General features: G+C 32.8%; 43 protein-coding genes and 3 tRNA genes (1 of these 46 running past the window's edge). 20 read left to right on the top strand and 26 right to left on the bottom strand.

The window, feature by feature from the left end:
* The 4 genes in view from ABD011_RS09880 to aroC are tightly spaced (at most 49 nt apart) and all read right to left on the bottom strand, a layout consistent with a single transcriptional unit that may run on beyond the window.
* A protein-coding gene (locus tag ABD011_RS09880; RefSeq protein WP_343797895.1) for a sulfurtransferase crosses the window boundary here: on the bottom strand, positions 1-574 show its 5' portion. 257 nt of this gene lie to the left of the window's left edge; 574 of the gene's 831 nt are visible here — the first part of the coding sequence; the start codon lies at positions 572-574; the stop codon falls past the left edge of the window.
* 3 nt (positions 575-577) lie between these two features.
* Positions 578-1,615, bottom strand: coding sequence for a glutathione synthase (gshB, locus tag ABD011_RS09875; protein WP_129760030.1), 1,038 nt, complete (start codon positions 1,613-1,615; stop codon positions 578-580).
* 43 nt (positions 1,616-1,658) lie between these two features.
* Complete coding sequence (locus tag ABD011_RS09870; protein WP_131506638.1) at positions 1,659-2,984, bottom strand: dicarboxylate/amino acid:cation symporter; 1,326 nt, start codon at positions 2,982-2,984, stop codon at positions 1,659-1,661.
* Positions 2,985-3,033: 49 nt separating this feature from the next.
* Complete coding sequence (gene aroC, locus ABD011_RS09865; RefSeq protein ID WP_343797893.1) at positions 3,034-4,104, bottom strand: chorismate synthase; 1,071 nt, start codon at positions 4,102-4,104, stop codon at positions 3,034-3,036.
* Between the two features lie 187 nt (positions 4,105-4,291).
* On the opposite strand from aroC, the gene ABD011_RS09860 reads away from it, so the two are divergent.
* Entirely contained in the window at positions 4,292-5,134 is an 843-nt protein-coding gene (locus ABD011_RS09860) for a UDP-2,3-diacylglucosamine diphosphatase (protein WP_129760027.1), read from the top strand.
* Positions 5,135-5,137: 3 nt separating this feature from the next.
* Here the strand turns inward: ABD011_RS09860 and ABD011_RS09855 are convergent, their stop codons facing one another.
* The gene (locus tag ABD011_RS09855) at positions 5,138-8,035 is read right to left on the bottom strand and encodes an FAD-binding and (Fe-S)-binding domain-containing protein (RefSeq protein WP_343797889.1); all 2,898 of its coding nucleotides are present in this window, start codon (positions 8,033-8,035) and stop codon (positions 5,138-5,140) included.
* Positions 8,036-8,160: 125 nt separating this feature from the next.
* On the opposite strand from ABD011_RS09855, the gene ABD011_RS09850 reads away from it, so the two are divergent.
* Entirely contained in the window at positions 8,161-8,637 is a 477-nt protein-coding gene (locus ABD011_RS09850) for a hypothetical protein (RefSeq protein ID WP_134198907.1), read from the top strand.
* 56 nt (positions 8,638-8,693) lie between these two features.
* On the opposite strand, the gene bshA is transcribed toward ABD011_RS09850, so the two are convergent.
* From bshA to ABD011_RS09810, 8 genes are all read right to left on the bottom strand, one after another.
* Positions 8,694-9,830, bottom strand: coding sequence for an N-acetyl-alpha-D-glucosaminyl L-malate synthase BshA (gene bshA / locus ABD011_RS09845; RefSeq protein ID WP_343797887.1), 1,137 nt, complete (start codon positions 9,828-9,830; stop codon positions 8,694-8,696).
* 2 nt (positions 9,831-9,832) lie between these two features.
* Positions 9,833-12,826, bottom strand: coding sequence for a serine hydrolase domain-containing protein (locus tag ABD011_RS09840; RefSeq protein ID WP_343797885.1), 2,994 nt, complete (start codon positions 12,824-12,826; stop codon positions 9,833-9,835).
* Between the two features lie 109 nt (positions 12,827-12,935).
* A complete protein-coding gene (gene serB, locus ABD011_RS09835) occupies positions 12,936-14,159 on the bottom strand; it encodes a phosphoserine phosphatase SerB (protein ID WP_131506632.1) in 1,224 nt (407 codons plus the stop codon).
* Positions 14,160-14,250: 91 nt separating this feature from the next.
* Positions 14,251-14,736 (bottom strand): ABC transporter ATPase, encoded by a 486-nt coding sequence (locus ABD011_RS09830; RefSeq protein WP_134198902.1) that lies wholly within the window; start codon positions 14,734-14,736, stop codon positions 14,251-14,253.
* 17 nt (positions 14,737-14,753) lie between these two features.
* Positions 14,754-15,548, bottom strand: coding sequence for a (Fe-S)-binding protein (locus tag ABD011_RS09825; protein WP_129760019.1), 795 nt, complete (start codon positions 15,546-15,548; stop codon positions 14,754-14,756).
* 9 nt (positions 15,549-15,557) lie between these two features.
* Positions 15,558-16,868: a 4Fe-4S dicluster domain-containing protein gene (locus ABD011_RS09820; RefSeq protein ID WP_343797881.1), complete on the bottom strand. Its 1,311-nt coding sequence runs from the start codon at positions 16,866-16,868 to the stop codon at positions 15,558-15,560.
* A gap of 12 nt (positions 16,869-16,880) precedes the next feature.
* Complete coding sequence (locus tag ABD011_RS09815) at positions 16,881-17,831, bottom strand: MlaD family protein (RefSeq protein WP_129760017.1); 951 nt, start codon at positions 17,829-17,831, stop codon at positions 16,881-16,883.
* Positions 17,832-17,884: 53 nt separating this feature from the next.
* A complete protein-coding gene (locus tag ABD011_RS09810; RefSeq protein WP_343797877.1) occupies positions 17,885-19,006 on the bottom strand; it encodes an N-acetylmuramoyl-L-alanine amidase in 1,122 nt (373 codons plus the stop codon).
* Between the two features lie 88 nt (positions 19,007-19,094).
* Between ABD011_RS09810 and ABD011_RS09805 the strand changes: the two genes are divergently transcribed.
* Together ABD011_RS09805 and ABD011_RS09800 are read left to right on the top strand one after the other, a co-directional pair.
* Positions 19,095-21,860 carry a putative LPS assembly protein LptD gene (locus ABD011_RS09805; RefSeq protein WP_343797875.1) on the top strand — a complete coding sequence of 922 codons (2,766 nt, stop codon included), beginning with the start codon at positions 19,095-19,097 and terminating at the stop codon, positions 21,858-21,860.
* Between the two features lie 10 nt (positions 21,861-21,870).
* Positions 21,871-22,251: a RidA family protein gene (locus ABD011_RS09800; protein ID WP_343797873.1), complete on the top strand. Its 381-nt coding sequence runs from the start codon at positions 21,871-21,873 to the stop codon at positions 22,249-22,251.
* 60 nt (positions 22,252-22,311) lie between these two features.
* Here the strand turns inward: ABD011_RS09800 and ABD011_RS09795 are convergent, their stop codons facing one another.
* The 3 genes from ABD011_RS09795 to ABD011_RS09785 form a co-directional block, all read right to left on the bottom strand.
* Complete coding sequence (locus ABD011_RS09795; RefSeq protein ID WP_343797871.1) at positions 22,312-23,154, bottom strand: bifunctional helix-turn-helix domain-containing protein/methylated-DNA--[protein]-cysteine S-methyltransferase; 843 nt, start codon at positions 23,152-23,154, stop codon at positions 22,312-22,314.
* Positions 23,155-23,156: 2 nt separating this feature from the next.
* Positions 23,157-24,578 (bottom strand): pyridoxal phosphate-dependent decarboxylase family protein, encoded by a 1,422-nt coding sequence (locus tag ABD011_RS09790; protein ID WP_343797869.1) that lies wholly within the window; start codon positions 24,576-24,578, stop codon positions 23,157-23,159.
* Positions 24,579-24,792: 214 nt separating this feature from the next.
* Complete coding sequence (locus ABD011_RS09785) at positions 24,793-25,125, bottom strand: hypothetical protein (protein WP_131506625.1); 333 nt, start codon at positions 25,123-25,125, stop codon at positions 24,793-24,795.
* A gap of 150 nt (positions 25,126-25,275) precedes the next feature.
* Here ABD011_RS09785 and guaC point away from each other — a divergent pair, with 150 nt between their 5' ends.
* The gene (gene guaC / locus ABD011_RS09780; RefSeq protein ID WP_343797867.1) at positions 25,276-26,316 is read left to right on the top strand and encodes a GMP reductase; all 1,041 of its coding nucleotides are present in this window, start codon (positions 25,276-25,278) and stop codon (positions 26,314-26,316) included.
* A 30-nt stretch (positions 26,317-26,346) separates the two neighbouring features.
* Here guaC and ABD011_RS09775 read toward each other — a convergent pair whose 3' ends face one another.
* From ABD011_RS09775 to ABD011_RS09755, 5 genes are all read right to left on the bottom strand, one after another.
* On the bottom strand, positions 26,347-26,709 hold the full coding sequence (locus tag ABD011_RS09775; RefSeq protein WP_131506624.1) for a methylglyoxal synthase: 363 nt from the start codon (positions 26,707-26,709) through the stop codon (positions 26,347-26,349).
* Between the two features lie 12 nt (positions 26,710-26,721).
* The gene (locus tag ABD011_RS09770; RefSeq protein WP_129760009.1) at positions 26,722-27,582 is read right to left on the bottom strand and encodes an N-acetylglucosamine kinase; all 861 of its coding nucleotides are present in this window, start codon (positions 27,580-27,582) and stop codon (positions 26,722-26,724) included.
* A 59-nt stretch (positions 27,583-27,641) separates the two neighbouring features.
* Complete coding sequence (gene gap, locus ABD011_RS09765) at positions 27,642-28,643, bottom strand: type I glyceraldehyde-3-phosphate dehydrogenase (protein WP_129760008.1); 1,002 nt, start codon at positions 28,641-28,643, stop codon at positions 27,642-27,644.
* A 16-nt stretch (positions 28,644-28,659) separates the two neighbouring features.
* Positions 28,660-29,646 (bottom strand): 6-phosphofructokinase, encoded by a 987-nt coding sequence (gene pfkA / locus ABD011_RS09760; protein WP_131506622.1) that lies wholly within the window; start codon positions 29,644-29,646, stop codon positions 28,660-28,662.
* A 140-nt stretch (positions 29,647-29,786) separates the two neighbouring features.
* Positions 29,787-34,205, bottom strand: a complete 4,419-nt coding sequence (locus ABD011_RS09755) for a translocation/assembly module TamB domain-containing protein (RefSeq protein WP_343797862.1) — start codon at positions 34,203-34,205, stop codon at positions 29,787-29,789.
* Positions 34,206-34,298: 93 nt separating this feature from the next.
* Here ABD011_RS09755 and tsaD point away from each other — a divergent pair, with 93 nt between their 5' ends.
* The 8 genes from tsaD to ABD011_RS09715 all read left to right on the top strand — a co-directional run bounded on the left by tsaD (position 34,299) and on the right by ABD011_RS09715 (position 41,243).
* Positions 34,299-35,321: a tRNA (adenosine(37)-N6)-threonylcarbamoyltransferase complex transferase subunit TsaD gene (gene tsaD / locus ABD011_RS09750; protein ID WP_343797860.1), complete on the top strand. Its 1,023-nt coding sequence runs from the start codon at positions 34,299-34,301 to the stop codon at positions 35,319-35,321.
* A 3-nt stretch (positions 35,322-35,324) separates the two neighbouring features.
* Positions 35,325-35,933: a hypothetical protein gene (locus tag ABD011_RS09745; protein ID WP_343797858.1), complete on the top strand. Its 609-nt coding sequence runs from the start codon at positions 35,325-35,327 to the stop codon at positions 35,931-35,933.
* A 90-nt stretch (positions 35,934-36,023) separates the two neighbouring features.
* Positions 36,024-36,662 carry a peptidylprolyl isomerase gene (locus tag ABD011_RS09740; protein WP_343797857.1) on the top strand — a complete coding sequence of 213 codons (639 nt, stop codon included), beginning with the start codon at positions 36,024-36,026 and terminating at the stop codon, positions 36,660-36,662.
* A 2-nt stretch (positions 36,663-36,664) separates the two neighbouring features.
* Positions 36,665-37,369: a 16S rRNA (uracil(1498)-N(3))-methyltransferase gene (locus ABD011_RS09735; protein ID WP_343797856.1), complete on the top strand. Its 705-nt coding sequence runs from the start codon at positions 36,665-36,667 to the stop codon at positions 37,367-37,369.
* Position 37,370: 1 nt separating this feature from the next.
* Entirely contained in the window at positions 37,371-38,012 is a 642-nt protein-coding gene (locus ABD011_RS09730; protein ID WP_343797854.1) for a DUF4159 domain-containing protein, read from the top strand.
* A 431-nt stretch (positions 38,013-38,443) separates the two neighbouring features.
* Entirely contained in the window at positions 38,444-38,944 is a 501-nt protein-coding gene (locus tag ABD011_RS09725; protein WP_343797852.1) for a TrmH family RNA methyltransferase, read from the top strand.
* 21 nt (positions 38,945-38,965) lie between these two features.
* Positions 38,966-40,054: an AI-2E family transporter gene (locus tag ABD011_RS09720; protein WP_343797850.1), complete on the top strand. Its 1,089-nt coding sequence runs from the start codon at positions 38,966-38,968 to the stop codon at positions 40,052-40,054.
* A 7-nt stretch (positions 40,055-40,061) separates the two neighbouring features.
* Positions 40,062-41,243, top strand: coding sequence for a THUMP-like domain-containing protein (locus ABD011_RS09715; RefSeq protein WP_343797848.1), 1,182 nt, complete (start codon positions 40,062-40,064; stop codon positions 41,241-41,243).
* On the opposite strand, the gene ABD011_RS09710 is transcribed toward ABD011_RS09715, so the two are convergent.
* On the bottom strand, positions 41,240-41,677 hold the full coding sequence (locus tag ABD011_RS09710) for a hypothetical protein (RefSeq protein ID WP_343797846.1): 438 nt from the start codon (positions 41,675-41,677) through the stop codon (positions 41,240-41,242). The genes ABD011_RS09715 and ABD011_RS09710 overlap by 4 nt on opposite strands.
* 268 nt (positions 41,678-41,945) lie before the next feature.
* On the opposite strand from ABD011_RS09710, the gene ABD011_RS09705 reads away from it, so the two are divergent.
* The 4 genes from ABD011_RS09705 (at position 41,946) to ABD011_RS09690 (ending at position 42,959) form a co-directional block, all read left to right on the top strand.
* A complete protein-coding gene (locus ABD011_RS09705) occupies positions 41,946-42,605 on the top strand; it encodes an HAD family hydrolase (RefSeq protein WP_131506613.1) in 660 nt (219 codons plus the stop codon).
* Between the two features lie 84 nt (positions 42,606-42,689).
* A tRNA-Ser gene (locus ABD011_RS09700) sits at positions 42,690-42,773 on the top strand.
* A gap of 7 nt (positions 42,774-42,780) precedes the next feature.
* A tRNA-Pro gene (locus tag ABD011_RS09695) sits at positions 42,781-42,855 on the top strand.
* 30 nt (positions 42,856-42,885) lie between these two features.
* Positions 42,886-42,959: transfer RNA gene (locus ABD011_RS09690), tRNA-Arg, on the top strand.
* Positions 42,960-42,991: 32 nt separating this feature from the next.
* On the opposite strand, the gene ABD011_RS09685 is transcribed toward ABD011_RS09690, so the two are convergent.
* Complete coding sequence (locus tag ABD011_RS09685; protein ID WP_343797843.1) at positions 42,992-45,037, bottom strand: HD family phosphohydrolase; 2,046 nt, start codon at positions 45,035-45,037, stop codon at positions 42,992-42,994.
* 131 nt (positions 45,038-45,168) lie between these two features.
* Between ABD011_RS09685 and ABD011_RS09680 the strand changes: the two genes are divergently transcribed.
* Both ABD011_RS09680 and ABD011_RS09675 read left to right on the top strand, forming a co-directional pair.
* On the top strand, positions 45,169-46,347 hold the full coding sequence (locus tag ABD011_RS09680; RefSeq protein WP_343797841.1) for an acetyl-CoA C-acyltransferase: 1,179 nt from the start codon (positions 45,169-45,171) through the stop codon (positions 46,345-46,347).
* A 9-nt stretch (positions 46,348-46,356) separates the two neighbouring features.
* Complete coding sequence (locus ABD011_RS09675) at positions 46,357-47,106, top strand: C40 family peptidase (protein WP_343797839.1); 750 nt, start codon at positions 46,357-46,359, stop codon at positions 47,104-47,106.
* A gap of 48 nt (positions 47,107-47,154) precedes the next feature.
* Here ABD011_RS09675 and ABD011_RS09670 read toward each other — a convergent pair whose 3' ends face one another.
* Together ABD011_RS09670 and gyrA are read right to left on the bottom strand one after the other, a co-directional pair.
* Positions 47,155-48,432, bottom strand: coding sequence for a tetratricopeptide repeat protein (locus ABD011_RS09670; protein WP_131506602.1), 1,278 nt, complete (start codon positions 48,430-48,432; stop codon positions 47,155-47,157).
* 22 nt (positions 48,433-48,454) lie between these two features.
* Positions 48,455-51,010, bottom strand: coding sequence for a DNA gyrase subunit A (gene gyrA, locus ABD011_RS09665; protein WP_129759972.1), 2,556 nt, complete (start codon positions 51,008-51,010; stop codon positions 48,455-48,457).
* A 262-nt stretch (positions 51,011-51,272) separates the two neighbouring features.
* Here gyrA and ABD011_RS09660 point away from each other — a divergent pair, with 262 nt between their 5' ends.
* The gene (locus ABD011_RS09660) at positions 51,273-53,825 is read left to right on the top strand and encodes an ATP-dependent Clp protease ATP-binding subunit (protein ID WP_131506601.1); all 2,553 of its coding nucleotides are present in this window, start codon (positions 51,273-51,275) and stop codon (positions 53,823-53,825) included.
* Positions 53,826-54,146: 321 nt separating this feature from the next.
* On the opposite strand, the gene ABD011_RS09655 is transcribed toward ABD011_RS09660, so the two are convergent.
* The coding region (locus tag ABD011_RS09655) for an HYR-like domain-containing protein (RefSeq protein ID WP_343797835.1) at positions 54,147-57,671 on the bottom strand (3,525 nt) is incomplete at its 5' end.

The following is a 57,671-nucleotide window of genomic DNA, read 5'->3' as shown; positions in this document are numbered from 1 at the left end:
AACCAGCTCTAGGTTCAGGTTCTTCACCACTAAATCTAGCTTGTGAGCGTGCATCAACGATAATATGATTGTCTTCACCAACCTCGTTAACTACATCGTCAAAAAACTTTATAAATCCTGTATTGTAACTTGCTGTAAAATTTCCTGGTTTGCCTGAATAATCAGCTTTTGTTTCTAGCGGATAATTATGTTTAATCCATTCTGGTAGTCCACCATCTAAAACCGCAACATTATTAAAACCAAAAGCTTTAAACATCCACCAAACACGAGCGCTTGAGTAAATACCTTTGTCGTCATACACTACAATACAACTATCATTATGTATTCCTAATGCTTGTGATTGCGTAGTAAATTGCTCTACAGAAGGAAATGTATTAGGAAACGACGCATTAGTGTCGCTAAATTTTTGTTTGATGTCAAAAAAACGTGCAGAGACAATTTGTGTTGAAGCATTACTATCAGAATTTGCTTCAGTAACTTTTCCAATAGTAGCATCCAAAACAATAAGATTTTCATCCGCTAAATGTTGGTTTAGCCAATGAACAGACACTAAAGGCTTTGGAACATGTAGCATATACTAAGCGTCTTCTACAGTTTTTCTTAATCGCGAACGACGGTTAAATGCTTCCAAGTTATCAAGCACTTTGCTCTCAAGGAAGTCAATAACCTTTTCTTCAACTTTGGTTTTGTTTTTATATACTTTATTAATGTAAGTTATGCCTCCAGGAGACATCACATTTACTTCAACTAGTTTTCCACCAATAACATCAATACCTACAAAATACAAACCGTCTTTAACCAGTTTTGGTCCAATTTGTTTGCATAAGGCTTTTTCAGCTTTAGTAAGTGTGTGTTTTTGAACGCTTCCACCAGCAGACACATTAGAGCGATGATCGTCGGTTCCAGGAACGCGTTTCATGGCTCCAACAGGTTCTCCATTGAGCATTAAAATTCTAACATCTCCTTGATCTGCACCTTCTATATAATCTTGAAGAATGACATAGTTTGAAGTTCCATCAGAATTTGAAATATAGAAATCTAACAATGAATTGATATTGCTCATCGCTGATCTTTCAATAAGAATAACACCAGAACCACCAAATCCATTTAGTGGTTTTAATATCATTTTATCGGCTTTTGATTCCTTGATTTGCTTAATTAAATACCTTTTGTTTTTTGATACGTGTGTATTAGGAATAATGTTGCTATGCGCATCACCAAATGCTGCGGTGTATAACTTGTTATTTGCTTCGCGCATACCTTCTAAAGAGTTAATGATAAACACATCATCTTTAACTGAATCCAAGAAGTTAAGCATTATTGGATCTAAAGGTGGATTCGCTCTAAAAAAGATAGCATCAAAACCTGCAAGTGGAAGCATTTCCTCTCTTAATTCGGCTTTTTTGTAAAATGCTTTTAACGATGATGGCACTTTATCCATTCTACCTACAACTGTACAAAAAGCGTTAGTAACACTATTTCTAATAGTTAAATTTGCAGGCGAACACAAGGCAACACCATGACCACGTTTTGCACATTCTTTTATTAAAGCTAAGCTTGTATCGTTTTCTGGATCAATATTTTCCCATGGATACATTAAAAAGCAAACATTCATAGTTTTGATTTTGGTAAGTTAGACTATTTTAAAAGTAGCTATTTTATTTAACATGTTCGTAATGGTCGTCCCAATTTTTAGGCTTAGGCTTGTGTAATTTACCTAATGACTTAGCAACCATCATTGAAACAGTAGCGTCTCCTGTTACGTTTACAACTGTTCTACACATATCTAAAGGTCTATCAACAGCAAAAATAAGCGCTAAACCAATAGGTAATAATTCTGCAGGGAAACCAACAGATTCCAATACAATTACTAGCATTACCATACCTGCACTTGGTACAGCTGCACTACCTACAGATGCAAGTATTGCAGTAGCAATGATTACTAATTGATTGGTTATAGTTAATCCTTCAGGCCATACAACTTGCATGATAAAAACTGCAGCAATACCTTGATACAAACTAGTTCCATCCATATTTACAGTTGCACCAACAGGCAATACAAAACCTGACACCTCTTTATCTACTCCAATATGCTCTTCAACACGTTCCATAGTAACTGGAAGCGTTGCAGCACTACTACTTGTTGAAAAAGCTAAAAGTTGTGCTGGTGACATCTTGTTTAAAAACCAGATAGGTGATTTTTTAGTGTAAAGTTTTACTAATATCAAATAGAAGACAATCATGATAACTAACCCAACAATTACACATAATGCATAGTTGAGAAGTTTAAGCAAAATTTCGGTATCATCAAACGCAACAATTACATTTGCCATTAAAGCTAAAACAGCATAAGGAGCAAAAAGCATAATTAAATCTACCATTTTCATGACTACTTCGTTGAGTGAGTCAAAAAACCGAACCAAAGGTTTGGCTTTCTTTTCAGGTATAAGTAGTAAACAAATACCTACAAACAACGCAAAGAAAATTACCTGAAGCATTTTTGCTTCACCTAAAGCTGTAAAAATATTACTCGGAAATATATCTACAAGCGCTTGTAAAGGACCAGCATCTTGTTGTGCTGAAGCTTTTGTTAGTTTATCAGTGACACCTGCGTCATTTTCGTATTTGAGTTTAATTTTTTCGAGTGTATCGGCAGACATTCCTGCTCCTGGTTTTACCACATTTACAATAGACAAACCAATAACAATGGCTACTACGGTTGTACACAGATAAATAGCAATTGTGCGTAATCCCATAGATTTAATCTTAGAGATATCTTTTAAATCTGATACACCTTTAATTAATGATGCAAGTATTAACGGAACAGCTATAAGTTTTAATAAGTTGATAAAAATAGTTCCAAAAGGCGCAATCCAATCGGTTACAAAATCTTTTCCTCCTGAAATGGAATTCATAATAAATCCGAGAATGACACCTAAAATCATTCCTATTATAATCTTCCAGTGTAATGCTATTTTTTTCATACTAAAACTTTCTACAAAAGCAGAAATTCATTTAAATTAAACTTAACTCTTACCAATCGCGAGACTCTTGCCTTCTCAGAAGTGCGTAATCTGCTAATACCAATGCAGCCATGGCTTCAACAATTGGAATTGCTCTTGGAACTACACAAGGATCATGTCTTCCTTTTCCGTGCATTTCTACCATTTCTCCTTCACTATTTATGGTGTCTTGATTTTGCATTATTGTAGCAACTGGCTTAAAAGCAACTCTAAAATAGATGTCCATTCCATTGCTTATTCCACCTTGGATACCTCCAGATAAGTTACTTTTTGTGCTTCCATCAGAATTAAATAAATCATTATGCTCACTACCTTTCATTTTTGTACCACAAAATCCACTTCCGTATTCAAATCCTTTTACAGCGTTTATGGATAACATGGCTTTACCTAATTCAGCGTGAAGCTTATCAAACACAGGTTCTCCCAAACCAATAGGAACATTTTGAAGCACACAAGTCACAGTGCCACCTATAGTATCACCTTCTTTTCTTATGGCTTTTATTTTAGTAATCATTTGTTCTGCAACAGCATCGTCAGGACAACGCACTGTATTGCTTTCGGTTTTACTAAAATCTAAGTCCTGATAAGGTTTTTCTAAATAAATATCACCAACTGAAGATGTGTAAGCATTTATTTTTATGTCTTTTAAAATTTGCTTTGCAATAGCTCCTGCTACTACTCTACTTGCAGTTTCTCTAGCAGAACTACGACCTCCACCACGATAATCTCTTGTGCCATATTTTTGGTCGTATGTATAATCGGCATGGCTTGGTCTGTAAGTATCTTTTATATGCGAATAGTCTTTTGATTTTTGATTGGTGTTGTGAATTGTAAAACCAATAGGAGTTCCTGTAGTTTTACCTTCAAAAATACCTGATAAGAACTCTACAGTATCAGGTTCTTTACGTTGGGTAACAATGTCTGATTGTCCTGGTTTTCTTCGGTTTAATTCATTTTGAATTGCATCAAAATCTAAAGTTAAACCTGCTGGACAACCATCAATAATACCACCTATTGCTACTCCATGAGACTCACCAAATGTGGTAAGCTTAAATAATTTTCCGAAGGAATTTCCTGCCATATACATTTATTTTACGCTAATGTAAATGTAATATTACAGAAACAAAAATTGAATTTCATAAAGACTGCCTTTAGCTAAGGAAATTTAATAACATTCTCTTAACCATAAACTCACGGTTAATTAATTGGCTCTTAAACATTAAGTAATATATAAATGTGTTATTTGCATTTAAAACCTAGTATTTGCCTTGAAGATTAAACGAAAAGTAGAAGTAGCTGTAATTTCTGATGTACATCTAGGAACTTATGGCTGTCACGCTAAACAATTACTTACCTACCTTAACAGCATTCAGCCTAAAAAGTTAGTGCTAAATGGCGATATTATCGATATATGGCAGTTTAGCAAACGTTATTTTCCTAAGTCACATTTAAGAGTGATCAAGAAAATAATTGACATGGCTTCAGATGGTGTAGAAGTTATTTACATTACAGGGAACCATGATGAAATGCTACGTAAATTTAGCGATACCAAAATTGGAAAAATTTCTATAGTTGATAAAATTGTATTAGAGCTTGACGGAAAAAAAGCTTGGATTTTCCATGGTGACGTATTTGATGTGTCTATTCAAAACGCAAAATGGTTAGCGAAATTAGGTGGTTATGGTTACGATTTATTAATTCTTCTCAACCGTTTTACTAACTGGTGTTTAGAACGAATGGGTAAAGAAAAATACTCACTATCCAAAAAGATTAAAAACAGCGTTAAACGTGCTGTAAAATACATTAATGATTTTGAAGAGGTAGCTTCAGATTTAGCTATTGAAAACGGTTATGACTATGTTATTTGCGGTCATATTCATCAACCTAAAATGATTATTAAAGAAAATAAACACGGTAAAACTACCTATTTGAATTCTGGTGATTGGGTTGAGAATTTTACCGCTTTAGAATACCAATTTAAACGTTGGAAAATATACAATTATAGTAAAGACAAACTCTCTCCATTCTTTGCTGATGAAGATATAAAAGACATGGAAGTAAAAGACTTAATAGCTGCTATAACTATCGTTGACCAACACAGTAAAAAGTAGTTTTTACTTTAATAAAGCTTCTTTTAATATAGTAATTGGATGCAAAGCTTCTTTAGAAGTTCCATCTTTTATTTGATGTCTACAACTAGTTCCATTAGCTGAAATAATCACATCTTTAGAGGCTTTTTTTACAGCTGGAAACAAGGTTTGATTGCCAACTTGCATACTCACTTTATAATGCTCTTTTTCATAACCAAAACTTCCAGCCATTCCACAACAACCACTAGGAATAATAGTGACTTTATAGTTTTTAGGAAGATTTAAAACTGTAAAACTAGAAAGTTGATTTACCAATGCCTTTTGATGACAATGTCCATGAAACTTGATAGTTTTTGCTTCTAAAGTAAATTGCTCTGGTTTTATGTTACCCAATTCAATTTCTTGTTGGATAAACTCTTCTATTAAAAAGGTGTGTTTTGCAATTGCTTCAGCAGATGTTTTATCGTCCGCTAATTTTATATATTCGTCTTTAAAAGTTAATATAGCTGAAGGTTCAATACCTACTAACGGTGTACTTTCAGTAATTAATGAGTTAAAATAACTTATACTTTTATTAGTCAGTGCTTTAGCTTCTTTCAAAAACCCTTTTGAAATATAGCTTCGTCCACTTTCTAAAGTGTCTATTATAACCACTTTATAATTCAAGGCTTCTAAAAGAATTTTAGCATCAAGAGCTATATGGGATTCTAAGTAATTAATAAATTCATCTACGAAAAGATAAACCGTTTTTATAGGTTTATTAGTAGTATTCGTTTGATGCTGTTGTAGCTTAGAAAAAGGCTTGGTAACTTTTGGCAAACTTCTATTTGCATGAACACCAATGCTCTTTTTAATGATACTTGATGTGAATTTCTGCTGAAATAATGCATTGGATAACTTAGGAAATTGAGCAGCTAGTTTATTGTACTTAGTGGATTGTGCAAAAAAACGGTCTTTAGATTTAAATCCGTTTGCCTTTTGATATTGATACTGAAACTCAGCCTTTAGAGTAGCTACGTCCACACTACTTGGACATTCACTAGCACAGGCTTTACAGCTCAAGCACAAATCGAACACTTCTTTCAATTCATAATGATTAAACTTATTTACTTTATCCGATTGTGTTAAAAACTCACGCAATGCATTAGCTCTAGCTCTTGTGGTGTCTTTTTCGTTTTTAGTAGCACGATAACTTGGACACATTGTTCCTCCAAATTCAGGTAATTTTCTACAATCACCAGAACCATTGCACTTTTCAGCTTCACGTAAAATGCCTTCTGATGCTGAAAAATCCATTAGTGTTTCAACTGTTGGTTCTTTTCTGTCAGGAACATAACGTAGAGATTCGTCCATTGGATATGCATCTACAATTTTTCCAGGATTAAAGATATTGTTTGGGTCAAAAGCAGATTTGATACGTTTTAATAATTGGTAATTTTCCTCACCAATCATCATCGGGATAAATTCAGCTCTTACAATACCATCTCCATGTTCTCCACTCATAGAGCCTTTATATTTCTTCACTAATTTTGCTACATCAGTGGTTATTTTTCTAAATAAAATAACATCTTCAGACTTTTTAAGGTTTAAAACTGGTCTTAAATGCAATTCTCCTGCTCCAGCATGTGCATAATAAATAGCTTTTTGCTTATAGCCATTCATTATTTGTGTAAACTCACTAATGTAATTTGCTAAATCGGGAAGCGCAACAGCAGTATCTTCAATACATGCAGCAGACTTTTTATCACCAATCATATTACCCAACAAACCTAAACCTGCTTTTCTAAGTTCGTTGGCTTTATCAATAGCGTCATCCATTAGAATAACATTAGCATAACTTAAGCCTGTTAATTCTATAGTTTTTATTAATGCTTCTACTTGTTTTTTAGCTTCATCAATGGTATTTGCTCTAATTTCGCACATTAATATAGCCTCAGGATCACCTTTAATAAACTGCCTGTTAGCTTGTTGAACTTTGTTATGCTTTGTTAAATCCAATATGGTTTTATCTAGCATTTCGCAAGTGTACAAGTTATGGTTCATAGTGGCTGCAACTGCATCAAGACAACTGTTTATAGTACTAAAATGTGCAGCTACCATTATACTTTTGGTTGGTGGTAGCTCGTCAAGTTTTAAAGTGATTTGCGTTGTGAATGCCAAAGTACCTTCGCTACCAGAAAGTAGCTTACACATATTAAAAGGGTGTTCTCCTTCAAAAAGTTCGGTATTTATAAGTTCGTCAATAGCATAACCAGTATTGCGACGATGAATTTCTGGTTTTGGAAAATTAGTTTTTATATTGGCTCTAACAGTTTCAGGTTCTAATTCAAAGAACATACTTTTGTAAATATGACCTTCTAAAGTATTTAATGCCATTTTAGTGTTAAATTCATTTTTGGATAGATCTCCAAAAACCACTTCGCTTCCATCACTCAACACAGTATGTAATTCTACAACTTTATCTCTTGTAACTCCATACTGAATAGAGGTTGTCCCTGATGAATTATTGCCAACCATTCCTCCTATCATACAACGATTGGATGTTGATGTATTAGGTCCAAAAAAGAGTCCGTAAGGTTTTAGATAGTTGTTAAGCGCATCTCTAACCACTCCTGGTTGAACAGTAACTGTTTTATTCTCTTCGTCAAGAGAGATAATTTTTGTGAAATACTTAGATACATCCACTACTATACCTTCACCAACACATTGTCCTGCTAATGATGTTCCTGCGGTTCTAGGTATTAATGAGGTGTTATTTGTATTGGCATAAGCAATAAGTGTTTTAATGTCTTGTACTGTTTTTGGGTATGCAACAGCAGAAGGTTTCATGCGATAAACAGAGGCATCAGTAGCATAAATAGACGTTGTTAAATCGTCAAAAAACAACTCACCATCTAGTTGGGCTTTTAGGCTCTTTAGCATATTCTTAACATCTTAATATTTATTTTTATCGTATATATACTATGCATGCTCTTTTTGCTTATATTTATTATTCAACTAAAATAAACATTAAGTAGCTGCGTTAAAACTTTAAAACTTTAAAATTTATGAAAAAATTATTTTTATTAGCCATTGCATTTATTGGCTTTACTACATTATCGAATGCGCAAGATATTTCTCCAAACGCTATAGGTCTTAGACTAGGTGATAGTGACGGATTTGGAGCAGAAGTTTCTTACCAAAGAGGATTAGGTGATAATAACCGATTAGAGTTTGATTTAGGTTGGCGAAGTGGAAATGGATACGACGGTTTTAAACTTGCTGGTTTATACCAATGGGTTTGGAACATAGATGGTGGCTTTAACTGGTATGCTGGTGCTGGTGGTGGAGTTGGTTCGTACAGCTTCGATAACAATGATTTTGATGATGAAACATTCATCTTTGCTGCTGGTGATATAGGTATTGAATATAATTTTGATATTCCTTTATTATTGTCACTTGACTTTAGACCAGAGTTAGGCTTTGGAGACTATAGAGACGATGTTGATTTTGATATAGCCTTAGGTATTAGATATCAATTCTAATAATTAAGAAACTACTTTTATAAAAAAACCACCTTGCAAAAGGTGGTTTTTCTTTTTTACAGTACCATACATTTTTGCAAGGTATCTTTATATATTGCTTCGTATTGCGGAACTATTTTATGAATATCAAACTTAGCTGCTTCTTCCCTAGCGTTTTGCTTAAATCTTGCTAAGCGTTCTTCATCACTTAAAATATGAACTGCATTTTTACTCATACTTTCCACATCATTTACATTACTTAAAAACCCTGTGACTCCTTCAATATTTACCTCTGGAATTCCACCTGTATTACTAGAAATAACAGGAACTCCAGACACCATAGCTTCAAGAGCCGCTAATCCAAAACTTTCAGTTATTGAAGGCAACAAGAACAAATCACTAAAACACAAAATTCTATCAACTTCATTACTATTACCAAAGAAAATAACCTTATCGCTTATTCCTAACTGTTCGCATAATTGTTCAGCAGGTTTACGCTCAGGACCTTCTCCTACCATCATTAGTTTAGCAGGAATTTCCTTTTGAATATTATAAAACACCTTTACAACATCAGTAATTTGCTTTACAGGTCTAAAGTTACTAATGTGGGTAATTATTTTTTCGTCTTCATTAGCCATCATACCTCGTTGACAATCGGTAAACGTATGCTTGTATTTACCAACATCAATAAAGTTTGGAATAACTTCTATATCATTTTTTATATCAAATAATCTTAAAGTGTCCTCTTTTAAACTTTCAGAAACTGACGTTACAGCATCAGATTTGTTGATACTAAATGTTACTGCAGGCTTATAAAATGGATGGTTACCAACAAGCGTAATATCTGTTCCGTGAAGGGTTGTTACAATAGGAACATAAATACCTTCTTCTTGCAACATCTTTTTAGCCATGTAAGCTGCATAAGCATGAGGAATCGCATAATGCACGTGTAGTATTTCAATACCATGAAGCTTTACCATATCTACCAACTTGCTAGATAATGCTAACTCATAAGGTTGATAATGAAACAATGGATATTCAGGTACATTTACTTCATGAAAGTGTACTTTTGTGCTTAATAATTCTAGTCGTACTGGTTGACTGTAAGTGATAAAATGTATTTCGTGACCACGTTTAGAAAGTTCTAAACCAAGTTCGGTAGCAACAACTCCACTTCCTCCAAATGTAGGATAACAAACAATTCCTATTTTCATTTTTATTCTGTAATCGCTTCGTAAATTAAACGTTGTATTTCTGTTCTAATATTTTCTCTTAAAAGCAAGTTTTTTCCAGCTCTAGGATAGGTTCTATTTGCTAAAAAGATATAAACTATTTCTTCTTCAGGATCTGCCCAAGCATAGGTTCCTGTAAACCCTGAATGTCCAAAACTTTGTAAGGATAAACAACCACAGGTTGGACCTTCTTCTCCTAATTGTGGTTTATCAAAACCAACTCCTCTTCTATTGTCTCTATGACAATAGTAACATTTATTGAACTTATCTAAAGTTTCTGTTTTAAAGTATCGCTTACCTCCATAAAAGCCTTTTTGCAAAAACATTTGCATGATTTTGGCAACATCATTAGCATTGCTGAAAATTCCTGCATGACCACCTACTCCATTTTGCATTGCTGCTCCCATGTCATGTACATAACCATGTACTTCTTGATATCTGTAATAGTCGTCAATTTCAGTAGGAACTATCTGTGAGTTACTAAAAAGTTGTGACGGATTGTATGTAGTATAATTTGCTCCCAATGATTGGTAAAAGTGTTCTTGAACTAGTTCATCTAGAGGTTTGTCATAATAGCTCTCAATATATTTCTTTAAAATATAATATGGTAAATCGCTATACCTATACCTTTGTCTTGATAGTAAATCGCTATCCTTTATGATTTTTTGTATAGAATCAGGATAATCGTGACGTAGATAAACTTCTTCTGCTACTTTAATACTAAAGTTAGGACTGTATTTTCTTCGGTAGTATTTAGCATCTGGTTTTTTTGTGACGCTATCTAATGTGGCTGCATAAAATGGAACCCAAGGTTTTAATCTTGCATAATGCGATAGCATTTCTTTTATGGTAATGTCAGATTTATTCGAACTTTTATACTCAGGTAATATTTTAGATAGTTTAGTATCTAACGATACTGCACCTTTTTCTTCTAACTCCATAAGCAATGGTAGTGTTGCCAAAATTTTGGTTAAAGAAGCTACATCATACAAATCTTCAAATTTTACTTTGTCATCTCCTTCGTATCTATGTTTTCCAAAGTTTTTGTTGTAAACCACTTTCCCTTTTCTGGCAACTAATAGCTGTATACCAGGAGTCATTTGGTTACTAATTGCATAATTAGCCACAGAATCTAGTTTTGATAACTTTTCAGAACTCATACCAACTTGCTCTGGCAAGCCATAACTTAATGACTTTATACTGTTATAAGTAATTCCGTCGCCTACTTTAAAATGAATGCCTGTAGACACAGGTAATGCGCCTTTTGCAGCAACAGCTCCAAATACTACTTGAGCAGATTTTTGCTGAGCTATAGTACTGTTTTGGTAACTCACCACAATACCTTCAATGTTTTCAACAGTATGCAAATCGATTAGCGCATAAGGACGTGCAAATACGTCTAAAATAACTTTATTGGTTCTTGCAATTTCGTACAGCCAAACCAATTCTTGATCTTTAAACTTATAGTCTTTCCAAGGCGAAGCATTAGACTTATGTAACCCAACAATTACAGTATTATAGTTTTGAAGTTTAGTAAGTAATTCATCAAGCTTTTCGGCTTTGACATGGTGTACTTTAGTGTACTTTTTTAATTCCTCATAAAACGGAGTACCATCATCATCACCAAAGCTTACATAAGCAATTTTCTTTTCATCAAGCTTTCGTAAAGGCAAGATATCTTCTTTATTACGCACAACCGTTATCGCATTCTCCATAAGGTTTTCGTACAGCAAATCATCTTTAAGTCTATTTAAGTCTTCAACCAAATTGTGGATTCCTATAGGAGAATACTTATTTAAACCAACTTTATATTTTGCCATCAATATTTTTTTCACCGAATGCGATAATCGTTCTTCAGTAATAATACTATCAGTATAAGCAGTAGCAAATAGTTTTATGGCTTGTTCAGGGTTTTCAGACATTAGCATCACATCATTACCTGCTAAAAAGGCTTTTAAATCATTTTCACCTCCTTGAGGCATTTTTGTAGTACTGTTTCCATCTATTCCTTTTTCTACATAATCAGCAACACCTTTCATCTCAAGCGCATCAGTAAAAATTAATCCTTTAAACTGAAGTGAGTCTTTTAAAATATCAGTAACAATGTGTTTAGATAATGACGAAGGATAACCTGGTCTTGGTTCTAAACTAGGTACGCTAAGATGTGCAACCATAACACTGCTTAAGCCTTCTTTTATTAGTTTTTTGTAAGGATATAGCTCTATAGAGTCAATTCGTTTTTCATCAAATGTAATCGTAGGTAATGTTTTATGTGAATCGCTTTCGGTATCACCATGACCTGGAAAATGTTTAGCGTTTGCCAATACTCCAGCACTTTGCATTCCCTTCATAAATGCTAAAGCTTTTTCGGTAACGTTATCTCTATCTTCACCAAACGAACGATTACCAATAATTGGGTTTTTAGGATTTGTATTGATATCTACAACTGGCGCAAAATTAAAATGCACTCCAAGACGTTTGTTATGCTCTCCTATTTGATAACCTGTTTTTTCAACTAATGCATTATCTCTAATAGCTCCTAGTGTCATATTCCAAGGAAATGCATAAGTAGAATCTAAACGCATGCTTAAACCCCATTCTGCATCCATACCAATTAACAACGGAACTTTAGCAGCTGCCTGCAATTCGTTATTAAGTCTAGCTTGACGCACAGGTCCTCCTTTTGAATAAATTAATCCACCTATGTGTTGGTCTTTAATAAGTTTAACTATTTTGGTTTTAGTCGCTTTATCTTGACTAGAAAACACCTGAACCATAAACAATTGTCCTAACTTTTCTTCCAAAGACATAGCATTGTAAATGCTATCAACCCATTTTTGTTGTGCTTCAACATCTTTATGAAGCAATGGATTTGTTAAATCTTGCTGTGGTAATACTTGCTGTTTCTCTTCTTGAGCACAACTTATAGTAGTAAAAGAGAGGAATATGATAGATATAAGGGAGAAAATGCATCTCATACATTAAAGTTTTTGGTATAATGAATTAAAAACTATGCCAAAATACCATTTTTGCAAAGAAGTTTGAAGGACTTTAAGATAGATTTATAAAGAAGATAATTAACAACTGTTAATCCAACAAGTCAATATGTCTATCGTGATAACCTAATAGGTACAATACACCATCCAAACCAATACTTGAAATTGAACTTTGTGCATTATTTTTCACTTTAGGTTTAGCATGAAACGCTATTCCTAAACCAGCAAGATTTAGCATTGGTAAATCATTGGCTCCATCACCAACAGCAATGGTTTGACTAATATCTATCCCTTCTTTTTCAGCCAATAACTGTAAGTATTCAGCTTTTTTATTACCATCAACTATTTCTCCAAGATAACCACCTGTTAAGACACCATCTTTAATTTCCAATTGGTTTGCAAACACGTAGTCTATGTCTAGCTTTTTTTGAAGGTAATCTCCAAAATATGTAAATCCACCTGAAAGGATTGCTGTTTTAAATCCGTAGTTATGTAGTGTATCAATTAATCGTCGTGCGCCTTTTGTAATCGGTAATCTTTCAGCAACGTCTTGTAGCACTTCTTCTCTAAGTCCTTTTAAAAGCTTCATTCGTCTTTTAAAGCTTTCATTAAAATCAATTTCACCTTGCATAGCAGATTCTGTAATGGCTTTTACTTCTTCTCCTACACCAGCAAGTTCTGCTAACTCGTCAATAACTTCAGTTTGAATTAAGGTAGAATCCATATCAAAGCACACCAAGCGTCTGTTGCGTCTAAATATATTGTCTTCCTGAAAAGCAATATCAACATCCAGTTCTTTTGAAACCTGTACAAATTTTGCTGTAAGCTCTTGCTTATCATCAATTTTTCCTCGTATTGATAATTGAATTGATGCTCTTGGGTATTCTTCTTCTTTAACTAAAGAGGTTCTCCCTGTTAAACGTTTTATAGAGTCAATGTTTAAGTTTTTATCAGAAATGATTTTGGTGACTTCTGAGATTTGTTCTGCTGCTAATCGTTCACCTAGAATAGTCACAATGTAACGGTCTTTGCCTTGAAGGTTCACCCAACTTTCATAATCTTCTAAAGAAATAGGTGTAAACTTAGCAGTGATATTAAGTTCATAAGCTTTAAAAAGTAAGTCTTTTAAAACTGCAGCCGATTTTTTTCCTGTACCTATTTCAAACAAAATACCTAAGGACAAAGTATCATGAATATTAGCTTGACCAATATCTAAAACTTTTGCACCATATTGAGCTAAAACACCTGTTAAAGCTGAAGTTAAACCTGGTTTATCTTGTCCTGAAATGTTAAGTAAAAAGATGTCGTTTGCCATTTGAACTATGTGTCTCGTTAAAAAGAGAAGTAAAAATGACTAAACTATTTGAATTATAAAAGTTTTGGCGTGTAAAAACAAGGTTAATTTTTCAATTTAAAAATCGACTATGCCAACTCTCGCTTGCAGGTACTTCCCAACTGTCTTTAAACTCAGCAATGTTAGTCACTAAATTATTAAATACAATGGTGTTTTTAGACACAGCTTTGTCTTTAGCCATCTTTTTAAAGTCCATAAGTGGCTTGTATGCTATAAACTCTCCTTGTTTGTAAGACACATTCATTTTATCCATTAAATCTACATCGTACTGCTTTTCTAATTGCTGAATAAAATGCACTGAAGCATCAATACTACACCCTGATGCTTGGTTAAAGTTTTGATTTAATGCAATTACTATAAATCGCTTATAAACAATTTTGTATCCTGATTGAAGATTGCTTCCGTGAGCAGTCCAGTTTTGAATAAACTGACTTAATTGTTCTTCTAATTGAGCAAGCTCTTCGTCGTTAAATGAACGGTTGGCTTGGTATATCCAAACTCTAGATTCGTCTGGTAATGTATCAAAATCTACTAGCATTTTTTTGTTTTAATTTATTAAAGCTCTTCGCTATTTGCTATGATTTCAACAATATCAAATACTTTAATATCAGATTCGCGTTCTTTAGCTTTAACACCATCGGTCATCATTGTATTACAATACGGACAACCTGTAGCAATTATATTCGGATTTGTTTTAAGCGCGTCTTCAGTACGTAGCACGTTAATGTCTTTATCTCCTTTTTCAGGTTCTTTAAACATTTGAGCTCCTCCAGCACCACAACATAAAGCTGTACTTCGGTTACGTTTCATTTCTACTAAATCAACACCTAAACTTTTAAGTAGGTTTCTAGGTGCTTCATACACCTCGTTAGCTCTTCCTAAATAGCAAGGGTCATGAAACGTAATACGTTTTCCGTTTAAAGTGGAGTCACTTTTTAGTTTTAATCGACCAGAACTCATCAATTCTTCAATAAATTGAGTATGATGTAATACTTCGTACACACCACCTAATTGAGGATATTCGTTTTTTAAGGTATTGTATGAATGTGGACACGCAGTTACTATGCGTTTTACTTCGTAAGCATTTAGTATTTCAATATTTGTCATTGCCTGCATTTGAAACAAGAACTCATTTCCTGCGCGTTTAGCTACGTCTCCAGTATTACTTTCTTCGGTTCCTAATACTGCAAAATCAACATTAGCTTTATGAAGTACTTTAACAAAAGCTCTTGATATTTTTTTTGCTCTATCGTCATAACTACCAGCAGATCCAACCCAAAATAAAATTTCTGGTTGTTTACCTTCTGCCATATACTCTGCCATTGTAGGCACTTTTAGTTTCTCGCTCATACCCTAATATTATTCTTCGTTAGCCCAATTTAAACGGTCCATTTGGTTATATGGCCAAGGTGCTCCATTGTTTTCAATATTGGTCATCATATTGTTAAGCTCCATTGGAGCAGCACTTTGTTCCATTACTAAATAACGTCTCATTTCTATAATAATTGATAATGGATCGATACTTACAGGACACGCTTCTGTACAAGCATTACAGGTTGTACATGCCCAAAGTTCTTCGGTAGAGATATAATCTCCTAAGAGTTGTTTTCCATCATCTTTAAATTCACCTCCATTAGCATCGATATTTTTACCAACTTCTTCTAATCGATCACGAGTATCCATCATGATTTTACGAGGCGATAATTTTTTTCCTGTTTGGTTAGCAGGACATTCGCTTGTACATCTACCACACTCAGTACATGTATAAGCATTAAGTAGTTGTACCCAGTTTAAATCTTGCACATCACTAGCACCAAACTTTGCAGGAACCTCGTCTTCTGCGCCTTCTTCAGGTGCTGCAAATGGATCTGCATTTGGGTCCATCATCATTTTAACTTCGTTAGTAACTGCTTCTAAATTGTTTAATTGTCCTTTTGGATTTACTTTTCCGTAGTAAGTGTTTGGAAATGCAAGTAAAATATGTAAATGCTTTGAATAGTATAAGTAATTAAGGAATACTAAAATTCCTAAAATATGCAGCCACCAAGCACTACGCTCTATAATATGCAATGTAGAATCTGCTAATCCAGAAAACAAAGGCGCTATGTATTGACTAATCACATTACCTGAATTCATATCTTGAAAATGAACATCGGTAGCATTCATAACCAAAAACAAAGTCATCAATACCATTTCAAAATATAAAATGAAGTTACCATCATTTTTTGGCCAACCTTTCATTTCAGATTTCCAGAAACGTTGTAGCTTAATAATATTTCTTCTAACCCAGAATATTATAACTGATACAAATACTAATGCTGCTAATACTTCAAAAGTGCCTATAAGAACACCATATAATGTTCCCATTTTTGAAAATAGGCGATGCGTTCCAAAAAGTCCATCGATAATAATTTCAAGTACTTCAATATTGATGATTACAAAGCCTACATATACAATAACGTGAAGTACACCTGCAATTGGACGTTTTACCATTTTGCTTTGCCCTAAAGCAATCATGGTCATGTTTTTCCATCGTTGTGATTTATTATCGCTTACATCAACATCTTGTCCTAGTTTGATGTTACGAATAAGTTTTTTGACATTTTTTGCAAAAAATCCTATTCCAAGAATAAGTGCTATAGCAAAAAGTATGTTTGGTATAAATTGCATAGTAGAAATAATCTAATTCATTTGTTCTTCAGTAGGTGCTTGGTAAGGGATTTCCTTTTTAGATAAAATACGTCTGTATCGTGCAGGATGTAGTTTTATATCTAATAGTAATAACTCCATTTCTTTTGAAGCGCCTTCTAAATTTTTATATAAAGCATCGTCTTTTAATAACTTACCAATAGTACCTTCACCATTATCTATACTAGCCAACACGCTATTGAGTCCGTTAACGGTTTGTTGTAAATTCTTTAAGGTTGCACCTAAATTGGCATCGGCAACTGAATCGGTTATTTTAGACAAGTTATTGGTTAAGTTTTCAGCATTGGCTAACGTACTGTTTAAACTTTCTTGATTGTCTTTTAATAATTTGTTTATGGTTTCAGACGTGCTTTTGAAAGAAGAAATGGTTTGGTTTAAACCAGCAATACTACCTCTTAAATTTGCTTTAGCTTCTTCATCAAACACATCATTTAAATTAGACAGTAACGAATCTGCACTCACCATCATAGTTTCAATTTTCTCTTGTAAAGGAGTTAAGCGCTGATTAACCAATTCAGACAAACCACCTTTAACACTAGACTCTAAATACGAGCCGCTTTTTGCTATTTCGGCATTATCAAACGCTGGTATAATTGCTACTCCTTTTCCTCCTATTAAGCCTAAATCGTATAACTGCGCTTTACTATTTTTAGAAAATTTAAAATCATTGTCAACAAGTAATTTTACCAATAATTTTCCTGATCCATCATCGGTAAAAGAAATATCTTGAACCTTACCTACACTAAAGCCATTAATGGTTACAGGCGTAGAAGGCGCAAGTCCTTCAACATTATCATAAACAGTATAATAGGTTCTTGAAGAATCTAAAAGATTTTCACCTTTTAAGTAATTGAATAAATAAATAAACAGAACAATTCCTGATATGACCAGTATAGCTGTTTTAACTTCTCTTGATATTTTCAATGTTCAGTGTGTTTGGTTACACAAAATTAATGATAAATATATAAAGAATGTTTCTAATTAGAGGTACTTTTAATGGCTTCTGAAACATCTATTTTGTTTCCGTCTTTATAAGCTACTATAAAGCAGGTAGTATAGCCTTTAGCTTTAGCTTCATTTTGAAGTCTTTGCACTTCGTTATAATCTGAAGTATAACCATAATAATATTTGTACAAGCCATCTTCCTTTTTTCTAGAGATATTATCTAGTCCCTTAAAGTTGTAAGGTTTAGGCTCTAGTTGTCTAGAACTTGCTGCTATTTGAACTTTAAACACAATATTCGGGAAGACTTCTTTAGTTTCTGATATGGTTTCGTTTTCTATAGGTGGTTGTTTATCTGGTAATTTATCAGAAAAAATACTTTCACCTACATTTAATGATAATTCATCTTTATAACTTAAAATAGCATCTCTAATACCTATAGCCATTGATGTTTGACCACCAGAAGAATTTAAAAACTTTCCTTCAGGTTTGTAGGTTAAAAAACCAACTTCAACCAATACACTTGGCATGTAAGTGTTGTGCAATACCCAAAGACTTGCTTGTTTTACACCTCTACTCTTTCTTGATAATTTCCCGGAGAAGTTATCTTCAATAAGTCTAGCTAGTTTAATGCTATTTTCAGTATACACTTCTTGGATGACACCCAAACCTATAGATGACTCAGGAGAATTAGGGTTAAACCCTTCGTAGTGTGTTTCATAGTTAGCCTCTAAGAAAATTACTTCGTTTTCTTTTTTAGCTATTTCAAAGTTTCGTTGTGTATTTGCTGCTCCTAAAACAAACGTTTCGGTACCATGAGCACTTGAGTGGTGAGAGTTACAGTGAATAGATACAAACAAATCGGCATCTGCTTTGTTTGCAATAGCAGCTCTTTCATGAAGCTCTAGAAAGACGTCTGTTTTACGTGTATAAATTACTTTTATGTCTTTATGTTTTGATAACTCCTTACCTACTTCTAAAGCAATTTTTAAAGCGATATCTTTTTCTTTATAACCACTTCCTAAATTACCAGGATCATGACCACCATGACCAGCATCTAAAACCACTACAAAATGGTCTTTATCCTTTTGAAATGCGTGTGCAGGTGTTAAATAAACTATAAATAATACGATTATGGAAAATATGTACGTTCTCATATGTGTTTAAACGGCTGACTAACTTGGTTTATTTTAATTTTTAAATTTTGGTCGAATTAACTGTAATCACAAAAAAATATATGTAATTTTGGCAATTCAAAAACCGAGCCATACTTTTACAAAAATACATTTAAAAGCATTGCGTACAAACATCTTTCAAATACTTTTTACCCTAAGTTTTACAGTGTTTATTAACACTTTGGGCTTTTCTCAAGATTTACCAAAATCTACCGAACCCATTACTCCAAAAACTGAAAGAGATACTTTGTCGCTAGTATCGGACTCTTTATTTAGTCAACCTTTAAATTTAAAAGAAAACGACTCCATTACTGCTGATAGTATTCCTAAGAAAAAAGAGTTTTTATCTGGTAAGGTTAACTATAAAGCAAAGGATTACGTATCCATAAACCAAAAGGAAAACAAAATATATCTCTATAATCAAGCTGAAGTGTATTATGAAGATATGGAAATAAAAGCTGGAGTTATTGTAATTGACTACAATAAAAATCTGGTGTATGCTGGCCGATTAAAAGACTCAACAGGATATAGTCAAGCTCCTGTGTTTAAACAAGGTCAAAATGTTGTAGAACCTGATTCTATTATCTTTAATACCGATTCTAAAAAAGCATTAATATTTAATTCCAAGACTGAACAAAGCGGAGGAATTATTATTGCTGACTTAACTAAAAAGGAAAACGACTCAGTATATTTTATACGACGCGGTAAGTTTACCACTTCAGAAAATCTTGACGATCCTGAATATTACTTTTTAATGCGTAAAGCTAAAATTGTACCTGGTAAAAAAGTGGTAACAGGTCTTACCAACATGTTTATTTATGATGTGCCACTACCTATTGGTTTGCCTTTTGCTTACTTCCCAATGACCAAAAAACAAACGTCTGGTGTTATTTTTCCTTCGTTTGGAGAACAGAATGACAGAGGGTATTTTGTACAAAATGGTGGTTACTATTTTGCTATTAATGATTATGTTGATTTAGCTGTTTTAGGGGATTATTACACTAATGGTAGTTACGGAATGCGTATAGAATCTAATTATGCGTTACGCTACAAGTTTAGAGGTAACTTGAGTTTTAGGTATGAAAACCTAATTAGTAGCGAACGAGGATTCCCTGATTATTCAAAAACTTCGGTTTACAACATAAGATGGTCACACTCACAAGATGGAAAATCTAACCCAAATTCGCGTTTTTCAGCTTCGGTAAACTTAGGTAGTAGTAGATATTATCAGCAGTCTATTAATCAGTTAAACTCGTCTAACTTTTTAAATAACACATTATCATCCTCTATTTCATATTCAAAATCTTTTCAAGGCGAGCCACAAGTAAATTTGAATATGACTGCGACACACTCGCAAAACACCAATACGCAGCAAATAAACATGACATTACCTACGTTTCAAGGCAGTGTGAGTAGAATTTATCCTTTTGAACCTAAAGTTGGAACTAAAAAAGGAATTATAGATAACATCAACTTTCAGTATAATGTAAGAGCTGAAAACAGAATTCAAACTACCGATTCGTTGTTCTTTAAAAAAGAAATGTTTGATGATGCCAAAATGGGTGTGCAACACAGTATTCCGTTAACCACAAACTTTAAAGTGTTTAAATACTTTAGTATGAGTGCCAGCACAAATTTTGAAGAAAACTGGACCTTTAATACTGTTAGAAAATACTACGATGCAGCTCTTGAGGAAGAAGTAACTATTCAAAAAAACACCTTTGATAGTTTTAGAACTTATAATTTTAGCACAAGTATTGGTACAACTATTTATGGTATGTACGATTTTACCAAAGAAGGAAAGGACACTAAAATTCAGGCGATACGACATGTTATGCGACCATCAATAAGTTATAGTATTAATCCTGCTTTTGATCAATATTATGATACTTATGAAATTGTTGCTGCAGATGGAACCACATCTAGTGAAGTAGAATACAGCAGATTTGAAGAATCTATTTTTGGATCTCCTAATAAGAACTACGCAAGCTCAATGGGAATATCTCTTTCCAACAACCTTGAAGCTAAAGTAAGAGATAAAGATTCAACAAAAACAGAACCTAAAAAGATAGTATTACTTAACAACCTTAACTTTTCTACGTCTTATAATTTTGCAGCAGACTCTATGAAATTGAGTCCTATACGTATGTCTGGTGGTACTCAAATATTCGATAATAAAATGAGTATTAACTTTGGTGCAACGTTTGATCCTTATGCGTTAAACAATAACAATCAAAGAATAGATAAACTCAATATCAATAATGGCGGAAGCTTGTTTAGGTTAACTTCAGCTAGTGTAAACATGAGTTATAGCCTTTCAAACAAGAGTTTTTCAGGAAAAGGTGATGATGATAATTCAGACGATAGAGCTATACAAGAGTCCATAAGAAGTGGTGGTCGTGCCGATGACCTTTTTGGGAAACCTGAAGATTTTGCAGACCAACGTTTAACTGATGATGACAGAGAAGACAGAGATGAAAAACCAAGTGAATTATACAATTATGTCATCCCTTGGAACTTGCGTTTAGCCTATGCTGTAAACTACTCTAACTCTGCAAGACAAAACGAAATATCATCACACTCGTTAATGTTTTCTGGTGATGTAGAAATTTCTCCTAGATGGACCGTTGGTGCATCGTCTGGTTATGACTTTAAAAACAACGGATTTACTTATACGCAATTAAGATTTGAAAGAGATTTATTGAGTTGGCGAATGAACTTTAGCTGGATTCCTTTTAGCACAAGAAGTTCATGGAATTTCTTTATTGGTATAAAATCGAGCTTACTTAAAGACCTTAAATACGATAAGCGTAAACAAGCAGACCAACAATTATAATAACTACGTTATGAAAACAATAATCAACACCACCAAAGCTCCTGCTCCTATTGGACCATACAACCAAGCTACACTTGTAGGAAACACTTTATATACTTCAGGGCAAATTGCATTGCATCCAGAAACTATGGAGTTGGTTTTAGATGACATTCAAACCGAAACCAAGCAAGTAATGGAAAACATGAAAGCGGTTTTGAAAGCTGCTGATATGACGTTTGAAAATGTAGTGAAAACCTCAATATTCATTAGTGATATGAATAACTTTTCAAAGATAAATGAGGTATACGGAACTTACTTTAATCCAGACACTGCTCCTGCAAGAGAAACTGTAGAAGTTGCCAATTTACCTAAGTTTGTAAATGTGGAAATTAGCATGATTGCAGTGAAATAACACGAGGTTCGTTTTATCACTTAAACCGCTATTACTTATACACATTCTTGTAAGGCGTTTTTAATCTAACTTTGATGCTTCCCATCCGATTATTGCCTTCTTTCTGATTGGATTCCAGCGATAACCGCCTGTTTTTCCAGAAGATTGAATTACTCTATGACAAGGAATTAAATAAGCAATAGGATTACTTCCAATTGCTGTTCCTACTGCTCTTGAAGCTTTTGGCTTTTCAATTTTTTTTGCAATTTCTCCATAGGTAGCCAATTTTCCTTTAGGAATAGTCAATAAAGCCTCCCAAACTTTTAATTGAAATTCAGTGCCTTTTAAATGTAGTTTTATTTCGTTTAGTTTATTCCAATCATTTAAGAAAATCATCATTATTTCTTGTTGAATTTTATCTACCTTTTGTTGGTAATATGCATTAGGGAAATTATTTATCAAAACCTGTAAAGCCTCTTCTTTATTATCTACAAAAGCAATGTGACATATTCCTTTTTTAGTAGAAGCAACTAAAATATCACCAAACTGAGTTTCTGCATAGCTATAGTTTATATTTAAACTCTTTCCTCCGTTTTTATATTCTCCTGGTGTCATTCCTTCTATATTTATAAATAAATCGTGTAAACGACTAGTACCTGAAAGTCCTGTGTCTAATGCAGTATCAAACAATGTGTTTTTATCTTTTTTCAGTTTGCTTTTTGCATAATTTACACTCAAAAATTGAATATATTTTTTGGGTGTAACACCAGCCCAATCTTTAAATAATCGTTGAAAATGAAAAGAACTCATATTTAAATGTTTAGCAATGTCATCTAGAGTAGGTTGCTCTTTAAAATGCTCATCTATAAATTGAATAGCTTCTGCTATTTTATCATAATGAAATGTATTTGTATTATCTGGCATAATTAATCCTGATATGCTTTTCTTTCCTTATTTAATTCTTCAATTAACTCGTCAATTTCTGTTTCTGTTGTATTGTAATTTGTAATACAAGCTCTAAATGTTGGAACGTTTTTTATTGGATAAACCGATATCCAAGAATTTCCTCTAGTCAATATATTATCTAAAATGGTTTTTGTGAAATTTAGATCCGATTCAAATTTTTGGTCTGTAAAGCAGATTACTGGTAATTCGGTACTGTTCTTAATAATCCAATTATTTTCTGTTAGTTTAGTTCTTAAATATTCTCCCATTTTAGCTTGATGATTGATTACTTTTTCATAACCATTCCAACCATAAAATAATAAAGAAAGATAGACCTTTAAACCAATAAATCGTCTTGACCACTGAATGGAATGTGAGAATGGTTCAACAATTTCTAATTCATTTGCCTCTTTAGGCATATATTCTGTAGTAATTCTAAATGTCTTGTTTAGAATTTCTTGATGAGAAGTCAAGAATACGCTTGTTCCCATAGGAACAGACATCCATTTATGTGCGTCAAAAGTTATAGAATCCGAAGCAGAAATACCTTTTAGTATATGTTTTAGATTTGAACTTAAAACAGCTCCTCCACCATAAGCGGCATCAATGTGAAACCAAATATTATGTGTTTTGCATATTTTTGAAATTTCTTCTAAGTCGTCTATTGTTCCTGTTCCTGTTGTTCCTGCTGTACCAATAACCATTAATGGGCTATGTGTTGAATTATTTAGGTTTTTGATTTCTTTTTCTAATAAATCAGTGTCTATTTTTAAATCTTTAGTCGTTGGAATTGTTTTTACAAATTCATATCCTAAGCCTACAATTTTCGCTGCTTTTTGCACAGAATGATGTGCTTCTTGAGAACAAAAAATAACAGGTTTTTTATCTAAACCAAACATTCCGTTTTTAGCGAAATCAGGATATTTATTATTTAATGCAGATAATACAGCAGTTAAATTTGCTTCAGCTCCGCCAGTTGTAAAAACTCCGTCTGATTTTTTTGAATTTAAGCCAAATTTTTCAATAAACTGATTAATTACGTGGGCTTCTACTTCAACGGCAAAAGGAGCGTGACTCCAAGCTGCTAATTGAGGATTATAAGAAGCGGTTATAAAATCTGCAATAATTCCTGCAAAATTTGCTCGAGGATTAAATAAACCAAAATATTTTGGATGTGGTGTGTGAACTGAATATTTTTCTAGTCCGTTTATTATGTGCTCTATAGCCTTGTTTGGTTCGGTTCCAGAAACTAAATTTTCAGATTCTATAATATTTCTAATTTCTTGTAAGTTAAGTTCTGGTGTAGTACTGTAATCTTTAGTATTGGTGTAAAAATGCTCTATTTTTTGTGAAACAGTATTTAGTATTTCTTTGCGTTGTTTTTCGTCAAAATCAAAATTCATTTTATGGGTCGTTTTATTTTTTGACAAAATTCTAAAATGTTTTTTTGCTATAAAACCCGATTCTTGCGGTTTTCTTCTAAATGACTTACAACAACTAGATATGAATTGTTTTAATAATTTATATCGACAGTTAAACGAAGTTAGTTTTTTTATTTTTTAAAATCCAACCTTAAAATTTCATGACATCAAACTTATATCAATAGCTGTTAATAAATCACTCATAACTCTTTATTTCTTCTTCTAATTCTTTTTTACGCTTTAGTAGTTTACGCATTCTTGTCCTATCTTGAACTTTCCATATGATGTAACTAATAAAACAAATTGAAGCAAATACAATTACAAAAAAGACTACTAAATCATAATACGACACATTTAATTCTGCATAAAGCGGTTTGTCTTTTCCATAATTTGGAGCTACAAAAGAGGCTAAAGTTCCAAAAACAATAAATCTGTTTAAATTTCTTTTAAAAAAATCAGCATCTCGCTTTATGCTATCAATCTTATTTTCGGTTGCCAAAAGTGCTTTTTCCTTATAATATTTAGTCATATTAAAAGCTAATCTATTTGTCGTTTACAATATTTAACAATGCCTAATATACATTTTATCGGTCTAACTTATTGTATAAATTGTTAATAAGTCAACCAAAAACATACACTTGAGTTTTGTATTTTTGATAGTAACCCAATTATATCCATTATGCGCATTGAATATGAAATAAAACTAGGTTTTAAAGATGTTATGATTCGACCAAAACGTTCTACACTAAAGAGTCGTTCACAGGTTAATTTAGAAAGAGAATTTACCTTTTTAAACAGTAAAGTCAACTGGAAAGGTATACCTATTATGGCTGCCAATATGGATACCGTTGGTACCTTTGATATGGCTTTGGCCTTGTCAAAATATAAACTGTTTACTGCAATACACAAGCACTACTCTATTACCGATTGGAACGTGTTTTCATCCAACGCACCAGAAGGTATTGAAGACTACTTAGCAATCAGCACAGGAACAGGACAACAAGATTCTGAAAAACTAGCTTCAATTTTAAATTTTAATCCGCAGTATAAATTCATTTGTATTGATGTAGCTAATGGTTATTCTGAACATTTTGTTGAGTTTGTAAAACGTACCAGAGACCAATATCCTGATAAAGTGATTATTGCTGGCAATGTGGTTACTGGTGAAATGGTTGAAGAACTGTTGCTCTCTGGAGCTGATGTTGTAAAAGTTGGTATTGGACCAGGAAGCGTTTGTACCACAAGAGTAAAAACAGGTGTTGGTTATCCACAGTTATCTGCAATTATTGAATGTGCTGATGCTGCTCATGGTTTAGGTGGACAAATTATTAGTGATGGTGGTTGTACCATTCCTGGTGATATAGCTAAAGCGTTTGGTGCTGCTGCAGATTTTGTGATGCTTGGAGGCATGCTTGCAGGACACAATGAAAGTGGTGGCGAACTTATAGAACGCAATGGTAAACCTTATAAACAGTTTTACGGAATGAGTTCTTCTACTGCTATGGAAAAACATGTTGGTGGTGTTGCCGAATACAGAGCTAGTGAAGGCAAAACTGTTGAAGTCCCTTATAGAGGGAATGTGGAAAACACGCTACAAGATATTTTAGGAGGTTTACGAAGCACTTGTACTTATGTTGGTGCTGAACGCTTAAAGGAACTTACTAAACGTACTACATTTATTAGAGTTGCCGAACAGGAAAATCAAGTCTATAATCCTTAATTTCTACACATAAAAAAGCACTTTATTAATTTAAAGTGCTTTCATTAAAAGTTCTGCTGTTGCTGGATTGGTAGCTAATGGTACATCATGCACATCGCATAAACGCATTAACATAAGCACATCAGGTTCGTGAGGATGTTTTTCAAGAGGATCTCTAAAAAACAATACCATATTACATTGTCCTTCTGCTACTCTAGCAGCAATTTGAGCATCTCCACCTAAAGGACCAGATAGCAGTCTTGTAACTTCAAAACCTGCTTTTTTCACTTTTTTTCCTGTGGTTCCTGTAGAGATTAAATTTATTTTCTTGCTTAATAATATGTCTTTATGCTGATTTAAAAACTGAACCATTTCAGCTTTCTTACCATCATGAGCAATTATTGCTATTTCCATTGTATTACTAAATTATGAAGCGTTTGTGTGGAAGTTTACTAAACCTTCAATAGGTCTTCTTTCAAAGTTTCCTACTTTAAAGTTTAACTCTTCAGCAACTTCTTTAATTTCATCTTGACAGAAAAATGCTATTGAACCTGCAAAATGTACAGGTGCAGTTTTCAACTCTTCTTTAAACTGAAGAATCATGTTTTTTGCAAATCTCCTAACACCTTTTTTTATTAGTTCTTTTATGTATTCAGAATCTTTATTAAGAATCATAAACTCAGCAAAATTAGCTAAGTATGCATTAGGGTTTGGTTGCTTATATAAATTGTATTTGATATAATCGGCTTCTAAATTATACTTATCTCCAAAAGCCACTTTTATTTGCTCTGGCATATGATTATAATAATAATCTCGTATTAATTCTTTACCATAATAATTACCAGAAGCATCATCCATTAAGGTGTAACCTAATGATTTAACACGTTGATGTAATTCTTTACCATCGTAATAACTACAATTAGAACCAGTACCCATAATGCAAACAACGGCAGCTTCATCTGGAGTATTAATAGTAGCTCTTACAGCAGCCATGGTGTCTTCTTTTACCTCTACATTTGCTTTTAAAAACAAAGAGCGTAATACTTGGGTAAGTAGTAATCTAGGGTTTTCTGTACCACAACCAGCTCCATAAAAATAAATGTCTGTTACTTGATCTTTAACAGTCATTAATTCTTCACTAGCTTTAATAATCTTAAAAAGCTTTTTTTCTTTTAATATTGCTGGGTTGAGCCCTTTGGTTCTTATCTTTTCTAGTAATTGGTTACCATTGTTATCTACTGCTATCCAATCACATTTGGTAGAACCACTATCAACAATTAATATCATAAATTTTATGTAAAAAAAATTCCGTAAAGCACTATAAACTCTACGGAATTAAATTATTATTATAACGAGTGTACTTTTTGAGCTAAGTCAACAAGTTTGTTGGAATACCCAAATTCGTTATCATACCATGATACAACTTTAAAGAATTTTGAATTTAATTCAATAGCTGCATCAGCATCAAATATACTTGTACGAGCATCACTTACAAAGTCTTGAGATACTACTAATTCATCAGTGTAACCCAACACACCTTTCATTTCTCCTTCAGACGCTTTTTTGAAAACAGCTTTAATTTCTTCTAAAGATGTTTCTTTTTGAGTACGAACAGTTAAGTCTACTACTGAAACATCTGCAGTAGGTACTCTAAATGCCATACCTGTAAGCTTTCCGTTTAGTTTAGGAATTACTTTACCAACAGCTTTAGCTGCTCCAGTAGATGCAGGAATAATGTTTAATAAAGCACTTCTTCCTCCTCTATAATCTTTACGTGAAGGTCCATCAACAGTTAATTGAGTTGCTGTTGTTGCATGAACAGTTGTCATTAAAGCTTCTTCAATACCAAAGTTATCGTCTAATACTTTAGCTAAAGGTGCTAAACAGTTTGTAGTACAAGATGCATTTGAAACAATCTTGTGGTCAGCAGTTAATTCGTTATCATTAACTCCCATTACAAACATTGGAGCGTCCTTACTTGGTGCAGAAATTACTACTTTTTTAGCTCCAGCTTCAATGTGATAGTTAGCTGTTTCTAAAGTTGTGAAAATACCTGTACACTCAGCAACGATATCTACTCCTGCTTCGTCCCATTTTAAGTTTTTAGGGTCTCTTTCAGCAGTAATTCTTACTGTTTTTCCATCTACAACTAAGTTTCCATCTTTAACTTCAATTGTACCATCAAATCTACCATGAACAGAGTCATACTCTAATAAGTATGCTAAGTGTTCTACGTCTAGTAAATCGTTGATTGCTACAACATCTACATCTGGTCTGTTAATAGTTGCTCTAAAAACTATTCTTCCTATTCTTCCGAATCCGTTGATTCCTAATTTTAAATTTGACATATTCTTATTTTAAGGTTTAAGTGGTCATGATATCTGACACACGTAGTAATTCTAAATTAATTTTTGATTGTCCTTTTATAGCTTGGTCTAATGGTGTAAGTGCCATTTTATCATTGAGTAAACCAACCATGTAGTTTGATTTTCCTTCTAAAAGGCTTTCTACAGCTTTTACTCCCATTCTACTTGCTAATACTCTATCAAAGCAAGAAGGTGAACCACCTCTTTGCATATGACCTAAAACAGATACACGTACTTCATATTCGGCTAAGTTTTCATCAACGTAGTCTTTAAGCTCAAATACGTTTTTACCTATTTTATCACCTTCGGCAACGACAACGATACTCGAAGATTTTCCTGAGCGCTTACTACGACGTAAAGACTCTAGTAAACGTTCTAATCCTAAATCTTCTTCAGGTATTAAAATTTCTTCTGCTCCTGCACCAACTCCAGCGTTTAGTGCTATATGTCCAACATCGCGTCCCATTACTTCAATAAAGAATAAACGGTTGTGTGAACTTGCAGTATCTCTAATTTTATCAATGACATCTACTACAGTGTTTAAAGCAGTGTCATAGCCTAAAGTGTGTGAAGTACCAAAGATATCGTTATCAATAGTTCCTGGAATTCCCATTACTGGAAAATCATATTCACTACTAAAAATCATTGCTCCTGTAAACGTTCCGTCACCTCCAACAGCAACTAGCGCATCAACATTAGCTTCTTTAAGTTTTTCGTAGGCTTTTTTACGACCTTCTACAGTTCGAAATTCGTTTGATCTTGCAGATTTTAATATGGTACCTCCTTTGTTAATAATGCCTTTTACACTACGAGCATCCATTTCTTTAAAATCGCCTTCAATCATACCTTGATATCCTCTATAAATTCCTACACAATTTATATTATGATATGCACAAGTTCTAACTACAGATCTAATTGCTGCATTCATTCCTGGAGAATCTCCACCTGATGTTAAAACAGCAATTTTTTTTATGTTTTTATTCATTAAATTCGACATTATAAAAAGTAAACTTAACAAAGATATAGCAATAAAAATAAGGTTTCTGCAAATTTTTATCGGTATGTTAAAATTCAAACGATTTCGTTAACAAAAAAATTAAAAATGTGAAAAAGTGAGTTGAAAAATCAGTCGTTATTTTGCGAATCTGACTTCAAATTGATGTAATCTGGGAAGTTGTCGTCTTTCTTTTTTGGGCCATTATCAGATGTCTTTTTTGCATTCTTTTTCTTTTTATTCTTTCCAGAAAAAATAATGTTGATTAACTCTTTAAATGTATCAAATTCGACATTGTAAGATAAACCTGCTCCTTGTGTGTATCCAATTTCTTCTCCAAAGTTTCTAATGCTGTTTTCTCTATTAAAAAACGTTGCCGAAAGCGTACCATCATCATTTAATAGTACTTCTATCTCAGCATCACCAGCAATTACTGTTTGGTTAACACCACCTATTGGCACACCAACCTTACCATTAAAGAATACTTTATCATTAATTTTAGTACTTAATGTAAAGCCTAATCTATCATCAGTTTGATAATCTGGAGTTTGCTCTCCAGGTTGAAGATTGACACCTATTTGTAGTTTGCCATCTTCGTCTTCAAACAAGCTATTAAATAAACTGTTTACTCTATCTGCAATGGTACCATAGGCTTGTTGACCTAAACTGATTTCACTAGCAAATGCACCAAAAGACAATAAGTTTAATGCTTGAAATTCTCTACTTTCTCTTGTTTCTAATCGATATTCTAACTCTGATTTAATTGTAGAGTCTACATTAGGGAAACTAAATGCAAAATTAGGTTCAGGTTGTTCCAATTGTCCTGTTAGGCTTATTTCGACATTTACATCAATACTTCTGTTAATTGGGTTGTCTAATAATACTGAAGGATTAGCAGATGTACTATAAATTGCTTTTAGGTCTATTTGTGCTTTCATTGGGTCGCCTTCCCAACGAATACTTCCGTTTGGTTCAACAACAAGTTCTTTTTGTATTAAACCACCATAAGCAAAATTGTAAACACCTTTGTTTACCACAAAGTCTCCCCACATATTAAATTTACCATTGGTGTTTATTTCAAAAAGTAAGTTTCCGTTTCCTGAACCCTGAATTGTACTACCAGAATTACGGTCTATAACAATTTCAATATCAGCATCAGGAGTTACAAAAAGGTCAAAATTAAGTTCCAGTCCTTTTATTTCGGTTTCAACATACTCCTCTCCTTTTCTGCGTGCTTCCTTTTCTTCAGGACTTAAAAAGTGAATGTATGAGTTGTCTCCATAAGTTTCCAAGTCGTTAAGTGGTACTTTAAAGACGGTTCCTTTTTCGGTACTTCCATCAAAGTCAATAACCAACTGGTCTGTTGGCCCAGAAATGCTTGCAACACCTCTTGCAAATGCTGTTCCATAGTAAAGTGCTTCTTCGTCATCATCAGTATTTAAAACTAAGAAACGATTGGTTTCTAAATCTAACCCTAGAGTCCAATCAGAAAAACTATTATGACCAATAAATCCATTAAGTGTTGCTTTAGAGAAATATTCAGAATCTGTTAAAACCACATCATTGAATATAAATTTTTGCTCTTTGAGCTCCACTTCAGAATCAAAATCAAAACTGTAATCTACATTTAAATAAGGAATACTCAATCCTGCATTATCTAATAATAAACGTCCATTTATATCAGGATTTTTGAGATTACCAGTTACAGTTGCTCGTCCTGTTGCCAAACCACGAATATTAGTAATAACACCTTCTCCTAAAGGATCTAGTGGATTAAGTAAAAACTCATCAAAACTTAAGTTTAAGTCTATATATGATGAGTCGCCAACATCAATATTACCATTAGCCACAAAGGATTTTACATTATCATTAATAAGTTTAACATCAACCTTATAATTGGTTAGAGATTGATTTCCTGTAATATTAGCACTTAAAGACCCTAAATCATAATCATTTGCCTTAAGGTTAGTGATATCGAGGTTTGATGTTGGTAAGTAGACACCATCTTCTTGTAGAATATTTACCTTTCCATTTACTAAACCTTCAAGGTTTAAACTATCAATTCTTGGTGTTATTTTTAAAAGGTCAACATCAGTAAATCCTAGGTTTATATTTTTGTAGGTAGAATCTCTAACCACACCTGATAGTTCAATTTGCTCATTGTAATTATTCATTACAAGCTTTTCAATATCAAACTCTTTAAAATCTCTATCAAAAACTATTTTATGCAGATTATCTTTTTCGTCATTAATATTCCAAGTATTGCCTTTAAAAACGACATCAGATTTTCTAAATCCTATAACCGATTTGTTATTCTCATCAACAGTGTAATACATATTAAGGTCAAACTCATCTGTATTATCCTTACCTCCTTTAAATTCAGATTTTACAAAAAGCGTATCACGTTGTGTAACGTTAATTAAACTGAATTTAGACACATTATAATACTTTGTGTTGAGTGAATCGATTTCTACATAAGTATTAAATAAAGGGTTACTGTTATCGATACTTAACGAAATGTCGTTAGCAAAATAATCGAACAAACGTATTTGAGGCGACTTGAATGTTAGCTTAAAGCCTTTTTCATCACTCTCTACTCTACCTTTTACAAAAGTGTTTTTACCAAGTTCTAAATCGTGATAAAAGGCTTCAACTACTTTATTGTAGATTTTAAAATTAAAGTCCATATACTGGTTACCTTCAATTTTATTAGGAACGTAGTTGGTATAAATACTTCCCACTGAATTTTCAACCAACTTACCAATATCCTTAAACTTGAAATCGCCACTGATAGTACCTTCAATAATATCAGGAGAATTTATAGCTATTGTTCGTTTTTTATTTTGAAATGTAGATGAGATGTCAAAATCTTCAAAATAGTATTCGTCATTTTGATTGATGTAGGTGGTGTTTTTAAAATTTAAACTACCATAAGCATCATCAATCCCTGAACCTTTCATTGACATTTCAACATTTCCTTTAAATACTGAAATACTGTCGGACTTAATAAAGTTTAATGCATTAAGGTTTGCATACTCAACATTAGCCTTAAAATCTAAAGCTTTAATCTCATTAGATAAATCGGCTAAACCATCAAACGTGAATTTGAAATTTTTGTCGGTTGACTTTAAAAGACCATTATAAATATTATTACCCAACTCTCCTGAAACGGTTATGTGTTGGTAATTGTAGTCGTTAAAATCCAATTCGTAAATCTGACCTTCAATGTTGGTATATAAGTTTTTTAATGTAAACCCTTTTCCGTCCACATCAAGGTTAAATGAGGTGGTTTTTATTTCAGGATTATCTAGCAATTTTCCTAAATCAAAATCATTAAACACCACATTACCTTTATAACTGGCGTTGTCAATATCATTAACACGAGTCATTTCTAGATTGGAACTTATTTCACCCAAATCTGTATAAATATCTAAATCGGCATCAATAGTTGTAGATGTTATGTGAGATGTACCATTGATATTAAAATCTCCAAGCTTAGAAAATATTGAAGGAATAGACTCACCTAGTATATTTGGTAATAATGCTCTTAAATCGTAGTAATTTGATGAAAGGTTATCAAACTTTCCGTCCATTGAAAAGTTATCATCTTCGCTATTAAACAAGTTTTTAAAATTGATGTTTCCGTAAATTCTAGTACGCGAACTTGTATTAAGCTTTAGCTCTTCAGCATAAAGATCATTAAGTGTTCCTGACAAATCAACGGTAAAGTTTGCTTTTTGAGAAACACCAAACTCGTTATAAAATGTATTAAGGTCATTTAAAAACAGCTCTGAATCTTCAAAATTTGCAGTGACATTCACCTTATCGGTAAACTCTTGTAAATCTTCACGCTTATAATCAAATCGCACATTTCCTTTAAGATTTGAGTTTTCAGTTTTTATACTCAAATCGTTAAACGACATATGGTCTAATGTGTACTCAAAATTTGTAACCATATTTTGAATTGACAATCCTCTACTATCTCTAAACGACAAAGTATTGATTCGAGCACTTACATCACTTGCATCAATTAAAAAGTCAGTTGCATTGATGTTAAGGTTATCAAATTCAAGTATTTTTTGGTTTTCCTTGTTTTCATCTAGCATTCTAAACGTACTATTATAAATAGACACGTCACTGGATGAAAGTAAAAATCCACTTTTTTCATTACTAGGGTTTTCTTCATCAAACCTTGCAACAAACACATCTAAATTAGTTTGGTCTTCGCCTTTGTAAGTTTTTATATTGAAGGTAAGGTCAATAATATCAATATCTCCAAAGGCAAGTTTGCCATTGTAAAGATTTCTAAAATTAATGATTGATGTATTTAATTCGGCAATATTAATGAGCGTATCTTTTTTGTAGTCTTCAACATAAATATGCTTTAACTCTACATCTCCATTAAACTGTAATCCTACTTTGTCAATATTAATATTTGTACCAAACTCTTCGTTAACCAGTTTTGTTGCATGTTTACCTAAACGTGTTTGTACAGCAGGAATAGAAAGTACCAACACCAAAATGATGAACAATAGCAAAAGAATTGCCAAGAGCTTTGATACTATTTTTAAAAATTTTTTGATACGTTTTAAAGTTATAACTTTGAAGCCAAAATTAACAATTATTGTGCCTAATTTATATTAATGGCTTCACAAAATATTTACATACTAGCAATTGAGTCATCTTGTGATGATACAGCAGCTTCGGTTATGCTTAACGGAAGGATTTTAAGCAATGTTGTTGCAAACCAAAAAATTCATGAAGAATATGGAGGTGTTGTACCAGAATTAGCCTCGAGAGCACATCAACAAAATATAGTTCCTGTTGTACAACAAGCACTAAAAAAAGCAGGTGTTGAAAAATCTCAGCTTAATGCCATTGCTTTTACTCGTGGTCCTGGTTTAATGGGTTCGTTACTTGTAGGAACCTCTTTTGCAAAGTCATTGGCTTATGGTTTAAACATTCCTTTAATAGATGTTAACCACATGCAAGCACATATTTTAGCTCATTTTATTGATGAAGAAGATTTTAATAAACCTGAATTTCCGTTTTTAGCGATGACCATTTCTGGTGGGCATACACAAATTGTAAATGTGTCTGACTACTTTGACATGGAAGTTATTGGAGAAACTATTGATGATGCCGTTGGTGAAGCTTATGATAAAAGTGGAAAAATATTAGGCTTGGGCTATCCAGCTGGTCCTGAAATTGACAAAAGAGCACAACAAGGAAACCCAAAAGCGTTTAAGTTTACCAAACCTAAAGTTGACGGATTAAACTTTAGTTTTTCTGGACTTAAAACTGCAATTCTTTATTTTATTCAAAAAGAAACAAAAGCAAACCCAAATTTTATCGAAGAAAACCTCAATGATATTTGTGCGTCTATACAATATACTATTATTGGTATTTTAATTGATAAACTGAAATTAGCCAGTAAAGAAACTGGTATCAAACATATTGCTATTGGTGGTGGTGTGTCTGCAAATTCTGGCATACGAAAAGCACTAAAAGATGGTGAGAAGAAATTTGGTTGGACTACCTATATTCCAAAATTTGAATATACAACAGACAATGCTGCAATGATTGCTATTGTTGGGCATTTAAAGTTTTTAGAGGGTGAATTTTCACAAAACAATGTTGTTGCCTCTGCTCGATTGAAACTATAAATCATGCAAACTACGTTTAGGATTATTGAACTTATAGCTGATAGTATTTTTATTGGGTTTTCGCTTTCAGTAATTTTTAATCTAATTGTATCATATTTTCTTAAATCTGAGAAACACAAAAGCTTATTTTACAATTACAGAAGTTATGCAATTTATACTGTTAGGTTTCTGTCTCTAGCATATGTATTGTTTTATTCAATACGTTTCATTTATTTTATTTCAACAAACGATTTTTACATTCACAATGAACGTGCAACAGGACCTTATGCATTTAGCTATTGGTTTATATTATTAAGACCTGTTTTATATTGTGGTCTATTGCAATTGTTTTGGATAAAACCCTTTAGAAAAAAGAAATTATATGTTTTGGTTTTAGCAACTATTACTTTGGTTTTATCCTTTTTATCTGCAACTGTAATTGAAAAGATTATAATATACGTAAGCGCATTACATAGAGATTATTTACCTAGTGATTGGGAAATGCAGTTAGATTCTCAACCAATTTTACTACTCTACTTATACCATATTTTTGAAAAAATAATATTGTTCAATATAATAGTTGGGCTAATTTGGTTTATTTCAAGTAAAAAGTGGCTCAAAATCAAGTTATAAACAATCAATTCTTAAAAACTTAAAACCTAAGACCTTTTATGTTTCAACAATAGGTTTAATTTTGAACTGAAACCTTAACAATCCTACATTATGACAAAAAACTTACTGTGTATTGCATTTGGCTTTTTTACAATGATTGCTGTTTCGCAAAATAGCATCGAAAAGAAATTAGATTCTATTGAAGATGAAACGCTTGCTACCAAATTTATTGAAAGCAATAAAGCGCTTAAAGGAAAAATTATAACCTTCAATAAAGAAAAACATAATACTAGGTTAGCCAAAGATCTTTTTAAACTTAAAAAAGGAGGAAAAAAAGTCTATAAAAACGAAATGGATAAAACCCATTATAAGGTTATTGAAAAACAAGAAATTCCATATTATAGAGTGAGTTATATTTTTCTTGATGGTAATGAAAAATCAATGGAAGACATTGATGATTTGAGAGCTGATATTATCTCAAAATACAATGAAGGCTACCGTTTTAAAGACCTTGCAAAACACTACTCAATGGATGATAGTGCAAAACGTGGAGGTGATTTAGGGTGGTTTACACAAGGTGATATGTTTCCAGAATTTGAAGATCAAGTTATTAATGGAAAGCATAGTGTAAATGATATTTTTTCAGTTGATGTACCAACGCAAAACGCTTATTACGTAGTCGTAAAAACGCATGACACTAAGCTAATTGAAGAAATTAAAGTGCTTAAAATTACCGAACCAACATACTAATAATGCAGCTATTTTATAATCCTGAATTAACTGAAGACGCTGTTCAAATTACGTTTCCAAAAGATGAAAGTCGCCATATTATAAAGGTATTGCGAAAATCGGTTGGAGATGAACTGCATATTACCAACGGAAACGGTTATATATTCACTGCCAAAATACAGGTTGCAGATATAAAAAACTGTATGGCAGAAATTACATCTAAAACCCTACAGCAAAAACACAACTACAATTTGCATTTAGCGGTTGCTCCAACAAAAATGAATGATAGGTACGAGTGGTTTTTAGAAAAAGCTACCGAAATAGGAATAGACACCATCACTCCTATTATTTGCGACCATAGCGAACGTAAAGTCATAAAATCAGAGCGTTTTGAAAAGATTATTCAATCTGCCACAAAACAGTCGTTAAGTGCTTTTATGCCAAAATTAAATGACGCTATATCGTTTAAAAGCTTCATTTCTCAAGAGTTTAACGGACAACAATTTATTGCACATTGTGAAGAGCTTGATAAAAAATCTTTAAAAGACCTTTTAAAACCAACTCAAGACATCATTATACTTATTGGACCAGAAGGTGATTTTAGTGTTAAAGAAATTGAAATGGCGCTTCAAAATAATTTTATTCCTGTAACTTTGGGAGACACAAGATTGCGTACAGAAACTGCTGCAATTGTAGCTTGCCATTCTGTAGCTTTTGTAAATCAATAATATGAAGCACCTAATTTTAATCATCGCTTTTCTATACTCTACTTTGGGTTTATCTCAAGAATTAGCTGTTTTAAAATATAAAGGTGGTGGCGATTGGTATAGTAACCCAACAGCATTACCTAATCTTATTAACTTTTGCAATAACAATATTAATACTAGAATAAATCCAAATCCACAAACTGTTGAAGTCGGTAGCATTGATATTTTTCAATATCCATTATTGCACATGACAGGACATGGAAATGTGTTTTTTAGTGATGAAGATGCCGAAAACCTTAGAAACTATCTTATTTCAGGAGGTTTTTTACATATTGATGATAACTACGGAATGCGACCTTATGTTACTGAAGAACTTAAAAAGGTATTTCCTAATGCAGAATTGATTGAATTGCCAAAATCACACGATATATTCAATATTGCTTATAAGTTTCCTGACGGTTTACCAAAAATTCATGAACACGATGGTAAACGTCCGCAAGCTTTTGGTATTTTTTATGAAAGCAGATTGGTTTTACTGTTTACTTTTGAAAGCGATTTAGGCGATGGTTGGGAAGACCCAGAAGTTCATAACGACCCACCAGAGGTAAGAGAAAAATCTTTAAAAATGGGAGCAAATATTGTAAAGTATGTTTTTGAAAACTAATTTGATTTATGAATGATATTCTGAAAATAATATTTTCAATATTTGATTTTTATTCAGAATATTCTTTAAATAAAGATTCGCATAGTAAATTAACAAAGAAGCAAAAGAAGATTGCTTATTTAGTTGCTATATTGTGCATTGTAATACCTATAATTATTATACTCATTATTGAAATTAATTAGTATTTTTGATATTATGCATTTTAATTCGCAAAATCCATTTAATTTTGAAATACCTGAAGAAAAATCTACATCGCTAATTTTAAGATTTACTTTTTTTTCTATTTGGAATCTTTTTTTACATCGTTCCTCTTTATTCTATAAATAATCATGTTTTTAAAACTAATGAAGTAACCATAATTTTAGATAGTGATCATGATTTTTGTAAAACGGATTCAGGTTGCTTACTAATTTCGTATTAATTTTTATCCATTGCAATTAGATTATTACTCAAGCAACTTTGCAAAACGTACGTTTCCAATAACAATTGTTTGCGATAACATTAACAACGCACCAAATATTGGCAGTTTGTTTAGAACAGCTGATGCTTTTGGAATAGAAAATATTGTGTTTTGCGGAGAAGGCATTACCATTGGCAGAAAAGTCACTAAAACTTCACGCTCAACCGAAAAGTTTGTAAACTACGAGTTTGCAAAAAACACGCTTGAGGTAATAACTTCTCTAAAAGCCAAAGGCTATCAAATAATTGCTTTAGAGATTACATCCAACAGTAAACCAATACATAATCATCAATTTGTGCAAAATCAACCTATCGCTCTAATCATTGGAGATGAAAACTTTGGAGTATCAGAGTCACTTTTAGAACAATGTGACCACGCATTGCATATTAATATGTTTGGACAAAACAGCAGTATGAATGTGGTACAAGCAACAACAATTGCTTTATATGAAATCACCAAGCAATTAATGTAGTAGATTTTATATCTTTACTTTATGAATTCAAAAACTATTTCCAACGGAATTTTACGCGCATTAGCTATTGTTTTAGGCATAACGCTAACATTGTTTTTTTTGTATAAAATTCAAGCCGTAATAGTTTATATTGCTATTGCAGCTGTTATTTCATTAATCGGTAGACCTATAGTTTTATTTTTAAGAAAGAAATTAAAATTCAATAATACTGTAGCTGTTATTACTACAATGGCTATTTTTTTAGGACTTTTAATTGGGCTCATAGGATTGTTTATTCCTTTAATTACTAAGCAAAGTCATAATTTGTCATTATTAGATATTGATCAGTTACAAAGCAACATTCAAGATTTATACCATCAGGCACTCACCTATTTTGAAATTAATAATATTGACGTTGAAAAATCTATAAAAGAATCTAATCTTTTAAATAAGATTGATTACGCACTAATTCCTAATTTTTTAAACTCGCTAGCTAGCGGATTAGGTAGTTTTGGAATTGGACTGTTTTCCGTTTTATTTATTTCGTTTTTCTTCTTAAAGGATAGTCGTCTTTTTGAAAACGGAATTATGACCTTTATTCCAGACGATAAGGAAACCAGATGGAGCAATTCTTCAACCAAAATTAAAGACTTGCTTTCGCGTTATTTTGTTGGCCTTATATTTCAAATTTTAATTCTGTTTATAATTTATACTATTGGATTATTAATAATTGGTGTTGAAAACGCTGTAGTTATTGCGTTTTTATGTGCTTTACTTAACCTTATCCCTTATGTTGGTCCTTTGGTTGGAGCTGCTTTAATGATTACACTAACAATGACAAGTAATCTTGGTGCAAGCTTTAGCGAAGTGATTATGCCAAAAACGTTTTGGGTACTTCTAGTTTTTATTATAGGGCAACTGATTGATAACTTTGGAAGTCAGCCAATAATTTTCTCAAAAAGTGTAAAATCACATCCGTTGGAAATTTTCTTGGTTATTCTAATTGCTGGAATCCTTTTTGGTGTTGTAGGTCTTATCATTGCAGTACCTGCTTACACTGCTATAAAAGTGATTTTAAAAGAGTTTCTTTCAGAAAATAAAGTCGTAAAAAAACTTACTAAAGACTTATAGTTTTACTTTGAATAAAAATATTTTAAATACTATAAATCAAGAATTTATAAACGAAAACATAAATTCTAACACTACCGATTTATTATTAAAAAAGAATCATCACTCAGATGTTGACATAAAACTACTAGTAGAGCAAATAGAAGCAAAACAACGCTGTAAAACAAAGCTCCCAACATGGTTTAATACCGAAAAAATATACTATCCAAACAAGCTAAATATTGAGCAAACATCTTCTGAAATAACAGCTAAATATAAATCGAGTTTAATAACTGGTAATTCTATCATAGACCTTACAGGAGGTTTTGGAATTGACTGTTATTATTTTTCAAAAAAATTCAAAGAAGTTACTCACTGCGAAATTAACAGTGAGCTTTCTGAAATTGTCTCGCATAACTACAAGCAGCTAGAAGTTAATATTATTGAAACGATAACTAATGATGGAGTTTCTCAATTATTAAGCAATAATAAAAAATACGACTGGGTTTATATTGATCCGTCCAGAAGACATGACACAAAGGGTAAAGTGTTTTTTTTAAAAGATTGCCTACCTGATGTACCAAAACACCTTAACAGTATTTTCAATCATACTAATAATGTGATGATAAAAACCTCTCCATTATTGGATATATCTGTTGGAATTAGTGAACTCAATTACGTGAAAACCATACATGTTATTGCTGTTAACAACGAGGTTAAAGAGCTACTTTGGATTTTAGAAAAAGGGTTTGAAGCAGAAACCACTATTAAAACAGTAAACATTAATAAAACTGTTGAAGAAACATTTGATTTTAAATTAAATGAAGAACAAGCAATAACAACCAACTTTAGTGAGCCACTAACCTATTTATACGAGCCCAATGCAGCAGTATTAAAATCTGGTGGTTTCAAATCTGTTTCAAAACAATTAAATGTTTTAAAGCTTCATCAGCATACTCATTTATACACTTTACAAGAGTTAGTTGAATTTCCAGGAAGACGCTTTAAAATTGAACGTATATTACCATATAACAAGCAGCTCCTAAAAAAGGAGCTGCATGAAAAAGCTAATATCAGTACTCGAAACTTTCCTGAAGCGGTTCAGCAAATTCGAAAAAAATTCAAAATTAAAGATGGAGGCGATACTTATGTCTTTTTTACAACAAATCTTCACAATGAAAAAATTGTGATTATTTGTAAAAAAGTATCTTAAAGTGATTCAGGCGTTGCTGTTGTTAGCAAGTTATCTGGTCCAATCTCCATATCAAATTCCATACAAGCGCTCATGTTATAAGCAACTTTTAAATCGTTTATGTTTGGGTCTTCATTGGTAATTGAAAAAATAATATCTCCTTGATCAAAAGTTTTCCATGAAGAACTTTCTCCTGGAGCTAAACTATACTCACTGTCCAATAATGTTCCATCAATTGTAAGTATTTCAAAATCGACAGTAACAGTTCCATTATTTGTTATTCTAGCTGTTGGATTAGAACCACTACATGTAGTAGACTCTGTTGCAGCTTGAATCTCTTCTTGAACTATCAATGATTCTGATTGTGAATTGTCTATAGATTCTATAGAACAATTAAAAAATGTAGTACATACTATTGCAAAAGCAATAGCTTTGTTGGTTAAGTTAGGTTTCATTCGATTTGGGGTTTAAATGAAAATATTTGCAGCAAATATATGTTAAAAAAGTTTTCATTTGATCAAAATATTCGATAAAGTGTTTAATTTATTCGATAAATAACCATTTTTTAAGCATTTGATTACCATTTTTTAACATAAATAAGTAGTTTAGCGTTCTCTTTTTCAATTAATTATAAGTCATAATTAACACAAGAACTTAGATTAAATGAGTTTGATTGATGACTAAAGCTATAATCATCATTATATTCGCACAAAAATTGACAACATGCTAAAAGCTGTATTATTTGATATGGATGGTGTAATTGTAGACACCGAACCTTTACACCATAAAGCTTACCATTCTATGTTTTCAGACTTTGGTTTAAATGTTACCACTGAACACTACGAATCTTTCACAGGACAATCCACAAAAAATGTATGTAAAGCTTTATGTACTCATTTTGGTTTAGATGAAGACCCTGTTGACTTAGAACTTACTAAACGTAAACATTTTAACAGCTTATTTGACACTGACAATAGCTTACAATTGTTAGATGGCGTTTATGAGCTTATTAAGGATTATCATGACAATGAGATCACTTTAGTTTTAGCCTCTTCAGCATCTAGAAGCACTATAAACAAGGTATTTGATAAATTTGACCTTGATAAATATTTTAAAGCAAAAATTAGTGGTGCAGAACTAAAAGCTTCCAAACCACATCCTGAAATATTTTTGAGAGCCGCAGAACTTTCTGGTCATGATAAAAAGAACTGTATTGTTATTGAAGATTCGACAAACGGTATTTTAGCAGCAAATGCAGCTGATATTTTTTGTGTTGGATACGATAGCAAACATTCAAAAAATCAGGACTACTCTAAAGCTAATAAAGTGATTAGCAGTTTTAATGAGATAAACTATGAGGTTTCGAAATATTTTTTTGAATAAAAAGTTTAAAAAATAGTTGCGTTCTTTATAATGAAAAGTTACATTTGCATCCGCATTTAAGGAACGTTCTTTATATAATGCATTGGAGAGGTGCCAGAGTGGTAATGGAGCAGATTGCTAATCTGTCAACGCGTAAGTGTTGCCGGGGTTCGAATCCCCGTCTCTCCGCAATTTTCGGGGTGTAGCGTAGCCCGGTTATCGCGCCGCGTTTGGGACGCGGAGGTCGCAGGTTCGAATCCTGCCACCCCGACTTTATTCAGAATCGATTAGATTCTTGAAGGGTCGCGTAGCTCAGCTGGATAGAGCATCTGCCTTCTAAGCAGACGGTCACAGGTTCGAATCCTGTCGCGATCACAAAAAAGCCATATCAAACGATATGGCTTTTTTTATTCAGGATATTCTATTCTTAAATGATATATGTTAGCGAGTTTACTTTTTAGAATTTTTTTGATAGATTGAATTTCCTTGAAAGTAATGTTAGCATTTAAAAACTGACCACTTTCCATTTGCTTACTTATAATGTTCTCAACAAACTTGTCAATTTTAGTAGATGTAGGTTCTTTTAAGCTCTTTGAAGCAGCTTCAACACTATCACACATCATAAGTATAGCTGTTTCTTTGCTGAATGGTTTTGGTCCAGGGTATCTAAAATCATCTTTTTCTAAATCTTCATTTAATTCTCTTTCTTTTAAATAAAAATAGTACACCAAGCTTGAACCATGATGTGTTCTAATAAAATCAATAACTCTATCAGGAAGATTATTTTTTTTAGCAATTTCTATTCCATCAATTACATGGTCAATGATAATTTTAGCACTCTCTTTAGGCGATAATTCGTCATGTGGATTAATTCCTGTTGATTGGTTTTCTGTAAAGTAAGTAGGATTTTTCATTTTCCCTATATCATGATATAATGCACCTACCCTTACCAACATTGCGTTGGCTCCTATCTCGTTTGCACACGCTTCGGCTAGATTTGCAACGTTTAAGGAATGATGAAACGTTCCTGGTGCTTTATTTGAAAGCTCTTTCAGTAATTTTGTATTTGTATCAGATAATTCCAATAGCGATACGTCAGAAACTAAACCAAATACTTTTTCATAAATATATATTAACGGTTGCACAAACAAGGTTGCTAGTCCGCATAAAATGAATAAACCAAATGTTTCTGGTTGAATATTGGTTATACTTCCTTCATGAATTACAAAAAAAGCGAAATATGCAATAATATATATGAGTGTAATTTGACCAACAGATATGAATAGATTTGCTCTTTTATACAATTCAGAAACTGTAAGTATAGTTACAATTCCTGCAATAATTTGCAAAAACATATATTCATAACTATTAGGAACTATAAAACCTAATAATAAAACTGTTAGTACATGAGCAAATAAACCTAAACGTGCATCAAAAAATGCTTTTAAAACCAGTGGTAAAACACATAACGGAACTACATAAACATATTTAGCATTGTAATTAATTATCAATGTTGTGAGCAATACCATTAAAATAATATTGAAGAAAATAAATGTCACCTTAGTGTTATCTAAAAACACCTTCATTCTATATTTTCTTAAAAACAGTAACAGCATCAATAACGCTAAAGCAACTAGTAAAGCATAGGCAAAAACTACCCAATTATAGTTAGACTCATTCCAAACTTGAGATTCATATTCGGACTCTAAAGATTTTAAAACATCGTATTTTTTACCTTCAACAAGTTCTCCTTTTGATATTAACAGTGTTCCTTTTTCAACACTTCCTCTTGTTGGTGATATTCTATTTAGTTCTTCTTGAAGCGCATTATCAGTTATAGAACTATTTAAAGTTAAATTTGGCTTTACGATATCAAAAAACAAGGACACAAAATTTGTTGTATAACTTACGTTATTAGAGTTTTGTAAAGCCTTTTCTAATATAGACCTAAATGCATCAGTTTTTGTGAGTTCAGAATAAAAAGTGGTAGTAACTTGTTTTTGATTATTAAGTAAAACTACTTTTTTATTAGAGTCATAATTATATTCTTCATCTAAAACACCAAATGAGTAAATTTGATTTAAAACAGACTCTCCAATTGAGTATAATGAAGTATTTGCCCTAGAAATACTGTCGGAAAAAACCTTGTCAAACTCTTCATTATAAGCTTTATAAACATCTTTTTTAGTAGTTTCATTTATATTAAAATAAACAGTACTATTACTTTCAATTGTAGCTTTTTCTTCATTTAACTCTTCTGCAGTCTTTTTAATTGCAAAATTGAAAGGCGCATATAAATTTTCTGACTGCCAAGGTTTTCCCTTATCAAAATTGTATTTAAATTTTCCACTTTTAGGAAACAAATACACTATTAAAAATGTAGTACTTAAAAATAAAAGCACCTTATAGATAAGTGCGTGATTTCTATACCATTTGTTTATCAATTCCTTCATAAAGCCTTTTTACTATGCTACCAAATGTAATAAAATTTGAAAGTAATATTAGTTTTATAATAGTGTTTTCATTCTTAACTCTACAAAAAAATGATTAATTTTACACCTATAAAAAACAAACGTATATTATAATGAGTAAAGAGGTAGTAATTGTATCTGCAGCAAGAACTCCAATAGGTAGTTTCTTAGGTAGTTTATCTACAATACCAGCTCCAAAACTAGGAGCTGTAGCAATAAAAGGCGCACTAGATAAAATAAATTTAAAACCTGAATTAGTTGATGAAGTTTTAATGGGAAATGTTGTACAGGCAGGAACTGGTCAAGCACCAGCAAGACAAGCCGCAATTTTTGCTGGAATTCCTGATTCTGTTCCATGTACTACCGTAAACAAAGTTTGTGCTTCAGGTATGAAAGCTGTTATGCAAGCTGCTCAATCTATAGCTCTAGGTGATGCTGATATTGTTGTTGCTGGTGGAATGGAGAACATGAGCCTAATACCTCACTATTTACATGCAAGAACTGGTACTAAATTTGGACCTGCCTCATTAGTAGATGGAATGCAAAAAGATGGTTTAGTAGATGCATACGACCAAAATGCAATGGGAGTTTGTGCTGATGCATGTGCTACTGAATACGGTTTCTCACGTGAAGACCAAGATGCTTATGCAATTCAATCTTACACACGTTCTGCTGCTGCTTGGGAAGCAGGAAAATTTGATAATGAAGTTGTTCCTGTTGAAGTGCCTCAACGTCGTGGAGATGCAATAGTTATTAGTAAAGATGAAGAATTTACTAATGTAAAAATGGAAAAAATACCTGCATTACGTCCTGCTTTTTCAAAAGATGGAACTGTAACAGCTGCTAACGCATCAACCATTAATGATGGTGCTGGAGCAATGGTATTAATGAGTAAAGAAAAAGCTGATGCTTTAGGTTTAAAACCTTTAGCGACTATTAAGGGTTACGCTGATGCTGCACAAGAACCAAAATGGTTTACTACAGCTCCTGCAAAAGCTTTACCAAAAGCTTTAGATAAAGCTGGTATTGCTATTGACGATGTTGACTTTTTTGAATTTAACGAAGCATTTTCGGTTGTTGGTTTAGCTAACATTAAACTTCTTGGGTTGAATGATAGTAATGTAAATGTAAATGGAGGTGCTGTATCTTTAGGTCATCCATTAGGGTGCTCTGGTGTTAGAATTATAATTACACTTTTAAACGTATTAGAACAAAACAATGCAAAAATTGGTGCTGCAGCTATATGTAATGGTGGTGGTGGTGCATCGGCAATTGTAGTTGAACGCAACTAAATACATTTAATGCAATACGGAATTTGTAATTTAAGCATTATCCCTCTTAGACTTGAGCCATCAGATAAAAGTGAGTTGGTTTCTCAAGTGTTGTATGGAGAATTCTTTAAAGTTTTAGAACAACGTAAGTTTTGGAGTAGAATTCGTCTAGCTCATGATAAATATGAAGGATGGATTGACAATAAACAATATGTTGAGATTGATAATGAATCTTACTCAACACTAGAAAGTCAAACCCCTATCCTTTCTTCTGATTTAGTTGAATTCGTAGAAGATGATGCTAAAAACCTTTTTACTATTCCTATAGGTTCTTGCTTAAACGGACTATCCATTCTTAATCATTCGCATGACGGAAATGTTATAGACAAAGTAACTCCTAAGGAAAATTTAATTTCAACAGCATTTACATACTTAAACTCTCCTTATTTATGGGGAGGAAAAACACCTTTTGGTATCGATTGTTCAGGGTTTACTCAAATGGTTTATAAGCTAAATGGTTATAAACTATTAAGGGACGCTTCTCAACAAGCAACACAAGGTCAAGCTTTAAGCTTCATTGAAGAAAGTGAACCAGGAGATTTAGCTTTTTTTGATAATGATGAAGGCAACATTGTACATGTAGGTATTATTATGGAAAACAACTACATTATCCATGCTCATGGAAAAGTAAGAATTGACAGGTTAGACCATAGTGGTATTTATAATACTGATAGACGCATTCACACACATAAACTAAGAGTTATTAAAAAGATTATATAAAAAAAGCCGCTAATTAATTAGCGGCTTTTTTATGTTTATTACTGATGTTTAGTTTCCACTCTCAAGTTTCTCAACTAAAGCTTTCATTTCTTTAAACTTCACAGTATTATCAATTGCGCTGTAAATTTGCATCAATGTTTTAGCAGCATCAATATTTTTTGGTTTAAGCTTTAAGGTAGCCTCTAAATAAGGAACAGCTTCTTTGTAAATACTTAAACGTGCTTCTTTAAGTTCATCATATCTTTTATTATCAGCAGCAGAACTTCCTAAAGAGTTCATCTCTTCAATAATTGATTGCTCCTCACCTAATATTGCTACAGCCATGTTATTATTAGCGTCAACATAACCAGGGTTTAATGCAAGAGCTTTAGAGTAATATTTTTTTGCAGCATCTATATCTCCAGCATCAGCAGCGATAACACCTAAATTATATTGTAACTCAGCATTATCAGGATCTTTTAAAGTTGCTTCTTCTATCAGTTTTTTAAATTCTTCCTTATTTCCCATTTTTAACTGAACGTTTGCTGCAGTTAACAAAAGACTTAAATCATCTGGGTTTTCTTTTCTTGCATCTTTTATTGCAGTAGCAGCTTTTTCATTATCACCATTATTTACATAAATTAATGCAATGTTTTTAATGATCTCTGCAGATTTTGACTCAGTTTTTTTAACTCCAGGCTTAATATGAGAACCTGCTCTTACAGAAATATCTCTCAACGTAGCTGTGTCAAAAGTTTCTTCTTCATTGGTCTCTTTGTTAACTGCAACATATCTTGTTTCAACACCAGAATACCCTAAATCTCTTAGCTCTTCATAATACTTTAAAGATGTTTCATAATCGTTTGCAGTTACAGCTGTAGATGCAGCGTAATACAGATAAAGCGTGTCTTTTGGAGACATTTTGTATGCTTTTTCAAAACCTTTAGATGAGCTGATATAATCTTTCTTTTCTAAGGCACTGTTAGCTGCACTTAAAAATTTAGATAACATAGATTGCTTAATTTCATCTACATCGCCTGAGTATTTTGATTTTCCAGATTGTTCTTCAATGGTTTTAACCATATCAAAACTCTCAATTGCAGCATCCATATCAGCATCTGAACTATTACCATTAGCATACAATGCTTGACCTTTTATAAAGTAAAATTTAGCCTTGGTCTTATCATCTGCATTTGCTATTAAAGCTTCTGCAGAATTAATAGCCGATTTAGCATCAGCATAATTACCAGATTTAATTGCCTTTTCAGCTGCTTTTATTTCATCCTTTTGTGCATATGTAAAAGAACCTAGTAAAAGTGCTAAAGCAACTACTATTTGTTTTTTCATTTTTAGTTAATGTTTAGTGTTATTAATTGTTTTCGTCTTGTGAATTATCAAGAGTTGTGCCATCTTCAGTTTGAGCTTCTGAATTCTCAACTTCAGAGTCAATTTCTTCTTCGTTTTCATCTTTCATTACTTTGGCAACAGCAGCAATAGAATCGTTTCCTTTTAAGTTAATTAACCTAACACCTTGAGTTGCTCTACCCATAGTTCTTAAGTTAGAAACACTTAACCTAATTGCTATTCCTGACTTGTTGATAATCATTAAGTCATCATCGTCAGTAACTGTTTTAATTGCTACTAAATGACCTGTCTTTTCAGTAATAGAAATTGTTTTAACCCCTTTACCTCCTCTATTGGTGATTCGGTAAACTGCTTCTCCGTCTTCAGGATCATCAATGTATGTACGTTTTCCATAACCGTTTTCAGAAACAACAAGAACTGTTTCTTCCATAGGGTTTTCAATAGCAACCATACCTATTACTTCATCTTTATCGTTAGCCAAAGTAATACCTCGAACTCCAGATGCATTTCTACCCATTGGTCTTGTTTTAGCTTCTTCAAAACGAATTGCTTTACCAGACTTTAAGGCTAGCATAACTTGACTGTTTCCTGTAGTTAATTTTGCTTCTAGCAATTCATCATCCTCTTTAATAGTAATGGCATTGATACCATTAGTACGAGGTCTAGAATATTGTTCTAAAGCTGTCTTTTTAACCTGACCATTTTTAGTCGCCATTATTACATAGTGACTATTAATGTAATCTTCATCTTTTAAATCTTGAGTACAAATGAAAGCCATTACTTTATCATCTTGCTCAATATTTATTAGGTTTTGAATTGCTCTACCTTTAGATGTTTTACTACCTTCTGGAATTTCGTAAACGCGCATCCAGAAACATTTTCCTTTTTGGGTAAAGAACAACATGTATTGGTGGTTAGTACCAACAAAAAGGTGTTCTAAGAAATCTTCATTACGAGTGGTTGAAGCTTTTTGACCAACTCCTCCTCTATTTTGAGTTTTGTATTCAGTAAGCGATGTACGCTTAATGTAACCAGCATGAGAAATAGTTATTACTACTTGCTCATCAGGAATCATATCTTCGATACTTAAATCTCCTCCTGCATATTCAATTATTGAACGACGCTCATCACCATACTTTTCTTTAACAACAAGAAGCTCTTCTTTAATGATATCCATACGACGCTCTTTTTTGTCAAGAATATCTTTTAAGTCTTCTATGGTTTTCATCAATTCATCATACTCAGAGCGTAACTTGTCTTGCTCCAGTCCTGTTAATTGACGTAAACGCATTTCTACGATTGCTTTAGCTTGTATTTCAGAAAGCTTAAAGCGTTCAATTAACTTTTCACGAGCTTCATCAGCATTTGAAGATGCACGAATTAATGCAATAACTTCATCAATATTATCAGAAGCTATAATTAACCCTTCTAAGATATGAGCACGCTCTTCTGCCTTACGCAATTCATAAGTAGTACGACGTACAACTACATCGTGTCTGTGCTCCACAAAATGATGGATTAACTCTTTTAAGTTTAGTAATTGCGGTCTACCATTTACTAGTGCAATATTATTTACACTGAAAGAAGACTGCAACGCAGTGTATTTATAAAGCTTATTTAATACAATGTTAGGAATAGCGTCACGCTTAAGTACATAAACGATACGCATACCATTTCTGTCGGACTCATCACGTATGGTTGAAATACCATCAAGCTTTTTATCATTTACAAGATCAGCAGTTTTTTTTATCATATCTGCTTTATTCACTTGATAAGGAATTTCAGATACAATGATACATTCTCTACCTTGAACTTCTTCAATATTGGCTTTACCACGCATTACGATACGCCCACGACCAGTTTTAAAAGCTTCACGAACACCATCATAACCATAAATAGTTCCTCCTGTAGGGAAATCTGGTGCTTTAATATGAGTAATTAGTTCATCAATTTCTATATCATTATTATCTATATAAGCTACAGTACCATCTACAACTTCACTTAAGTTATGTGGAGGCATGTTTGTAGCCATACCAACTGCAATACCAGATGCTCCATTAACTAAAAGTCCTGGTATTCTTGTTGGAAGAACCGTTGGTTCTTGTAGAGTATCATCAAAATTTAATTTATGATCTACAGTTTCTTTGTCAATATCTGCCAACATGTCCTCAGATATTTTACGCATACGCGCTTCAGTATAACGCATTGCTGCAGGACTATCTCCATCTATAGAACCAAAGTTTCCTTGACCATCAACAAGCATATAACGCAAACTCCACTCTTGAGCCATACGTACCATAGTGTCATAAACAGAGGTATCACCATGAGGATGGTACTTACCTAAAACTTCACCAACTATTCTTGCCGATTTTTTATGTGCGGTATTAGATCTAACACCTAGTTCATGCATTCCATATAAAACACGTCTGTGTACAGGCTTTAAACCATCTCTTACATCAGGTAATGCACGTGACACAATGACTGACATTGAATAATCAATGTAAGCCGACTTCATTTCATCTTCAATATTAATTGGAATGAGTTTTTCTCCTTCTGCCATATATAAAAATTATTAGAATTTTGTAGGTTTTCAAATCGTGCTAATATAAGTATTTTGATAGTGTTTGAGCCACCTTTAAGCACCTTTTTTGACATTTTTTATTAACAATATTACCTACTATTTTAGTTAATAAGTATGCTGTTAAATGTTTTGAACTTTTGAAGTTTTTTCACTCTATTAGCTACTATAAAAACATTTAAGGTATAGTTTTTGACATTATCTATTTGTTTTTATTATTTTTAATGCAGAAAGGATTTTAAACATGGATGATAATTTTTCCCCAAGAGTCAAAGATGTAATTGCTTACAGTAAAGAAGAAGCATTACGCCTTGGACATGATTTTATAGGTACCGAACATTTAATGTTGGGGCTACTTCGTGATGGTAACGGAAAAGCGATAGATATACTTGGAGCTTTAGAAATTGATTTAAATCATCTAAGGCGCAAGGTAGAAATATTAAGCCCTGCAAATTCAAATATATCATCTGCTTCTAACGAAAAGAAAAACCTACACTTAACTAGGCAAGCTGAACGTGCCTTAAAGACTACTTTTTTAGAAGCTAAATTATTTCAAAGCACATCAATTAATACTGCACATTTATTATTGTGCATTTTAAGAAACGAAAATGACCCTACTACTAAGCTTTTAAATAAGCTTAAAGTAGATTATGATAACGTAAAAGAACAATTTAAATTTATGATTACAAACGAGGATGATTTTATAGAATCGCCAAAAGCTGAGTCTTTTTCAGACGATGATATTAACGACGAGGATGATTCTAAACAAAACCCTTTTGGACAATCTTCATCAAAAACAACAAAAAAATCTAAGACACCTGTTTTAGATAATTTTGGAAGAGACCTTACTGAACTTGCTGAAGATGGTAAACTTGACCCTGTTGTTGGAAGAGAAAAAGAAATACAACGTGTATCTCAAATATTAAGCAGACGTAAAAAGAACAACCCGCTTTTAATAGGAGAACCAGGAGTAGGTAAATCTGCAATTGCTGAAGGGTTAGCTTTACGTATTGTAAAACGTAAAGTGTCTCGTATACTTTTTAACAAACGTGTTGTAACGCTTGACTTAGCTAGTTTAGTTGCTGGCACAAAATACCGTGGGCAATTTGAAGAACGTATGAAAGCTGTGATGAATGAGTTGGAAAAAAACGACGACATCATACTTTTTATTGACGAGATTCATACCATAGTTGGAGCTGGAGGAGCTACAGGAAGTTTAGATGCTTCAAATATGTTTAAACCAGCTTTAGCAAGAGGTGAAATTCAATGTATTGGTGCTACAACACTAGATGAGTATAGACAATACATCGAGAAAGATGGTGCTTTAGAGCGTCGTTTTCAAAAAGTAATTGTTGAGCCTACTAGCGTTGAAGAAACCATTGAGATTTTAAACAATATTAAAGAAAAATACGAAGACCATCATAATGTTGATTATACACCTGAAGCTATTGAAGCTTGTGTAAAATTAACTAATAGGTATATGACTGAACGCTTCCTTCCAGATAAAGCTATAGATGCTTTAGACGAAGCTGGCTCTAGAGTTCATATTACCAATATTGATGTACCTAAGCAAATTCTTGAATTAGAAAAGAAGCTTGAAGAAGTTAAGGCTACTAAAAATTCTGTGGTTAAAAAGCAGAAATATGAAGAAGCTGCAAAACTTAGAGATGACGAGAAGCGTTTAGAAAAAGACCTTGCCATTGCACAAGAAAAATGGGAAGAAGAAACCAAGCAGCATAGAGAAATTGTAACTGAAGATAACGTTGCAGATGTAATATCTATGATGACTGGAATTCCTGTTAATAGAATTGCTCAAACTGAAAGTAACAAATTAGCTAAACTGCCTGAACTTATAAAAGGTAAGGTTATTGGTCAGGATGAAGCTGTTTCAAAAGTTGTTAAAGCTATTCAGCGTAATCGTGCTGGACTTAAAGATCCTAACAAGCCTATTGGGTCATTTATATTTTTAGGTCAAACAGGTGTAGGAAAAACGCAATTAGCTAAAGTATTGGCTAGAGAGTTATTTGATAGCGAAGAAGCACTTGTAAGAATTGACATGAGTGAATACATGGAAAAATTCGCTATTTCTAGATTAATTGGAGCACCTCCTGGTTATGTTGGATACGAAGAAGGTGGACAACTAACTGAAAAAGTAAGACGCAAACCTTATGCTGTAGTGCTTCTTGATGAAATTGAAAAAGCGCATCCAGATGTATTTAATATGTTACTACAAGTATTGGATGATGGCTATTTAACTGATAGTCTTGGTAGAAAAATCGATTTTAGAAATACCATTATTATAATGACTTCTAACATTGGTGCTCGTAAACTTAAAGACTTTGGACAAGGTGTTGGTTTTGGTACATCAGCTAAAGAATCTCAAGCTAAAGATAACTCTAGAAGCATTATAGAAAATGCACTTAAAAAAGCTTTTGCTCCTGAATTCTTAAATAGGATTGATGATGTAATGGTATTTAATGTTCTTGAAAAAGAAGATATAGATAAGATTATTGATATTGAACTAGTAAAACTAATAGCTAGAATTAAAGATCTTGGTTACGATCTTAAATTAAGTAATAAAGCTAAAGACTATATTGCTGAAAAAGGTTTTGATAAAGATTATGGTGCAAGACCATTAAAGCGTGCCATTCAAAAATACATTGAAGATGCATTAGCTGAAGAAATTATCAATTCTCAATTACATGAAGGCGACACAATTTTAATGGATTTAGACTCTAAAACAAATGAACTAACCATAACTATTGAAAAGTCCGAACAACACTCTGAGGAATCTTAATTCTTTAATATATAAAACTAAAAGCTCATTATAATAAATGAGCTTTTTTTATGTCTTGTAGTGAAACTATATTAAAGCAATAAACCTTAAACGTAACCTTATCTAAATGAAACCTTATTATGGTTTAGGTTTATGTACAAACATCTTAGTACATACTTTAATAATCATTAATACACTATTGCTTTGAAAGGGCATTTGAATAAAGTGTAACTACCAATACAGCTACCATAGAGTTTAATATATTGAATATACACAAATAAAAAAGGCAGCTATTTCTAGCTGCCTTTTTCTATCAACATTTATTTGGCTATTGCCTAATAATTAATGTCTCTTAACTGATGAAGACACAATCTTCTTAGTTACTGAACCTTGACTAGTTGTTAACTTAACATAGAACATTTGGTTAGACGTTCTAGATAAATCAAATCTAGTATTTCCTTTTGAACCAGCAACGTATCTGTTATTAGTATCACTTAAGATTAGTAATCCTTTAGTGTCAAATAACTCAATAGTTACATTAGTTTCAAAGTCAAATGTGTATGAAATATTAACTTCTTTGTCAAATGGTACTGGATAAGCTGTAAAGTCTAGAGCTTCACTTACCCTTTCCTCTGATACTTCACCTGCATAGATTTGTGCACCATTAGATGTAGTAGAGTAAGTTGTCTCATTACTTTGTCTGTTTTCAGCTTCTGTACCTTCAACCCAAGTATAGGTTACTGAACATTCTCCTTCATTTCCACATGAATCCGTTTGAGTGAAAGTTCTAGTTAATGTATACTCTGTATAGTCAAGATAGTAGTAACCGCAATCAACATAAATTCCGTCACATACACTACCATCAATATCCCAGTCTGATGGATTACATGAAGGAGCAGTATCTTCAGTAACATTATACCAAACTAGACCTAAAAGATAACCATTATCATATTCATATACTTCCCATCTATTAGTTGAATGATTGTAGTATAAATCATAAGTATATTGTGGATAATCTTCTCTATAACCATCAGCATATATTGCATAACCATCTTCAGCATATCCAGTTCTTTCGAAATGAACAAGCGCAAACAGTGAACCATTTTGTATACATGAGATATCAAAATTAGTAGACTCTCCATAGTACTCTTCAGATGATAATTCATCAGTATATGTAGTAGTTACTCCATCTTCATCCATGTTATCAGTATAGTTAGCTGTTGTAGCTACACCATAAGGAACACCATTATTATCTAAATCTGGATTCTCACCAAAGTTAGCGTCGTCTGAACACTCAATAACAGGAGCTTCTTCATCACAACCTACTTCAATAGTCCATGTGTAAGTTACACTACACTCATCTTCGTTACCACAATCATCTGCAGCAGTAAATGTACGAGTAAATGTGTAAGTTACAGAACTTGAATATACTGGGCACTCTAAAGTAAATGCTTTGTTATGTCCAGTGTTAGATGTAAATGTCCAAGCTGCCGCATCACATCCGTCAAATGCATCAGCATCTGCAGTTCCAGCTGGTTGAATATCATTTTGTCCAAAGTCTTGAAGAATGTCATACTCACCACTATTTGGATTGTACACTACTAAAATAGTTCCATAGTTAGGTAACACATCTCCACTTGGGCTTGTAATAATACCTGTATAATGTGGATATCCATTAGAAGTTCCTGTAGGAGCATTACCTAAATTTAATAAGTAACCTTCTTCAAAAGTGAAGATATATTCACCTTCTACTGAAGAACTATTAACTGTTTCAGTTATTTCACTATCAGTATAATCATGAGTTGCGCCATCAGCTATACAGTTATCTGTATAAAATGCTTTATCAGCAAATCCTGTTGGAGTTTCAGTTACTACACCAAAATCAACATCTTCAGGACACTCTAATACTGGAGCAGTAACATCATTCACTGTAATAACATGAGTAGTTACAGAAACATTTCCACATCCATCATCATATGTCCATGTACGAGTGATTGTTTCAGGACAAGTTTGCCCATCACTAGTTTCACTAAACACACCTTCTATTTCACCTTGACAAGCATCGATAGCTTTTAAGTCAATAGCTTCTGGCACATCATCTGTACACTCATAAGTAAATTCTTCATCTGCAGGTGCTTCAGGAGCTTCATCATCAATTACTTTGTAAGTACAAGTAAATGGCTCAGAAATTTTTCCACAAGCATCCTCAGCTTCAAATGAAATTGATAACATATTGATACAATTGTCATCTGTAGAAGTTTTACCGATAACACGTATAATGATATCTCCAAGATCAGTACAGTTATCACTTACACAGCTTCCAATAGGTAGTATTTCAACACCACCAACAGTCCATGATGTGAATGCATCTATTTCATCTCCAACGTTAAGAGATATTCCAGCTTCAGCAGGACAATCAGCTCCATTAGATGTAAATATTTCGAAACTTTCTAATTGACATTCTAAGTCAAATACTGGAGGTGACTGATCACCACCTTGATAGTTAACTTTGATGATATCAGACTCATTTCCGCATTCATCCATAGCTATGTACTCAAATACTCTAATCCACTCACAGTCTGTCCCGTAAACTTTTTCTATTTTGTTTACAGTGATTACCTCTGAACAGTTATCAGAATATAACGCAGCGATATCTTCCTCAGAAGGCTCTCCTAAATCAGAATCTATACATAAGTCTAATGAATTTTGACCCATTGGAACATCTCCTTCAAGTACTGGTGGTGTAGTATCACCTCCTTGGTAGTAAATTACAATGTTCTCAGCTTTATTTCCACAAGCATCTTCTACTGTGTAAGTATAAGTTGCAGTCCAGTAGCAATTATCTCCAGTAATAACTGGTTCTAATTCAGTTACGATAACTTCACTACAGTTTTCAGTATATAACTCAGCTAAGTTGCTTGATTTTGGTGCTTCTGGAATTTCATCAAAACATAACTCCATTCCTGTTTCACCAGTTGGTAACGTTCCTGTTAACTCAGGAGCAGTTTTGTCTCCTCCGTTATAGTAAACTTTAACTGGAGCTGCAAAATTACCACAATCATCTTGAACTTCGTATCTGAACATAACTGCCCAATCACAATCATCACCAAGACTTACAACTGTTTTAGTAACATTTACATTACCACAATTGTCTTCAAATAATGCAGCAATCTCTTCTTCAGTTGGTTCAGTTGGGTGATCAGCATAACATGCATCAATATTAGAAATACCTTCAGGTAATTCACCTACTAATACTGGAGCTGTTTCATCGATAACTGTTACAGTACGATTAGCTGTAATCGTTCTTCCACATTCATCAGTGAATGACCAATTAACTTCAAACATTCCACAGCTTCCATCAAAAGGCTCTGCAACACCTTGAACTTCACCACTAATTTCACAAGAAACAGTACCTCCATTTGAGTATGCTAAATAAGCTGGCTCATATGTTGCTAAATCTTCACAAGCAATAGTTATGTCATCTACTTGATCAAACTCAGCTACTGGAGCTGGTAATACAGTTACTGTTTTGCTAGTTGTGATTTCACGCTCACAATCATCTTTATAGAACCATGTTATTGTTAATGTTCCTCCACATTCATTGTATTCACCAGAGATTTCTCCTAAAACTTCACCTTCAATTAAACAAGCTTCTGTTCCAGCATCATTAGTGTAAGATAAATATGTAGCTTCGTATACATTAGCTTCTTCACATGTAACCTCTTCATCTTCTACTGGTGCAAACTCTGCTGCTGGTGCTGGTAATACAGTTACTGTTTTGGTAGCTGTAATCTCTCTTTGACAATCATCCATAAATGTCCAAGTTACCATTAACTCTCCACCACACTCTGTGTAAGTTCCACTTAA

The sequence above is a fragment of the Gaetbulibacter jejuensis genome, from assembly GCF_039524015.1.
In the GTDB taxonomy this organism is placed as follows: Bacteria; Bacteroidota; Bacteroidia; order Flavobacteriales; family Flavobacteriaceae; genus Gaetbulibacter_B; species Gaetbulibacter_B jejuensis.
Note: the sequence above shows the minus strand (reverse complement) of the source record. Positions and strands in the feature narration are given on the sequence as shown.

What these genes read in the sequence shown, in the direction of transcription:
- ABD011_RS09825 (WP_129760019.1), bottom strand. Translation starts at nt 15,548, where the DNA reads ATGAGCGAGAAACTAAAAGTGCCTACAATGGCAGAGTATATGGCAGAA.
- ABD011_RS09775 (WP_131506624.1), bottom strand. Translation starts at nt 26,709, where the DNA reads ATGGAAATAGCAATAATTGCTCATGATGGTAAGAAAGCTGAAATGGTT.
- ABD011_RS09680 (WP_343797841.1), top strand. Translation starts at nt 45,169, where the DNA reads ATGAGTAAAGAGGTAGTAATTGTATCTGCAGCAAGAACTCCAATAGGT.
- ABD011_RS09770 (WP_129760009.1), bottom strand. Translation starts at nt 27,582, where the DNA reads ATGATATTAATTGTTGATAGTGGTTCTACCAAATGTGATTGGATAGCA.
- tsaD (WP_343797860.1), top strand. Translation starts at nt 34,299, where the DNA reads ATGGCTTCACAAAATATTTACATACTAGCAATTGAGTCATCTTGTGAT.
- ABD011_RS09745 (WP_343797858.1), top strand. Translation starts at nt 35,325, where the DNA reads ATGCAAACTACGTTTAGGATTATTGAACTTATAGCTGATAGTATTTTT.
- gshB (WP_129760030.1), bottom strand. Translation starts at nt 1,615, where the DNA reads ATGAATGTTTGCTTTTTAATGTATCCATGGGAAAATATTGATCCAGAA.
- ABD011_RS09800 (WP_343797873.1), top strand. Translation starts at nt 21,871, where the DNA reads ATGAAAACAATAATCAACACCACCAAAGCTCCTGCTCCTATTGGACCA.
- ABD011_RS09850 (WP_134198907.1), top strand. Translation starts at nt 8,161, where the DNA reads ATGAAAAAATTATTTTTATTAGCCATTGCATTTATTGGCTTTACTACA.
- guaC (WP_343797867.1), top strand. Translation starts at nt 25,276, where the DNA reads ATGCGCATTGAATATGAAATAAAACTAGGTTTTAAAGATGTTATGATT.
- ABD011_RS09710 (WP_343797846.1), bottom strand. Translation starts at nt 41,677, where the DNA reads ATGAAACCTAACTTAACCAACAAAGCTATTGCTTTTGCAATAGTATGT.
- gap (WP_129760008.1), bottom strand. Translation starts at nt 28,643, where the DNA reads ATGTCAAATTTAAAATTAGGAATCAACGGATTCGGAAGAATAGGAAGA.
- ABD011_RS09740 (WP_343797857.1), top strand. Translation starts at nt 36,024, where the DNA reads ATGACAAAAAACTTACTGTGTATTGCATTTGGCTTTTTTACAATGATT.
- ABD011_RS09660 (WP_131506601.1), top strand. Translation starts at nt 51,273, where the DNA reads ATGGATGATAATTTTTCCCCAAGAGTCAAAGATGTAATTGCTTACAGT.
- ABD011_RS09730 (WP_343797854.1), top strand. Translation starts at nt 37,371, where the DNA reads ATGAAGCACCTAATTTTAATCATCGCTTTTCTATACTCTACTTTGGGT.
- ABD011_RS09795 (WP_343797871.1), bottom strand. Translation starts at nt 23,154, where the DNA reads ATGCCAGATAATACAAATACATTTCATTATGATAAAATAGCAGAAGCT.
- ABD011_RS09705 (WP_131506613.1), top strand. Translation starts at nt 41,946, where the DNA reads ATGCTAAAAGCTGTATTATTTGATATGGATGGTGTAATTGTAGACACC.
- ABD011_RS09735 (WP_343797856.1), top strand. Translation starts at nt 36,665, where the DNA reads ATGCAGCTATTTTATAATCCTGAATTAACTGAAGACGCTGTTCAAATT.
- gyrA (WP_129759972.1), bottom strand. Translation starts at nt 51,010, where the DNA reads ATGGCAGAAGGAGAAAAACTCATTCCAATTAATATTGAAGATGAAATG.
- pfkA (WP_131506622.1), bottom strand. Translation starts at nt 29,646, where the DNA reads ATGAATAAAAACATAAAAAAAATTGCTGTTTTAACATCAGGTGGAGAT.
- ABD011_RS09830 (WP_134198902.1), bottom strand. Translation starts at nt 14,736, where the DNA reads ATGCTAGTAGATTTTGATACATTACCAGACGAATCTAGAGTTTGGATA.
- ABD011_RS09790 (WP_343797869.1), bottom strand. Translation starts at nt 24,578, where the DNA reads ATGAATTTTGATTTTGACGAAAAACAACGCAAAGAAATACTAAATACT.
- ABD011_RS09810 (WP_343797877.1), bottom strand. Translation starts at nt 19,006, where the DNA reads ATGAGAACGTACATATTTTCCATAATCGTATTATTTATAGTTTATTTA.
- ABD011_RS09820 (WP_343797881.1), bottom strand. Translation starts at nt 16,868, where the DNA reads ATGCAATTTATACCAAACATACTTTTTGCTATAGCACTTATTCTTGGA.
- ABD011_RS09675 (WP_343797839.1), top strand. Translation starts at nt 46,357, where the DNA reads ATGCAATACGGAATTTGTAATTTAAGCATTATCCCTCTTAGACTTGAG.
- ABD011_RS09720 (WP_343797850.1), top strand. Translation starts at nt 38,966, where the DNA reads ATGAATTCAAAAACTATTTCCAACGGAATTTTACGCGCATTAGCTATT.
- ABD011_RS09840 (WP_343797885.1), bottom strand. Translation starts at nt 12,826, where the DNA reads ATGAGATGCATTTTCTCCCTTATATCTATCATATTCCTCTCTTTTACT.
- ABD011_RS09785 (WP_131506625.1), bottom strand. Translation starts at nt 25,125, where the DNA reads ATGACTAAATATTATAAGGAAAAAGCACTTTTGGCAACCGAAAATAAG.
- aroC (WP_343797893.1), bottom strand. Translation starts at nt 4,104, where the DNA reads ATGGCAGGAAATTCCTTCGGAAAATTATTTAAGCTTACCACATTTGGT.
- ABD011_RS09855 (WP_343797889.1), bottom strand. Translation starts at nt 8,035, where the DNA reads ATGCTAAAGAGCCTAAAAGCCCAACTAGATGGTGAGTTGTTTTTTGAC.
- ABD011_RS09685 (WP_343797843.1), bottom strand. Translation starts at nt 45,037, where the DNA reads ATGAAGGAATTGATAAACAAATGGTATAGAAATCACGCACTTATCTAT.
- serB (WP_131506632.1), bottom strand. Translation starts at nt 14,159, where the DNA reads ATGGCAAACGACATCTTTTTACTTAACATTTCAGGACAAGATAAACCA.
- ABD011_RS09670 (WP_131506602.1), bottom strand. Translation starts at nt 48,432, where the DNA reads ATGAAAAAACAAATAGTAGTTGCTTTAGCACTTTTACTAGGTTCTTTT.
- bshA (WP_343797887.1), bottom strand. Translation starts at nt 9,830, where the DNA reads ATGAAAATAGGAATTGTTTGTTATCCTACATTTGGAGGAAGTGGAGTT.
- ABD011_RS09870 (WP_131506638.1), bottom strand. Translation starts at nt 2,984, where the DNA reads ATGAAAAAAATAGCATTACACTGGAAGATTATAATAGGAATGATTTTA.